The following is a 57,671-nucleotide window of genomic DNA, read 5'->3' as shown; positions in this document are numbered from 1 at the left end:
GAGCGCGCTGGGTGGCGGCGCTGCCCTCGCTGCGCTGGCAGGCCCGGCCCGTGCGGGGGCATCCGGACTGCCCCTGCGGCGCCGCGGCGTACGAGGGCTGTGGGACCGCAGAGGGCGCAGACCCGCGGGGCGAGAACGTCGGGGAGGACAACGGCGGGGAGGACGGCGGGGGCGAAGGGGTCCCGGAGCGGGGCGGCGCAGGGGACGGTGGACGGGGCAGTGCAGGGGGCGGTGGACGGGGCAGTGCAGGGGGCGGTGGGCGGGGCGGTGCAGGGGGCGGTGGGCGGGGCGGTGCAGGGGGCGGTGGGCGGGGCGGCGGTGACGGCACTGGCGGTGAAGGTAATGAGGAACACACCTCGGAGTCCGGGGTCCGGCACGAGACAATGGCGGTGCGACGGTCGTCGGTGCAGTCGGGCCGCACGCCGGGCGCGGCACGGCCGGTCGTCACTTGGAGGGCGCATGTCTGATCTTCCCCGGAAGGCGGTCACCCGGACCGCCAAGCTCGCCGCGCTTCCGCTCGGCTTCGCCGGCCGGGCGACCTGGGGGCTGGGCAAGCGGATCGTGGGCGAGTCCGCGGAGATCGTCGGCCGCGAGCTTCAGCAGCGCACGGCGGAGCAGCTGTTCAAGGTGCTCGGCGAGCTGAAGGGCGGCGCGATGAAGTTCGGGCAGGCGCTGTCCGTCTTCGAGTCGGCATTGCCGGAGGAGGTGGCGGGCCCGTACCGGGCCGCGCTGACCAGGCTCCAGGAGGCCGCTCCCCCGATGCCGACGCGCACCGTGCACGCCGTGCTGGCGGAGCGGCTGGGCGACGGCTGGCGGGCGCTGTTCGAGGAGTTCGAGGACAAGCCCGCCGCGGCCGCCTCGATCGGCCAGGTGCACCGCGCGGTGTGGCACGACGGCCGCGAGGTGGCGGTGAAGGTGCAGTACCCGGGTGCCGGCGAGGCCCTGCTGTCCGATCTGGCCCAGCTGAGCAGATTCGCGCGGCTGCTGGGGCCGCTCATCCCCGGGATGGACGTCAAGCCGCTGATCGCGGAGCTGCGCGACCGGGTGACGGAGGAGCTCGACTACTCCCTGGAGGCGCAGGCGCAGCAGGCCCACGCCGGCGAGTTCGCGGACGACCCGGACGTGGTGGTGCCCGCGGTGGTGCACCAGTGCGAGCAGGTCCTGGTCACGGAGTGGATGGAGGGGGTGCCGCTGTCGGAGGTCATCGCCGACGGCACGCAGGCCCAGCGGGACCGGGCCGGCCAGCTGCTGGCCCGCTTCCTGTTCTCCGGCCCCGCCCGCACCGGGCTGCTGCACGCCGACCCGCACCCCGGCAACTTCCGGCTGCTGCCCGGCGGGCCCGGGGGCCAGGACGACTGGCGGCTGGGCGTGCTCGACTTCGGCACCGTGGACCGTCTGCCGGGCGGGCTGCCCGCCCCGATCGGGCACTCGCTGCGGATGACGCTGGACGGGCAGGCCGAGGCGGTCTACGAGCTGCTGTGCACGGAGGGCTTCGTCAAGGAGTCGATAGACCTCGACCCCGGAGCCGTCCTGGACTATCTGCTGCCGATCATCGAGCCGGCCCGGGTGGACGCTTTCACCTTCACCCGCGGCTGGATGCGCGGCCAGGCCGCGCGGGTGGCCGACCCGCGCTCGCCCGCCCACCAGCTGGGCAGACAGCTGAATCTTCCGCCGGCGTATCTGCTGATACACCGGGTGACGCTGAGCACCATCGGCGTGCTCTGCCAGCTCGGCTCGACGGTGCGGCTGCGGGAGGAACTGCTGGACTGGCTGCCGGGGTTCGTCGCGGACGCCGCGGAGGGTTCCGGGGAGGATGCCGCGCAGGACGGCTTCGCGGAGGACGGTGAGCAGGAGGAGGGGCCTGCGGCCGCCGAGGCGTGAGGAGCGGCCGGCGCTACCACCAGGCCGAGTCCAGCCGTCCCTCGATCGCGCGGAGGTTCTCCCGCGAGCACCGGTCGCAGAAGTAGCAGCGGACGCCGTTCTCCACGGAGCAGGTCCAGGTCGGTTGCGGGCCCCGCGCCGGGGTGCCGCAGCGGGCGCACACAAGGGTCTGGGGGGCCGCGGCGGTGCCGCCGTCGTCCCCGCCCGAGGGAAGACTCGTCACCTGGTGACGATATCTCCGGATTGGTCCGAACGCAGGGCACAACGCACCGCGGGGGCCGGTCCGTTCACAACGGACCGGCCCCCGCGGGGGAGCCTTGCCTCTCCCGCACGGGGAGTCCACCGCTTCAGGTGGTCGGGGCTGCTACTGCATGACGGCGATCGCCAGCGCGCGGCGGGCACGCAGCGAGGCGCGCTCGGCGCGGCGCTGCATACGGCGGGCCGCCGCCACGCTCAGGGCGCGTCGCTCCTGCTGGGCGTCGCGCAGGCGGTCGTGCATATGCGCACGTGCCAGGGCTTCTGGGATGAGTTGCATCTCTCGGGTCCTGTTCTGGCGCGAGCCGGTCGCGCCGGTGGTGGTGAGGTCTTCGAACGCAAAGCGGGTGGGCTCGCTGGTGGACGGCTTCATCGGGGCCTGCTTCTTGGGGTCGTGCGTGAGGGGGCGGTCGATCGTTCCTGCGGTCTTCATGCCGTGACCGGGTTCTTGCGCGGGCGGCCGCGCGGCCGCTTCCGGGCCACCACCACGCCCTGGACGAACAGCTCGCCACCCCAGACGCCCCAGGGCTCGCGCCGCTCCTTGGCACCGGCGAGGCAGGCCTCGACCAGCGGGCAGGTGCGGCACAGGGACTTGGCGTACTCGACGTCCGCCGGCGACTCGGCGAAGAACACTTCCGGGTCGTAGGAACGGCAGGGGACGGGTACGCCGAGGTTCTCGATGGCGTCGTCGAGCGCGGTGAGCGGGGTGAGCGGGGTCAAGGCGGGGTCCTCCGTGGGGCCGGGCGGGGGAATCGTCTGGGAAGGCGGTACGGACGGGGCGTGCGCTTCGAGTTGCACGGGGTCGTCTTCCTCGTCTGGTCGTTCCGGCCCTGTGGGGCCGGTGGCGGTTGGTACCGGGTTCTGCTCTGGTCCCGGGGCCCCTTCGTTCCGCTGTCCCCGTTCGGGGCAAACAGAAGGGCCGCGGATCCCGGATGGGGTTCCGCGGCCCTGAAGGCGCCGGCCTGATCGGAGATCAGGCTGGATCACTCCAGGGTTCTGGCCCACGGAAGGCCCACATCAGGTGGTGCTGCGTCGTCTGCGGCCGGCGTCCGGCACCGGTCGCCGCAAAGGCATAGGCCTGCGCCTGTGCCACTACTGCTGCTTCCAGTGCCTTGGTCGGTCGCTCGCTGCGCTCAGTGCGCTCGCGGGCGGGCAGGCCCGCGAGGGACAGGGCGGAGGCCGGACGGTCGGCACGGATGCCGGACAGACCGGTGCCCTGGTTCGAGACGCCGAGCATGCACAGGGAGGCGGTGACCGAGCGATCGGTCATTTTGACGGTGCTGATGGTGCTGGTCTTGATGCTGATCACTGGACTCGCCTCCTCTCGGCGTCTCGGGGGACCGGCGTGAACCAGTCCGACGGATGTGCAAGTACATCATGGAAGCGGGGCCTGGAGAAGGCCGCCGTTCCCACGTGCAAGAACCTATGGGGATGGCCGGGGCATGCGCAAACTATTTTTTCGACGAGTTCGGATCACTCGTCGCCCGGGTCCGCGGCGACGTCCTGACCGGCGCAGATGGCCAGCACGTCGGCTCCGTAGCGGTCCAGCTTGCGGGTGAGGACGCCGGGGATACGGGCGAGTTCGAGCGGGCCGGACGGCGCGGCCTCGGCGATCGCCATCAGGGTCTTGTCGGTGAAGACACAGAACGCCGGCTGCCCGCTGCGGCTCGCCTGCGTCTCGCGCCAGGTGTGCAGCCGCTCGTACAGCGCCTCGTCCATGTCCGAGGGGCAGTCCTCGCACCGCATCAGCTTCATCTCCCCGGCCTCGGTGAGGGTGCGCCGGCACACCCGGCAGCGGGCCGGGGTCCGCGGCCGGCGTCCCGGGAGGGCCTCGGCGCGACCGGCGGGACCCCGCTCGACACCGCCCGCGGCGGTAGCGGTGCGGCCTGCGACGGTGGCGGTGCCGGGGCGCAGGCCGTCCAGGAACCGGCTGGGTCTGCGGGTCGGCCGCGGACCGGGCGAGCGGGCCAGCGCCCAGGACACCTGCAGGAGCTCACGGGCCCGGGTGACTCCGACGTAGAGCAGCCGCCGCTCCTCCTCGATCTGCTCGTCGGTGCGGGCGTACGCGATCGGCATCATGCCCTCGGTGACGCCGACCAGGAACACCGCGTCCCATTCGAGGCCCTTGGCCGAATGCAGGGAGGCGAGGGTGACGCCCTGCACGGTCGGGGCGTGCTGGGCGTCGGCCCGTTGGTCGAGCTCGGTGACGAGGTCGGCGAGAGTGGCGCCGGGCCGGGCCGCGGCGAAGTCCCGGGCGAGGTGGACGAGCGCGGCGAGGGACTCCCAGCGTTCGCGGACCGCGCCGGATCCGGCGGGCGGCACCGCTGTCCAGCCGTGGCCCGAGAGCACCGCGCGGACCTGGGAGGGCAGATCCACGACGTCGTCGAGCAGGGAGTCGTTGCCGCCGAAGCGGGCCGCGCCGCGCAGCTCGACGACCGCCTTGCGCACCTCGGGCCGGTCGAAGAACCTCTCGGCGCCGCGCAGCCGGTAGGGCACGCCCGCGTCGGCGAGGGCCTGTTCGTAGCTCTCGGACTGGGAGTTGGTGCGGAACAGCACGGCGATCTCGCCCGCCGGGACGCCGGAGTCGAGGAGTTCGCGGATGCGGCGGGCGGTCCCCTCGGCCTCGGCGGGCTCGTCGGTGTACTCGGTGAACGCCGGGTCGGGGCCCGGACCGCGCTGGGAGACGAGTTCCAGCCGATGATCGGCGGCACGGCCGCGGGCCTGGGCGAGCACCCGGTTGGCCAGCCGGACGACCTGCGGGGTGGAGCGGTAGTCGCGGACGAGCCTGACGACGGTGGCGCCGGGGTGACGGACGCGGAAGTCGAGCAGGTGGTCCGGGGTTGCTCCGGTGAACGAGTAGATCGTCTGGCTGGCGTCCCCGACCACGCAGAGGCTGTCCCGCTCCCCCAGCCACAGCTCCAGCAGGCGCTGCTGGAGGGGGCTGACGTCCTGGTACTCGTCGACGACGAAGTGCTGGTACTGGGCACGCACCTGGTCGGCGACGTCACGGCGGTCCTGGAGGACGGCCACCGTGAGCAGCAGCACGTCCTCGAAGTCGATCACTCCGCGGTCCCGCTTGACGTGCTCGTAGGCGGTGTAGACCTGGGCGATCTCGGCGGGGCCGCGCGGCACCTCCCGGCCGTGCTTCGCGGCTGCGAGCGGATAGTCGGCGGGCGTGGTCTGGGTGACCTTGGCCCATTCGAGCTCGGCGGTGACGTCGCGCAGCTCGCCCCGGTCCAGGCGGATACCGCATCCGGCGGCCGCGTCGGCGACCAGCTGAGCCTTGCGGTCGATGATCCGGGGCAGGGAGCCACCGATGGCTTTCGGCCAGAAGTACTGGAGCTGACGGAGGGCGGCGGAGTGGAAGGTGCGGGCCTGGACACCGGTCGCACCGAGCTGCCGCAGCCGCCCGCGCATCTCGCCCGCTGCACGGTTGGTGAAGGTCACGGCGAGGACGCTGGAGGGCTGGAGGATGCCCGCCCGTACCCCGTAGGCGATCCGGTGGGTGATCGCGCGGGTCTTGCCGGTGCCGGCCCCGGCCAGCACGCACACCGGACCGTGCAGGGAGGTCGCCACCTCGCGCTGCTCCGGGTCGAGCCCTTCGAGCACCGCGTCCGGCGAGTCCGGTACGGGCGGGAAGAGAGAGGAGTGCGTTGCTGCTGTCACACGGACATGCTGCCAGGTCGCCGGAGACGGGCGAGCCGGTTGTCCACAGGGCCGCTCATACCGTCGTACCGGTCGGGACGGTCGGCCGTACCGGTGCGACGGGTGTCACGCCGGCGGACGCACCCCCGGCGGGAATGGCGGCCACCTCGCGTATGTTGCCCCTTCGGACGACCTGACCCCGAGCGACCAAGGGAGCGCGCGAGACATGCAGGGCACTGTGACGATGTACAGCACGACGTGGTGCGGTTACTGCCAGCGGCTGAAGAAGCAGCTCGACCGCGAGGGCATCGTGTACAACGAGATCAACATCGAGCAGGACCCGGAGTCCGCGGCGTTCGTGGAGCGGGCCAACGGCGGGAACCAGACGGTTCCGACGGTCCTCTTCGGCGATGGTTCGACCCTGACGAACCCGTCGCTGGCGCAGGTGAAGCAGAAGATCACCGTCTGATCGGCGCGTGCCCGCCGCCGACGGGCGCGTGACGGGCGGTGACAGGCGCCGACGAGCGGTGACAGGCGGTGACAGGCAAGTGGTGCCCGCCGTGCGACCGGCTCATCACCGTTCAACCGGTCCGTCGCCGTTCGGCGAGTCCGTGACGGGAGGGCGGCCACCCGGGTGGGGTGGCCGCCCTCCGGCGTGCGGGCGGGCCGAGGCCGTGCGGCGGGCGGGGCGCCCGGCCGGGAGCCGGTCAGACGCCGCGGGTCGGCAGCGGCTCGCCGTACCACTGCTCGATGAGGCGGGCCGCGATGGAGATGCCGTAGGGCGGCAGCACCTCCCCGCTGCCGAAGGCGGCGCGCAGTTCGTCGCGGGAGAACCAGCGCGCCTCGTGGATCTCGTCACCGTCGACGTCGATCTCGGTGGCCGTGGCGCGGGCCATGAAGCCCAGCATGAGGCTGGAGGGGAACGGCCAGGGCTGGCTGGCGACGTACTCCACCCGGCCGACGGGCACCCCGGCCTCCTCGAACACCTCGCGGCGCACGGCCTGCTCCACGGACTCCCCGGGCTCGACGAATCCGGCGAGCGTGGAGAAGCGGCCCTCGGGCCAGTGCACCTGGCGGCCCAGCAGGATGCGGTCGTCCATGTCGGTCACGGCCATGATCACGGCCGGGTCGGTGCGCGGGTAGTGCTCGGCGCCGCAGGCCGGGCAGCGGCGGATGTGGCCGGCGGCCGCGATGACGGTGCGCTCGCCGCAGCGGGAGCAGAAGCGGTGGGTACGCTGCCAGTTCTCCAGGCCCACGGCGTGCACCATCAGGCCCGCGTCGCGCGGGGCCAGCAGCAGCCCGGCCTCGCGCAGGCCGGCCGGGCGCGCCGACTGGTCGATCCGGCCGGGGAGGGCGTCCTTCTGCAGGGCGAAGTAGCTCACGCCGTCCCCGTCGGTGCCCAGGAAGTAGCGGTGCGCCTCGGTCAGGGGCGCCTCGAAGGACGGCGTCATGACCAGCTCGGTGCGGCCGTCGGGCGTCTCGTCGATGAGGACCTGGCCGCCGGAGACCACGAAGCAGCGGGTCGTGGGGTGGCTCCACGCCGCCGCGAGCCAGGCCTCGTCGAGCCGGTGGTGGGCGGCGCGGTCGATGCCGCTCGGGGCGGTGAGCGAGATGGGCCGGTCGGCGGTGTGGTCGGTCCAGGTGGTCACGGGTGCTTCCAACTCCCCCGGGTGCAGCGGTTGGGTTCGGCGGCGGATCAGCGGGACGTTCGGCGGGCGGGGACCGGGTGGGGCGGCCTGCCGTGTGGACGGCCTGCCCCACCAGTCTGCCGCGCGGGCCGGGGCGCGCGGGGCGGCGCCGGAGGGTCAGGTGCCATGGCGCCAGGTCTCCGCCAGGTCGCCCCACAGATAGGCGGTGGTCTCCACACCCTTGAGGAGGAGATCCAGCTCGACCTTCTCGTTCGGAGCGTGCCAGCCGTCGGACGGCACGGAGATGCCGAGGAACAGCACCGGGGCGCCGAGCACCTCCTGGAGGTCCGCGGCCGGGCCGGAGCCGCCCTCGCGGGTGTAGCGGACGGGTCCCTCGAAGGCGCGGCTCATCGCCCGGGCCACGGACGTGAGGGCCGGGTGGTCCAGCGGCGTCAGGCACGGCCGGGTCGCGGCACCGAAGTCGATCTCACAGCGGATCCCGGCGGGAACCTGCTCCGCGGCCCAGGCGCGCACGGCCTTCTCGATGTGGGCGGGCTCCTGGCCCGCGACCATCCGGAAGGACAGCTTCACCATCGCCGAGGACGGGATGATCGTCTTGCTGCCGGGGCCCTGGTAGCCGCCGCCGATGCCGTTGACCTCGGCGGTCGGGCGGGCCCAGATCCGCTCCAGGGTGGTGTGCCCGGCCTCGCCGTGCGTGGCGCGGGAGTGGGCGGTGCGCAGCCAGCTTCCCTCGTCGAAGGGCAGCTCGGCGAAGAGCGCGCGCTCGCGGTCGGTGAGCTCGACGACACCGTCGTAGAAGCCCGGCACCGCCACGCGCGCGTGTTCGTCGTGCAGCGCGGCCACCAGCCGGGCCGCCGCCGTCGCCGGGTTGGGTACGGCACCGCCGAAGGAGCCGGAGTGGATGTCCTGGTCGGGGCCGTACAGCCGGATCTCGCACTCGGCGAGGCCCCGCATGCCCGTGCACACGGTCGGGGTGTCCTGCGACCACATGCCGGTGTCGGAGACGATCACCGCGTCGGCGGCGAGCCGCGCGGCGCGCTCCTCCACGAGCGCGCGGAAGTGCGGCGAGCCGGACTCCTCCTCGCCCTCGACGAGCAGCTTCAGGTTCACCGCGGGGGCGGTCCGGCCGGTTGCGGCGAGGTGCGCGCGCACGCCCAGGGTGTGGAAGAACACCTGCCCCTTGTCGTCGGCCGCCCCGCGCGCGTACAGACGGCCGTCGCGGACCACGGGCTCGAACGGCTCGCTGTCCCAGCCGTCCTCGCGGGCGGCGGGCTGCACGTCGTGGTGGCCGTAGACGAGGACGGTGGGCGCGCCGGCGTCGCCGGAGGGCCACTCGGCGAACACCGCAGGGGCGCCGCCGGTCTCCCAGACCTCGACGGCAGGGAAGCCCGTCGCGGTCAGTTGCGCCGCGAGCCAGTCGGCGCTGCGCCGTACGTCGGGGGCGTGAGCGGGCTGGGCCGACACCGACGGGATGCGCAGCCACGCGGCGAGATCGTCGAGGAAGAGGGCGCGGTGGTGCCGGATGTACTGGCGGACGGCGCTGTCCGGGGTGTGGCTCATGGTCACGAGCCTATCGGCCCGTACCGGCATCCCCGCTGGGCGGTTCGTCACACACCGGGGTCCGCGGTGCGCGGTTCGTCACACACGCCGCCCTCGCGCCAACCTCCGGGCCCACGGGAGCCTCGTCGTACGGGCCGCCGTCGTAGGAGCGCACAGTCGTACGGGCCCGAAGTCGTACGAGCCTGCCGCCCTAGCGCGTCTCGTCGTACGGCGGCTCCTCGTACGGCGGCTCCTCGTACGGCGGCTCCTCGTACGGTGTCTCGTCGTACGGCGTCTCGTCCTGGGGGGCCTCCTCGCGGCCGGTGGCGAGGAGGCGCTCGACGGCGGCCCGGCCGGGCAGGTCCGGCGGGCGGACCACCTCCCCGCTGCGGACGTGCAGGAACGCCGCCGTCACCGACTCCACCGGCACGCCCTGCTGCTGCGCCCAGCCGAGCCGGTAGACGGCCAGCTGGAGCGGGTCGGCGGTGTGGTCGCGGCCGGTCTTCCAGTCGACGATCTCGTACGTCGCCGTGTCGCCGTCGCCGTCCTTGTAGACGGCGTCGATCCGGCCCCGGATCACCCGGCCGGCCAGGGACAGCTGGAAGGGCGCTTCGACGCGGTAGGGCGTGCGGCGGGCGTACTCGGTGCGCTCGAAGGCGTCCTTGAGCGCCTCCAGGTCCTGCTCGTCGGCGATCTCGGCGTCCGCGCCGGGCAGGTCGTCCGGCTCCAGCATGGGCAGGGTCAGTGCCTCGAAGCGGGCCTCGACCCAGGCGTGGAAGCGGGTGCCGCGGCGGGCGGCACGCTGCGGGGGGCGCGGCATGGGACGGGCCAGTTCCTGGGCGAAGCCGTCCGGGTCGGCGGCCAGGCGCAGCAGCTGGGAGGCGGTGAGGGAGGCCGGGAGCGGCACCTCGGTGACGGACTGGCGGGCGCGCAGGAGTTCCCCGGTGAGGGCGTCGAGATCGCGGTCCCAGGAGGCGACGGTGCGGGCCTCCTCGGGGGTGAGGGGCTCGGCCGGAGGCACGTCACCGGAGCGGGTGACCGTGCCGGGGGCGGCCGCCTGGTGCGGGACCGAGGGCCGCCGGGGCGTCCAGGAGTCCCGGTCGTCGGGTCCGGCCCCGGTGTGCGGCTCACCCGGCCCGACGGAGCCGACGGAACCTACGGAGCCGACGTCGGCAGGATCGGCGGGATCGGCGGGATCGGCAGAATCCACGTGGCGCGAATCGTCGTACGGCGGCTCGTCGTACGGCGGCTCGTCGTACGGCGGCTCGTCGTCCTCCCGGGGCGGGGGCCGGTCCGGGTCCTCGGGGCCGAGGGCGTCGTGGGGCGGTGGGACGGGGCCGGCCGCGGGGCGGGCCGCCGGGCCTGCGAGGAGGGTCTCCAGGTGGGCCAGGACGGTCTCGGCGGCGGCGCGGCGGCGGGCCAGTGCGGTGTCGTCCAGGGGGAGCGGCCAGGCCTGGTCGGCGGTCTCCCGGTGCAGTGCCGGGTTCTCCTCGTCCTCCGCGGGCTGCTCCGCCCAGACCTCGGTCTCCCCGTGTCCGGCGGCGCAGTGGTCGTGCAGCGCCGTCAGGAAGGCGGACGGTCCGCGCGGCTTCTTCTGGGTGGGCCCCCACCAGTGGCCCGAGCCGAGCAGCAGTGACCGGGGTCGGGTGAAGGTCACGTAGCCGAGGCGGAGCTCCTCGGTGTGCTGGTGCTCCTTCATCGCCTCGTGGAAGCCCTTGATGCCGCGGGCGTCCCAGGTCTCGACGTCGGGCAGCGTGTCGGCGTCGCCGCGCAGCCGGTGCGGCAGCACCTTCGGCTGGGCCGTCCACTTCTCGCGTCCCTGACCGCTGGGGAAGGTCCCGGTGACCAGGCCGGGCACGGCGACGACGTCCCACTCCAGCCCCTTGGACCGGTGCGCGGTCAGCACCTTGACCGTGTTCTCGCCGCCGGGCAGGGCGTTGTCGAGTCCCTTCTCGTACTGCGCGGCCGTGCGCAGGAAGCCCAGGAAGGCCAGCAGCGTGGCCTCGCCGTCGGACGCGGCGAAGGAGGCCGCGACGTCGAGGAAGTTCGACAGGGTCTCGCGGCGGCGGGCGGCCAGCGCGTGCGGGGACGCGGACAGCTCGACCTCCAGGCCGGTGACGGCGAGGACGCGGTGCAGCACGTCCATCAGCGGGTCGGCCAGGCCGCGGCGCAGGTCGCGCAGCTCGGCGGCGAGGCGGGCGAAGCGCACCCGGGCGTCCGGGGAGAACGGCAGTCCGTCGTGCCCGCCGTCCCCGGCACCGTTCGCGGGGCCCTCCAGGAACGTGTCGAGGGCGTCCGCCAGCGATATCACCTCCGCCGGGTCGACCCCCTCGACCGCGGCGGCGAGCCTGCGGTCCGGGTCGCTCCCGTCGCCGCCGCGCGCGTGCGCCACGAGAAGCCGGGCCCGGCGTCCGAGGAGGGCGAGGTCGCGCGGGCCGATGCGCCAGCGCGGGCCGGTCAGCAGCCGGACCAGCGAGGCGTTGGCGCCCGGGTCCTGGAGGACCTCGCACACGGCCACCAGGTCGGCGACCTCGGGCAGGTGCAGCAGTCCGGACAGGCCCACCACCTCGACGGGCACGTCGCGGGCGACCAGTGCGCCCTGGATCTCGGCGAAGTCGGTCGCGGTGCGGCACAGGACGGCGATCTCACCGGGCGGGGTACCGGTGCGCACCAGGTGGGCGAGGGAGTCGGCGATCCACTCCAGCTCCTCGGCGTGGGTGGGCAGCAGCGCGCAGCGGACCCGCCCCTCGTGTTCGGCGCCGGGTGCGGGGCGCAGTGCCTCCACTCCCTCGTGCAGGGCGCGCAGCGGCTCCGCGAGGCCGTTGGCGAGGGCGAGGAGGCGGCCGCCGCTGCGGCGGTTCTCGCTGAGCGCCTGGCGGGTGGCGGGGCCGCCGTCGGCGCGCGCGAAGTGCTCGGGGAAGTCGTCGAGGTTGGCCACGGACGCGCCGCGCCAGCCGTAGATCGCCTGGCAGGGGTCGCCGACGGCGGTGACGGGGTGGCCGGTGCCGCCGCCGAAGAGGCCCGCGAGGAGCACGCGCTGGGCGACGGACGTGTCCTGGTACTCGTCGAGGAGCACGACGCGGAACTCGTCGCGCAGCATGCGGCCCACCTCGGGCAGTTCGGCGAGGCGGGCGGCGAGGGCGATCTGGTCGCCGAAGTCGAGCAGGTCCCGTTCGCGTTTGGCGTCCCGGTAGCGCAGCACCAGTTCGGCGAGTTCGCGGCGGGCGGCCGCCGCCTCGGGGATCTTGCGCAGGTCGGCGTTGGAGAGCCTGGCGCCCGCCAGGGAGAGCAGCAGTCCGGCGTCGTGGGCGCGGAGCGTGTCGGGCTCGACGAGGTGCTCGGAGAGCTCCGCGTCCAGGGCGAGGACGTCGGCCACCAGGTCGGCGAAGGAGCGGGTGAGTGCCGGGTAGGGGCCGGGGGCCTGGCGCAGGACGCGGGCGGCGAGCTGGTAGCGGGTGGCGTCGGCGAGGAGGCGGGAGGTGGGCTCCAGCCCGATGCGCAGTCCGTGGTCGGTCAGCAGACGGCCGGCGAAGGCGTGGTAGGTGGAGATCACCGGCTCGCCGGGCGGGTTGTCCGGGTCGATCACGTCGGGGTCGGTCACGCCCGCGCGCACGAGGGCCTTGCGCACCCGCTCGGCGAGCTCGCCGGCGGCCTTGTTGGTGAAGGTCAGGCCGAGGACCTGCTCGGGGGCGACCTGTCCGGTGCCGACCAGCCAGACCACGCGGGCGGCCATCACGGTGGTCTTGCCGGACCCGGCACCGGCCACGATCACCTGCGGCGCGGGCGGTGCGGTGACGCACGCCATCTGCTCCGGGGTGAAGGGGATCCGGAGGAGCTCCTTGAGCTCCTCGGGGTCGGTGAGAGGGGCGGACATGCGACAGAGGCTAGCGGCGGGGTCCGACACCGGTGGTCCGGGTCGCCCGGACTTCGAAAATCCTCGCAGGCCGGCCCGGGTGGTGTGATCGGTCACGGCTGCCGCTCCCCGCCCCGGTGCGCCGGCCCCGCTGCCCGGCTACTCGACGATGTGGCGGCCCTCCGGGCGGGCGCTGCACGACGCGCGGAAGGCGCAGTGGGTGCAGTGCTGGCCGGTCGAGGGGGTGAAGCGCTCGTCGAGGACCTTGCCCGCGGCGGTGGCGAGGAGGTCACCGACCCACTCGCCGTCCGGCGGCGGCTGCGCCTGCACCCTGGGCAGGGTGTCGCCGCCGTCGCGCCGGGCGGCGCCCTGGCGGAGCTGGACGAGTTCGGCGCCGCCGGGTGCGGGCCGGTCCCCGTCGAAGGCGTCGTCGACCGCTCCGGCCCGGACCGCGAGCTGGTAGACGGCGAGCTGGGGGTGCCGTTCGACCTCGCGGGCGGTGGGCGCCTGCTTGCCGGTCTTGAAGTCGACGACGTACGCGCGGCCCAGGCCGTCGGCCTCCACGCGGTCCATCTGGCCGCGGATGCGCACCGTGTACGCGCCGGCCTCCAGGGTGACGTCGAAGTCGTGCTCGCTGGCCACGGGGATGCGGCCGGAGCGGTCCATGACGTGCCAGTTCAGGAAGCGTTCGAGTGCCCCGCGCGCGTGCTCCTTCTCCTGCTGCGACTTCCAGGGGGCGTCGAAGGCGAGCGCGTTCCACACGGAGTCGAGCCGTTCCATGAGGACGTCGAGGTCGGCGGGGGTGTGGCCGGAGGCGACCTCGTCGGCCAGGACGTGGACCACGTTGCCGAAGCCCTGGGCCGTGCTCGCGGGTGCGTCGGCCTTCACCTCGCGGCCGAGGAACCACTGCAGGGCGCAGGTGTTGGCGAGCTGGTCGAGGGCGCTGCCGGACAGCACCACGGGCTGGTCGCGGTCGCGCAGCGGCACCTGGGAGGCGGTCGGCTCGAACATGCCCCACCAGCGGTAGGGGTGCGCGGCCGGGACCAGGGGGCGGCCGTCGTCGTCGGTGAGGGCGGCGAGCCGTGCCAGCCGGCGGGCGGCGGCCTCCCGGAGGGCGTCGGAGACCCGGGGGTCGACGGTGGTGGCGCGCAGCTCGGCGACGAGCGCGGCCACGGACAGGGGGCGGCGCGGGCGGCCGGTGACGTCCTTGGGTTCGACGCCGAGTTCGGTGAGGAACCGGGAGGGCTGGTCCCCGTCGTCGGCGGGGGCCTTCACCGCGGTGACGACGAGCCGCTCCCGGGCGCGCGTGGCGGCGACGTAGAACAGCCGCCGCTCCTCGGCGAGCAGGGCGCCCGGGGTGAGCGGTTCGGCGAGTCCGTCCCGGCCGATGCGGTCGGCCTCCAGCAGGGAGCCGCGGCGGCGCAGGTCGGGCCAGAGTCCCTCCTGGACGCCCGCGACGACGACCAGGCGCCATTCGAGGCCCTTGGCCCGGTGTGCGGTCATCAGGCGGACCGCGTCAGGCCGCAGGGCGCGCCCGGTGAGGGTGTCGGCCGCGATGTCCTCGGCGTCGAGCTGCTCCAGGAAGTTCAGGGCGCCGCGCCCGCCGGTGCGCTCCTCCGCGCGGGCGGCGGTCGCGAACAGGGCGCACACCGCGTCCAGGTCGCGGTCGGCGTTGCGGCCGGCCGCGCCGCCGCGCCTGGCCGTCCGTTCCAGCCGGGACGGCCACGGAGTGCCCTCCCACAGGTCCCACAGTGCCTCCTCGGCCGTGCCGCCGCCGGCCAGGCGCTCGCGGGTCCTGCGCAGCAGGGCGCCGAGGCGCTGGGCGCCGCGTGCGTAGGCCGGGTCGTGCACGGCCAGCCGCTCCGGCTCGGCGAGTGCGCGGGCGAGCAGTTCGTCGGAGGGCGCGGGCAGGGCGTTGCCCGCGGCGCGTTCCTCCTCGCGCAGGGCCCGGCCGAGGCGGCGCAGGTCGGCGGCGTCCATACCGGCGAGCGGAGAGGCCAGGAGGGTGATCGCGGTCTCGGTGTCGAGCCAGCAGGAGTCCCCGCCGTCCGCCTCCGCAGAGCGCGCACCGGCGCCGCCGTCCGGCTCGGCCGAGCGAGGACCGGCTCCGCCGTCCGGCTCCGCAGAGCGCGCACCGACCCCGCCGTCCGGCTCGGCCGAGCGCGCACCGGCGCCGCCGTCCGGCTCGGCCGAGCGAGGACCGGCTCCGCCGTCCGCCGCACGGGTGCGGGGCTCGCCCCGGCCGCCGGTGACCCCGGTCGCGGCGGGCGGGCCGGCGGTGCGGGTGTCCGTCTCGGCGGCGCCCCGGTCGGCGGCCTCGCGGCGGGGTGCCGCGGAGCCCGTCCGTGCCCCCCGGCCGTGCGCGCCCGCCGGGCTCGGCCCGGTCCCCTCACCGCGTGCGGGGGAGGCCGCCGCCGAGGCCACCGCTCGCAGCGCCGTCAGCAGGGGTGCCACGGCGGGTTCGTGCCGCAGGGCGAGGTCGTCGCCGTCGATGTCGAGGGGGACGCCCGCGGCGGTGAGGGCGCGCCGGGCGGCGGGGATGGTGCGGGAGCCGGCCCGCACGAGGACGGCCATCTCGCCCCAGGGCACGCCGTCCTCCAGGTGGGCGCGGCGCAGGATGTCGGCGATGTTGTCCAGCTCGGTGCCCGGGGTCGGGTAGGTGTACGCCTCGACGCGGCCTCCGTCACGGACCGGGACGGGTTCCCGGTGGGCGCGGGCCCGGTCGGCGGGGAGCCGGGTGAGCGGCATGCGCCGGGTGAGCAGGCGCGTCGCGGTGAGGAGTGCGGCGCCGGAGCGGCGTGCGGTGCGCAGCACCTCGACGGGGGCGGGGCGGCCGTCCGTGCGCGGGAAGGTGCGCGGGAAGTCCAGGATGCCGTTCACGTCGGCGCCCCGGAAGGTGTAGATGGACTGGTCGGGGTCGCCGAAGGCGACGAGGGTGCGGCCGCCTCCGGCGAGCGCCTGCAGGAGCCGCACCTGGGCCGGGTCGGTGTCCTGGTACTCGTCGACGTAGACGGCGTCGTACTGGGCGGAGAGCCGCTCGGCAGCCTCGGGGCGGCGGGCGAGGAGTACCGCGCGGTGGACGAGTTCGGCGTAGTCGAGGACGCCCTGGAGGTCGAGGACGTCGAGGTACTCGGCGAGGAAGGCGGCGGCGGCCCGCCAGTCGGGGCGGCCGAGGCGGTGGGCGAAGGCGTCCAGGGAGCCGGGGTCGAGGCCCAGTTCGCGGCTGCGGGCGAGGACGGCGCGGACTTCGTCGGCGAAGCCGCGGGTGGTCAGACAGGCCCGCAGTTCGTCGGGCCAGCGCACCGGGCCCAGGCCGAGGCGCTCCAGGTCGCTCTGGCCGGCGAGCAGCTCGCGCACCGCCACGTCCTGCTCGGGGCCGGAGAGCAGCCGCAGCGGTTCGACGAACAGGTCGCTGTCCTGGTGGGCGCGGACCAGGGCGTAGCAGAAGGAGTGGAAGGTGGTCGCCCGGGGTGCGCGGGCCGCGCCGATGCGGGTCGCCATCCGGTCGCGCAGGGCGACGGCGGCCTTGCGGCTGAAGGTGAGCACCAGGATCCGCCGGGGGTCCGCGCCGCGGTCGACGCGGGCCGCGACGGACTCCACGAGGGTGGTGGTCTTGCCGGTGCCCGGACCGGCGAGGACGAGGAGTGGTCCGCGGTCGTGGTCAACCACCAGGCGCTGTGCGGCGTCAAGCTGAGGGGGATCCGGTCGTACCGGACGGGTACGGACGAGTCGGTAAGCGCCACGGTTCCCCTGCTGCGTCCGGAGGTGCGGCAGGCGCCTGGTGGAGGATGAGGAGCTCACGTGGTTGGCCGGTCCTGGTGGGTGTGCGGGTTGCCGGGCCGCCCCGGGCGAGGGACGGTGGCGGAGAGGTGAGGGTGACGCGTGCTGCCGACGCTACGCCGACGGCGGAGCCGGAAGCTGGGCTTCCGGTTCTTCCCTCCCGCCCCCTGCGCCCCGTGGGTCTCCCGTTCCACGAACGTACGTCATGTCACGGACGTGCCCCGTTTCCCTCGGACGGATCACGCGTTCCCCGTCGGCCCCGCCGATGCCGGAAGCTGTCAGGTGTGACCCTGCGCGTGTCCGCCGCCGTCCCATCGCGCCCGCTTCATGTCCACGCGGGGCAGATGGCCCTCGGCTGCCCTGCCCGCCTCCTTCAGGGGCGTGCCCTCCTCGCGGTAGCGGTCGAGCGCCCGCAGCTCGTGGCCGGGCAGAAGGGTGCCGTCGGAGCGCGTGACACGCCACCAGGGCACGGCGCCGCCGTAGAGCGCCATCACCCGGCCCACCTGGCGGGGCCCGCCCTCCTCCAGCCACTCGGCGATGTCCCCGTACGTCAGGACACGGCCCGGCGGGATCAGTTCCGCGACCTCCAGGACCCGCTCGGCGTACTCGGGCAGCGCGTCGGTGTGCTCCTCGGCCGCACGGGCGTCCGGCGGCAGCCTGTCGTCGCTCATTCGCCCCATCCTGCACCACCCCACCGACAATGTGAGTATCCCGCCACCGTGCGTATCCCTCGCCCGGGGACGGCGCGTCCGGCAGACTGTGCGACCCCGCGTTCGCACCCTGATACCCCCGTGTGTCGGCGTGGCATGCCACCATCGTGCGGGCGGTGACCGTTGATACGAGATCAAGAAGAGACGATGAAGCAGCAGGGTGTGCACCCCGAGGACGCGGAGGGCACCCCTGACGCTGCGGCGCGCCCGGACGACGGACCGGCCGGTGAGGGGCGCGGTCCCCACGACGGCCCGCCGGACCCCGATGATTCCCGTCACAGCGGGCCCGCGCGCGAGGACGGCGGCCCGGCGGCCGCCGGGGCCGACGGACCGCCCGGCGGCACGGGCGGACCGCCGGGCGAGGCCGACGTGCCTCCCGGCGAGGTCGACGGCGACGAACCGCTGCTCCCCGCGCGCGTGCACCGCCCCTCCGACCTCATGCGGCTCCTGGTGGGTGTGCTCGCGATCGCCGTCCTGCTGGCCATCGCCGCGTTCGCCCACGGGACCACCTCGGGCCTGGAACAGGACATCAACAAGGGCACCGGGCAGGCGCCCGACCTGCTGATCAAGATCGCGGGCCTGGCGTCGAGCATCGCGATCCTCCTCGTACCGGTCGCCTTCGCGATCGAGCGGCTGATCAAGCGGGACGGGCTGCGGATCGCCGACGGCGTGCTCGCCGCCGTCCTGGCCCACGGCGTGACCCTCGCCACGGACCTGTGGGTGGCCCGTGCCGCGCCCGGCTCCATCCAGGAGGCGCTCACCCAGCCCTCCCCCGGTGACGTCAACGCGCTGACCGATCCGGTGCACGGCTACCTGGCCCCCGTCATCGCCTACATGACGGCGGTCGGCATGTCCCGCAGACCCCGCTGGCGCGCGGTGCTGTGGATCGTGCTGCTCCTCGACGCGTTCTCGATGCTGGTGACCGGGTACACCACACCGTTCTCGATCATCCTCACGGTCCTGATCGGCTGGAGCGTGGCCTACGGCACCCTCTACGCCGTCGGCTCGCCGAACGTGCGCCCCACCGGTCAGACCCTGATGGCGGGCCTGCGGACGGTCGGCTTCCGACCGGTCAGCGCGGCCCGGGAGGACGCCGCGGACCTGGCGGACGGCACCGACCGGGGCCGGCGCTACTTCGTCACCCTGGAGGACGGCCCTCCGCTCGACGTCACCGTCGTCGACCGCGAGCAGCAGGCCCAGGGCTTCTTCTACCGTGTGTGGCGCAATCTGACCCTGCGCGGCTTCGCCACCCGGCGCAGCATCCAGTCCCTGCGCCAGGCGCTGGAGCAGGAGGCGCTGCTCGCCTACGCCGCCATCGCCGCCGGGGCCAACGCACCCAAGCTCATCGCCACCTCCGAGCTGGGTCCGGACGCCGTGATGCTCGTCTACGAGCACACCGGCGGGCGCACCCTGGACTCACTGGCGGACGAGGAGATCACCGACGAGCTGCTGCGCAGCACCTGGAGTCAGGTCAGGGCGCTGCACTCACGGCGTATCGCGCACCGCAGGCTGTCGGGCGACGCCGTTCTGGTGGATCGTTCCGGCAAGGTGATCGTCACCGACCTGCGCGGCGGTGAGATCGCGGCCGGCGACCTGCTGCTGCGGGTGGACGTCGCCCAGCTGATGACCACGATCGGCCTGCGGGCGGGTGCCGAGCGCGCGGTGGCCTCCGCCGTCGGCGTGCTGGGACCCGGCGCCGTGGCCGACTGCCTGCCGATGCTCCAGCCCATCGCCCTGACCCGCTCCACGCGCGCGACGCTGCGCCGGCTCGCCCGGGAACGCGCCGAACGGGAACGCGAGGCCGTGCTGGACGCCTCCCGGCAGGTCAGGCAGACCCGCCCGGAGGACGCCGCGGACGGTACGACGGGCGCCGTTCCGGCGGATGCCGCCGGCGCGGCGGGCGCCACCGCCCGGACCGACAACGCGGTCAGGTCCGACCGGCCGGGCAAGGCGGAGAAGGCCGTCAAGAAGGCCGTGCGGGCTGAGACGCGGGCCGAGAAGCGGGCCATCGACGAGGCCCTGGAGGAGGCACGCGAGGAGGATCTGCTGACCCAGATCCGGCACGAGGTGCTCCGCATCCAGCCGCAGGCACCGGTGGAGCCGGCCCGTCTGGAGCGGATCAGGCCGCGGACTCTGATCAGCTTCATCGCCGGGGCCATCGGCGCGTACTTCCTGCTGTCGCAGCTCACCCACATCGAGTTCGGCACCCTCTTCGCCAACGCCGAGTGGGGCTGGGTCGCCGCCGCCGTGCTCTTCTCCGCGCTGAGCTACGTCGCGGCCGCGATGAGCCTGCTGGGGTTCGTACCGGAGCGGGTGCCGTTCCCGCGGACGGTCGCCGCGCAGGTCGCCGGCTCCTTCGTGAAGATCGTGGCCCCGGCCGCGGTCGGCGGGGGGGCCCTGAACACGCGCTTCCTGCAGCGCGCCGGCGTCCGGCCCGGACTCGCCGTGGCCAGCGTGGGCGCCTCGCAGCTGTTCGGCCTGGGCTTCCACATCCTGATGCTGCTGTCGTTCGGCTACCTCACCGGCACCGAGAAGACGCCGTCGCTGTCGCCGTCCCGGACCGTCATCGCGGGCCTGCTGACGGTGGCGGTACTGGTGCTGGTGGTCACGTCGGTGCCCTTCCTGCGGAAGTTCGTCGTCACGCGCGTGCGGTCGCTGTTCGCGGGTGTCGTGCCGCGCATGCTGGACGTGCTCCAGCGGCCGCAGAAGCTGGTCACCGGCATCGGCGGCATGCTGCTGCTCACCTTCTGCTTCGTGATGTGCCTCGACGCCTCCATCCGCGCCTTCGGCGACGAGTCGACGTCGATCAGCCTCGCCAGCGTCGCCGTCGTCTTCCTCGCGGGCAACGCGCTCGGGTCCGCCGCGCCCACGCCCGGCGGAGTGGGCGCGGTCGAGGCCACCCTGACGGTCGGCCTGATCGCGGTGGGCCTGCCCAAGGAGGTCGCCGCACCCGCCGTCCTGCTGTTCCGGCTGCTGACGCTGTGGCTGCCGGTGCTGCCGGGGTGGCTGGCGTTCAACCAGCTCACACGCAAGGGCGCCCTCTGAGGCGCCCCGCGGTGGCGGCCTGCGGGCCGGGTCCCTCTTACGGCCCCGGGCCCGCGCGGGGCCTGCCGCGCGGCCGCACGATGGGACCATGCCCAAGTCCTGCCGCCTGCGCGCCACCGCCCTGACCGCCACCGCCGTGCTGCTCGCCTCCGTGCTGGCCGGATGCGGCGACGACGCCGGGGACGAGGACCTGACGGCACAGAAGCTGTCCTGGAAGGACTGCCCCGCGCCGTCCCAGGCCGAGGGCGGCGGCGCCTCCCCCTCCCCGCTGCCCGACGGCGACGCGTGGCAGTGCGCCACCATGAAGGCCCCCCTGGACTGGGCCGACCCGGACGGCGACACCATCGGCCTGGCCCTGATCCGGGCCAGGACCTCCGGCCCCGAGGGCGACCGGATCGGCTCCCTCGTCTTCAACTTCGGCGGGCCCGGCGGCTCCGGCGTCTACACCCTGCCCGCCTTCGGCCCCGACTACGCGCAGCTGCGCACCCGCTACGACCTGGTCAGCTTCGATCCGCGAGGCGTCGGCCGCAGCGTCCCCGTGACCTGCCTGAGCGACCAGCAGCTCGACGTCTGGTTCCAGCAGGACGCCACTCCGGACGACGCCGCCGAGCGCTCCGAGCTGCTGGAGGGCACCCGGGACTTCAACGGCGCCTGCGAGGAGCACTCCGAGCGGATCCTGCCCCATGTCCGCACCACGGACGCGGCCCGCGACCTGGACCTGATGCGGCAGGTGCTCGGCGACGACAAGCTGTACTACTTCGGCATCTCCTACGGCACCGAACTGGGCGGCGTCTACGCCCATCTGTTCCCGCGCAACGTCGGCCGTGCCGTCTTCGACGCGGTCGTCGACCCGACCGAGACCGCCGAACAGGGCTCCCTCGGGCAGGCCCGGGGCTTCCAGCGGGCCCTGGAGAACTACGCGGAGGACTGCGTCTCCCAGGTCGAGGACTGCCCGGTCGGCGACAGCGTGCAGGACGTGCAGAACCGCATCGCCACACTGCTGAAGGAACTCGACGCGCAGCCGATCCCGGGTGTCTTCCCGCGCCGGCTGACCCAGACCGCGGCCACCAACGGCATCCTGCAGGCCCTGTACTCGCAGGAGCTGTGGGAGTTCCTCACCGAGGCACTCGACCAGGCCTACGACGGTGACGGGCAGCTGCTGATGGTGCTGTCCGACTCCATGAACGGGCGCAGCGACAACGGGGAGTACAGCAACATCGCCGCGGCGAACACCGCCATCAACTGCTCCGACGACAAGCCCCGCTACAGCGCCGACTACGTGCAGCGCAGGCTGCCCGCGTTCCGGGCCGCCTCACCGCTGTTCGGCGACGCCCTGGCCTGGTCCCTGGTCAGCTGCACCGACTGGGCCGTCCCGGGCGCCGCGGAGCACCCGGACGTGAGCGCGCCCGGATCCGCGCCGATCCTCGTCGTGGGCAACACCGGGGACCCGGCGACGCCGTACGAGGGCGCGCGGCGGATGGTGCAGGCACTGGGCGACGGGGTGGGCGTGGAGCTGACGTACGAGGGGCAGGGGCACGGCGCCTACGACAGCGGCAACGCCTGTGTGCACCGCGCCGTGAACGGCTACCTGCTCGACGGCAAGGTACCGGCGGCGGGAACGGTCTGCTCCTGACCGGGCCGGCCGGGGCCAGGCCGGCCGGGGCCGGGCCGGTCGGAGCGGGGCCAGTCGGAGCGGAGCCGGTCGGGGCCGGACCGCGGACCCGCCGGGCCGTCGCCGGCAGTCAGGCCGGCCACCCGTCCATCCGGCCACCGGTCCATCCGGCCACCCGGCCGACGGGTCGGCGGACCGGCGGGCCGGCCCGTGGGCGAGTCGCAGAACGCGCAGGTCAGCGAGTTTTCCACAGGCTCGCACGAGGCGGACCGCACCCGGCCTACCATGACCCGACAGCCGTTCGCCGCCGGAGTGCGGACGGCCGGAGGGGGGATGTTCCATGCGCCGATTCCCACGGTGGGCCGCAGCGGGTGCCGTGGGCGCGCTGCTGCTCGCGGGCTGTTCCGACGGCGCCTCGCCGCACGGCGGGGACGCCAGGAACGGCGGCGGCACCGCGCCGGCCGCGCCCACGGAGCCGGCGCTGCCCACCTCCCTCACCTCGCAGCGACTTCACTGGGGCACCTGCGGGGGGACCGCCGACTCCGCCGCGCCCGGCGGAGAGTGGCGGTGCGCGACGCTGAAGGTGCCGCTGGACTGGGCGGAGCCTGCGGGCCGGACGATCGGCATCGCGCTGATCCGGGCCGGGGCGAGCGGCGGGGACCGCATCGGCTCCCTGGTGTTCAACTTCGGCGGCCCGGGCGGCTCAGGGGTGACGATGATGCCCTCGTACGCCGCTCGCGTCTCCTCCCTGCGCGAGCACTACGACCTGGTGAGCTTCGACCCGCGCGGCGTGGGCGCGAGCAGGGGCGTCCGCTGCCGGGGCGACCGGGAGATCCAGGCGGCCGAGACGGTGGACCTCACACCGGACACACCGGAGGAGGAGCGCGCCTACCTGGCGGACGCGGCCGACTTCGGCCGGGACTGCGCGCGGGCCGCCGGCCGGCTGATGTCGCACGTGTCGACGACCGACACCGCGCGGGACATGGACCTGATGCGCCGCGTGCTCGGCGACGACCGGCTGCACTACTTCGGCATCTCCTACGGCACGGAGCTGGGCGGCGTGTACGCCCACCTGTTCCCCCGGACCGTGGGCCGGATGGTCCTGGACGCGGTGGTCGACCCCACCGCCGACGCCGTGGGCCACGCGATGAACCAGACCCGGGGCTTCCAGCGGGCGCTCGACGCCTATCTGAAGTCCACCGGGGAGGATCCCGCGACCGGCACGGCGCGCATCGCGAAGCTGCTCCAGCGGCTGGACGCCGAACCGCTGCCCGCCGCCCGCGGACGCGAACTCACCCAGAGCCTGGCGGTCACCGGCATCGTGCTGCCCCTGTACAGCGAGGCGGGCTGGCCGCGTCTGACCGGCGCGCTGGAGGACGCCGCCGACGGCGACGGCTCCGGCCTCCTCGCCCTGGCCGACGACTACAACGAACGGGACGCCTCGGGCCACTACGGCGTCACGGGCCACGCACAGCGTGTGATCTCGTGCCTGGACGACCGGCAGCGTCCGACGCCGGAGCAGGCGAAGGCCGCCCTGCCCGAGTTCGAGCGCATATCCCCCGTCTTCGGCGCCTTCCTGGGCTGGGACACGGCGGGCTGGTGCCACGACTGGCCGGTGCCCGGCCAGCACGACACACCGGAGGTGAGCGCGCCGGGCGCGCCGCCGATCCTGGCCGTCGGCAACACGGGCGACCCCGCGACGCCCTACGAGGGCGCCCGGAGAATGGCCGACGAACTGGGCGAGGGGGTCGGCGTGGTGCTCACCTGGAAGGGCGAGGGCCACAGCGCCTACGGCAAGGGCAGCGCCTGCGTCGACGAGGCGGTCGACACCTACCTCGTCGAGGGCACGCCCCCGAAGGACGGCACGGTCTGCTCATGACCCGCAGGCTTCGCCCGCTCCGGGCGAAGCCCACGGCGTCCGAGGGCCTCGGAGCCGTGGGCCTCGAAGGGCCCGCCGCAGCGGCGGGCCGGGGATCAGTAGACCGGCTTGTGGGGTTCGATCTGGTTGACCCAGCCGATGACTCCGCCGCCGACGTGCACGGCGTCCGCGAAGCCGGCGGACTTCAGGACCGCGAGGACTTCCGCACTGCGGACACCCGTCTTGCAGTGCAAGACGATCTTCTTGTCCTGGGGGAGGGTCTCCAGAGCGCTGCCCATGAGGAACTCGTTCTTCGGGATCAGCCTGGCACCCGGGATGGAGACGATCTCGTACTCGTTGGGCTCGCGGACGTCGATGACCTCGATGCTCTCGCCCTCGTCGATCCACTGCTTGAGCTGCTTGGGAGTGATCGTCGAGTCCAGGGCGGCCGCCTGGGCCTCCTCGGAGACGACGCCGCAGAAGGCCTCGTAGTCGATGAGTTCGGTGACGGTCGGGTTCTCGCCGCAGACCGCGCAGTCGGGGTCCTTGCGGACCTTGACCTGCCGGTACTGCATCTCCAGGGCGTCGTAGATCATGAGCCGGCCGACCAGCGGCTCACCGATGCCCGCGAGGAGCTTGATGGCCTCGTTGACCTGGATGGACCCGATGGACGCGCACAGCACGCCCAGCACGCCGCCCTCGGCGCAGGACGGCACCATGCCGGGGGGCGGGGGCTCCGGGTAGAGGCAGCGGTAGCAGGGTCCGTGCTCGGACCAGAAGACCGAGGCCTGGCCGTCGAAGCGGTAGATGGAGCCCCACACGTACGGCTTGTTCAGCAGCACGCACGCGTCGTTGACCAGGTAGCGGGTCGCGAAGTTGTCGGTGCCGTCGACGATCAGGTCGTACTGGCGGAAGATGTCCATCACGTTGTCGGCCTCGAGCCGCTCCTCGTGCAGGACCACGTTCACGTACGGGTTGATGCCCTTGACGGTGTCACGCGCGGACTCGGCCTTGGAGCGGCCGACGTCGGACTGGCTGTGGATGATCTGGCGCTGGAGGTTGGACTCGTCCACCTCGTCGAACTCCACGATGCCGAGGGTGCCGACGCCCGCGGCGGCCAGGTACATCAGAGCCGGCGAGCCGAGACCGCCGGCGCCCACACAGAGCACCTTGGCGTTCTTCAGCCGCTTCTGCCCGTCCATCCCCACGTCGGGGATGATCAGGTGGCGGGAGTACCGGCGGACCTCGTCTACGGTGAGCTCGGCGGCCGGCTCGACCAGGGGTGGCAGCGACACGGGGACTCCGTTGGTCGGTCGATCACTACGGTTGTTCTCCCCGTAACACTGCCATGGCCTTTTTCATTCCGAGACACCTGTCCCGATCCGCGAGACGATGTCGTCCCAGTAGCCGGGCAGCGACGCCCAGCGGCCGGTCTCCCCGCCGCGGTCGGCCCGGTCGGTGAACCAGATCGTGGCGGCGCCCTGCCAGCGGGCGATGCGCAGCGCCTCGTCGAGGTGACCGCGCGGCACCCCGTGGACGAGGTGGCAGAACCGCTCGGGCGGATGGCCGGCGGTCCACTCCGCCACCTGCGACCAGCGGTAGTCGCTCCACGGCCCGGAGAACGTCACCAGCTGGTCGGCGTCCTCCGCATAGCCCGGATACGGGTGCCGGCCGTGGCCGAGCACCAGGTGCGGGGCGTCCGACTCCGCCCGCAGAGCGGCCAGCACCCGCCGCGCCCCGGGCAGGGCGGCCCGCTCGGCGGGGCAGCGGTCGAGGAGGAAGCCGTCGACCCGGTACCACTCCCGGTAGCGGGCGGCGTCGCAGACCGTGTCGGCGAAGGGCCTGGACCCGTAGGCGGTGTCGAGACGGCCGAGGACGCGGACCCCGGCGGTGTGCAGCCGCCGCACGGTGTGCAGGCAGCGCGGGTCGGGGCGGACCCCGGGCCCGTCGGCCACGTCGAGCACCGCCCAGTGCACGGGCGTCCCCGGCCGGCACAGCTCACCCCACTCGCCCGGGGCGAGCAGCGGGTGGGCGAGTCCGGGTACGCCGAGACCGGTACGCACCCCGGTGCTCGCGCCACCGGCTCTCCTGCTGGTCAGATACGGCATGCCGCCTCCATCCAGATGTCGGCGAGGGACTCCTCCAGGTTGATCCGGGGCCGCCAGCCCAGACGGTCGCGCGCGGTACGCACATCGGCCTGCTGCCAGCCGCCGCAGCCGTCCGGGTAGGGATAGGCGGTGGGCGCCGCGTGGCCCGCGTGGTCGGACTCGCCCCGCGGGTGCCCGATGGCGGGGCGCAGGGCGCCGGGCGGACCCTCGAGTTCGTGCAGGGCGCCGCCGTAGCCGGCGACCCGGGCCAGGACGGCCGCGGCGTCCCGCAGCCGCACGGCACGCCCGGAGCCGATGTTGATCACGCCCTGGGCCGCCGACAGGGACGCTGCGTGCACGGCACGGGCCACGTCGCGCACATCGACGAAGTCGCGCTGGACGCCGAGGCCGCCCAGCTTCAGCTCGCCGTCGCCGGACTGCAGGGCCCGGCGCATCGCCTCGGCGAGGCGGCCGAGCGGCGACCCGGCGGGGGTGCCGGGACCGGCCGGGGAGAAGACCCGCAGCACGACCGCGTCGAGGCCGGAGCCGAGGACGAGTTCGGTGGCCGCGAGCTTGCTGACGCCGTAGGGGCCGCCCGGCCGCGGCACGGCGTCCTCCGCGGTGGAGGAGCCGGGCTGGCTGGGGCCGTACTCGGCGGCACAGCCGATCTGGACCAGGCGGGCACCGCAGCCGCTGCGCCTGAGCGCCTCGCACACGGTGGCGACGGCGACGGTGTTGTGCCGGGTCAGCTCGCGGGCGCCGCCGCGGGTGGCGCCCGCGCAGTTGACGACGACGCCCGGGTGCACCGCGTCCAGGAAGCGGGTGAGCGCGCCCGGACTGCCCGAGGCGAGGTCGAAGCGGACATCGGCGTCGTCGCCGCGGCCGAGCGCGGTGAGCTGGACGGCCGGGTCGGCGAGCAGGCGGTCGGCGACGAAGCGGCCGATGTAGCCGTTGGCTCCGATCAGCAGGACCCTCATCGCTCGACTCCCGGGACGTTCACGCGGCCGGCGACGGGCGCGGGGGCGAGCTCCCCGGGGCGGACGGCGGGGCGGACGGCTGCGGGGGCCGGGGGCCGGTGGGTGGTCATCTGTACGGTTCTCCTTCAGAGCGGGTGGTGCGGGTGGTGCGGATGGGCATGCCCCGGCGGCCCGGTCAGGGCGTCGCCGCCGGTACGGCGTGGGCCGAGGCGAGAGTCAGGGTGCGCCCGGCGTGGACCAGCAGCGCCAGCGCGGCGGCGGCGCAGATCAGCGCGGGTACGCTGCCCGGCCCCCAGGCGGACACGAGCTTCTCGACCGGTACGGCGAGGAGGCCGCAGCCGGGCAGTCGCCCCGCCAGGACACTGGCCACGGCCGCCCCCTCGGCGGCGGCGCACGCGGTGAGCACGGTGGCGGGCGCGTGGGTGAAGCCGTGTGCGGCCAGCAGCCGGGCGAGCAGCAGGAGCGCGCCCAGGGTGAGGGCCTGGGCGTACCCGGCGGGTTCATCCAGCGCCGCCGCACACAGCGCGAGCAGCGCCACCAGGGCGCCGAGGAAGAGGGCGAACGCCCCGAACAGCAGCGGCCGTACGGCGGACACGAAGTCCTCCAGCCCCCGGCTGGCCGTGAGCCGGCGGCGGGCCTCGCTGGTGAACAGGTGCCCGCACCAGACGGCCGGTGCGCAGGCCAGGGCGAGGGCGAGGACCGGCGCGGCGGCGAGCGGCCAGGGCCCGTCGGCGGCACCGGTGGGCAGGGTGTCGGGGCCTTCGGCGACGGCGGAGAGGAGCAGTCCGTCGCCGAGCGCGGCGTAGCCGAGGAGCCAGCCGGTCCACACGCCGGTGCCCCGGTGCGCCGCCGCCGGGCCGCGGCGCACCTGCAGCGGGCCCCGGGCGAGGGCGAAGCGCACGCCGAGCCAGACCGCGAGCACTCCGGCGGCGGCCGCGCACAGCCGGGTCTGCCCGTCGGTCAGGCGCAGCGCGGCCACCGCCGCCGCGCACAGGACGCCCGGCAGCGCGGCCCGCAGCAGAAGCCGGCCGGCGCGGGCCGCGGGCGGTGCGGGGAGGCCGGCCCGGGCCGGTGTGTCGCCGTCGCGCGGGACGCGGGCGTACATCTCCTCGGCGAGGGAGAAGACGTCCCGGTGCCGGAAGCGCCCCGCGGTACGGTCCGTGACGCCGTGCGCCTCCAGGCCCGCCGCGATCTCCAGCGGGTTCACGGCGCGCTCGCACAGGGCCCGGTGGCGGTGCATCAGCCCCTTCACAGGGTCCGCCGCGCCCCTGCGCGGGGCGGCGGGGCGCCGCGCTCCGTCGGTCCCGCCGCTGCGGCGCGCCCGGGCGGCGCCGGACGTGGCGCCGCCCGGCTCAGCCGCCCGGCGCGCGCCGGCGAGCGCGCCCCGCACGCCGCCGTCGTCGCAGCCGTCGCAGCCGCAGCCGCAGCCGCAGATGAGGAGCCGCGCACCGCCGCCGCCCGTTTCCACGGCGGCACCGGAACCGGGTCCGGCGGCGGACCGGGCGGCAGACCGGGGGTCGGCGCCCCCCTCCCCGGTCGCCGCCGGGTCCGTCCGCGCCAGCCCGTCGCGGTCCCGCTCCATGCCGCTCACCGCGCGCCCTCCGTCGCCGCCAGGACACCCCGTACGACGTCCGGCCCCGTGGCCCGGACCGGCGGGCCGGCCGCCCAGCCGGGCACGGGCACCGGCGCCGGGGCGGCCCAGCCGGGGACGACGGCCTCCGCGGGCACCGCGAACGGCAGGGGCCCGCCCGCCTCGTCACAGACCGGCCGGCGCACCGGGCACCGCGCCACGACCTCCAGGTAAATGCCGTGAAATGCCGCGATGTTCTGCTCGACGGTGAACAACTCCAGCGCGCGGGCGCGCGCCGCGGCTCCCAGGCGTGCACGGCGCTCGGGGTCGCGCAGGAGCGACACGCAGGCCTCGGCGAGCGCCCGAGGGTTGCGCGGCGGCACGACGAGCCCGGTACCGCCGATGACCTCCACGACCGCGCCCACGTCCGTCGACACGGTGGCCCGGCCGCAGAGCATCGCCCGGGCGAGGCCGGCCGGGAATCCCTCGACGACGCTGGAGAGGACGACGACGGCGCCGGAGGCGTAGGCGTCGGCGAGGTCGGGGACGTCGGGGCCGCCGATCTCCTCGAAGGAGACGGGGTTGTCGCCGACCGCGTGCGGCCCGTCGGCCTCGTCGGGGAAGAGCTGGGCGGCGAGCGCCCGGCAGTGCGCACGGTAGGCGGCGCCGTCGGCTCCGACCGGGGCACCGATCACCCGCAGCCGGGTCCCGGGCTGCTCCTTGCGGATCTCGGCGAAGGCGTGCAGGAGGGAGACGAGGTCCTTGGCGGGCTCGACGCGGCCGACCCAGACGAGGGTGTCGGGGTCGGCGCTCATCGCTTCCTCACCGACCTCGGCGAACCGTTCGGCGTCCAGCCCCGGGGGGACGGTCCGCAGCTTGGCCCGGTCGGCGCCGCAGCGTTCCTGCCAGCGGCGGACATGGCTGTTGCCGTGGGTCACACAGACGGCGCGCCGGTACGTCTCGGCGGCCAGCCGGACGTGGAAGGCGGCGAGCAGGGCCCGTACGACGGGCGCCTCGTGCGCGCCGGCGGTGAGGAAGTGGCTGCGCAGCCGCACGCCGTACTCGGTGACCAGCAGCGGCACGCCGCAGAAGTGGCGGGCGAGCAGTCCGGGCAGGGCCGCGGGGCCGCCGGACGCGGCGTGGCACAGGTCGACCGCGCCGAGCCCGTCGTCCTCGTACCAGTCCAGCGACAGGGGGCGCAGGGCGCGTTCCAGGTGCGCCACGGCGGCCAGCAGGTCAGGGACCCGGGCCTGGTGGGCGGCGCGCGGGGCGCCGGGCGCACGACAGGCGCGTTCGAGGGCGCGTACGGCGGTCTCGGAGCGCAGCGCTCCTCCCAGTCCCCCTTCGTCGCGGGCGAGTTCGGCGAGCCCGTACAGGGCGCTGGCGAAACGGTCCGCCTGGGCGGTGGACGGCGACGCGTCCTGCGCGGGCGCCGTCCCGGAGCCCGGAGCGCACAGGGCGGCGGCCAGCTCACCGTAGCTGTCGGCGAAGCGGCGCCGGGCCCGCCGGCCGTGGATCCGGCCGCCTCCCGCCGTCCCGGCCGGGTGAGCCTGCGGTCCGCCCCGCCCCGCCGCGCCTGCGGCCGTCCCCAGCGACGCCGTCCGTACCCGGCTGACCTGCGGCGGCAGCGGGACCCAGCCGTCGTCCTCCTGCTGTTCGTCACGGCTGAGCGCGTAGACGTGGAACTCGTGCCGGTCGAGTCCGCGGACGAGACGGTCGCACCAGAGCCCGGCGTCACCGCTCACATACGGATAGCCACCCTCGGTGAGCAGACCGATGCGCACGAGTGCACCCCCTATCTCCCATATCAGGAGCCGCCGTTGACCCGGCGGCTCGCAGCGGGACGAACGTAGACGGACGAGACGGTGGCGCGACGGACGGTTGTCCGTCGCGCCACCGGAAGGGGTGAACGGCCGTAACTTTCGCGCACAGGTCGCGTTCCGTGGCGCTAGGAGACCACCCGCGCACACACGGTGACGGGCGGGCGCCCCGGTCGTCGCCGCACGACCGGGCGGCGGGTCAGCCGCGCGGATACACCCAGGGATTGGGCAGGCAGTGGATGCCGTCGTGGTCCAGGAACTTGGTCTGCTGCTGCATGACGGGCGCCAGTTCGCCGTCCTTGCCGCAGTTCACGTGCGAGTAGCCGAGCCGGTGGCCGATCTCGTGGTTGATCAGCATCTGGCGGTAGCCGTGGATGTCGTCGCCGTACGTCTCCGCGCCCTGCGCCCAGCGATAGGCGTTGATCATCACGCGCTCGGTGGCGGCCGAGTCGCAGGAGACGTTGTCCTCGGTGGTGTCCAGGCCGGACTTGGCGCACCAGTCGGCGGTGGTGCCGGGGCTGGCCAGGGTGATCACGAAGTCGGGCTGCCCGGAGTGGATGCGCTCGAAGGTCCGGCCCCCGCCGTGGGCCCAGCCGCGCCGGTCGTTCAGGGTCTTGGACAGGGCCTGTGCGAACAATTCGCCGTCCAGCGGGAGACCCTGCTCGACGTCCACCCGGTAGGTGATCTTCTGGCCCTGCCCCGGCGCCTTGTCGATGCCGGCGATCGCGTCGAACGTCCCGGACCCGTCCAGGGAGGGGTCCAGCGCGTACTTCCGGTCCATCTTCTGCTCGTACGTGAGCGGTTGCCGACTCGGCGACGTGGTCGGGGTCGGCCGCCCGTCGCCGCGCGAGGCGTAGTCGTGCACGCCGCGGTCGCCGTCGTCGGTCGCCGCCTGCGCGCTCGCGCCGGAGTCGCCCCGCCCGGTGATCTGGCCCGTGACGACCACGGCGAGGACGGTGGTCACCGCGGCGGCGGCGATGCCCGCGAACGCCCGCCCCTTGCGGGCCATGCGCTCCGGCTCACCGCCGTCCACGCCGGTGCCGGGCCGCGCGCCCGTACCCGGCGCGGCCGGGGCGTTCGGGTCCCCGGACCCGGCCGGCGCCGCACGGCGCCCGGGGCCGTCCCCTCCCTCGTCGAACGCCGCGAGGTACTCGTGCCGCGGTCCGCCGGGAGGCGTCCGCCGCTGCCGGGGCAGGGCGGCGCCCGCCTCGGCATCTCCCCCGGCACCTCCCAACTCCCCCCAGCCTCCGCCGGGTTCACGCTGCTCGGGATGCCCACCCCGGGCCCGAGGAACACCCCGCGCGGGGGTCCCGTCGGGAAAGCGGGGCACGCCGTGCGCGGGCGTCCCGCCCGGGTATTGGGGCGTGCCGTGCGCGGGCGTCCCGTCGGGGAGGCGCGGCGTTCCCCGTGCGGGCGTCCCGTCCGGGTATTGCGGCGTGCCGTGCGCGGGCGTCCCGCCCGGGTATTGGGGCGTGCCGTGCGCAGGGGTCCCGTCGGGGAGGCGCGGCGTTCCCTGCGCGGGCGTCCCGTCCGCGAACCGCGGCACCCCGTGGGCAGGCGTCCCGTCCGGACGGGCCCCCGACCAGGGCGATCCGGCATGTGCCGGCCCGGCGAGGCCGGGCGTGCCGCCGGGCGGCCCAAGGGCCCCCGGCCACGACCGGGTCCCCTCGGCGGACGGCACCCCCGGACCGGAGGGCCTTCCGGGAGGCCTGACGTGCGCGGGGTCCGGCGCACCGCCAGGGGCCTGCGGACCCTGCGGAGGGGGCCTCCGGCCCGCGGCGGGCGCATGCCCCGAGGCCTCGTCCTGGGCCCGCGGGTCCTCCGCGGGACGCGCGGCCCCCGGGAACCGCCGGGCGGCAGCGCCTTTCGGCGCGGGACCACGACGGCTGTGGCGTCCCACCCCCGCCTCAGCTCCTCTTGCTCTCGATCGTCTCTTCCGTCGTACGCGTCGTACGCGTCGTACGCCCGGCCCCGTCGGAGTCGGCGAGCAGCTCGCGGAACGCGGTGGCCACCGTCTCGGGGTACTCCATCATGGCGACGTGCCCGGCGTCAGGAAGGGTGAGCAGGCGCGAGTCGCGGAAGGAACGGGCGGCTCTGCGGGCCATACGGTAGCCCACGAGTTGGTCTCGGCCACCGTAGACCAGAAGGGTCGGGGCGAGCACGCGTTCGGCCTGGCGCCACAGTCCGTGCTGGCCACCGAGGGTGTAGGCGTCGACGATGCCGCGCGCGGAACGTGCCATCGCGTCCCAGAAGTACGGCAGCTGCAGCCGCCGCTCCATCTCCTCGACGGCGTGCCGGAAGCCGTCGGGAGTCACTCGTCCGGGGTCTCCGTAACACAGGGCCAGGACCCCCCGGACCCGCTCCTCCGCCGACCAGTCCCGGGTGAACCGGGTGAACAGGCCGGCCACGCCGGGCAGCGCGAGCAGCGCGGTCGGTACGGCGCTGCGCTGGACGCGGAGCTCGGGCAGCGCGGGCGAGACCAGCGTGAGGGTGCGCACCAGGTCGGGCCGTACGGCGGCGACGCGGGTGGAGACCGCGCCGCCGAGGGAGTTGCCGAGGAGGTGCACCGGGCCGCGTCCGGAGGCGTCGAGGTAGCGGATGACCGCGCGGGCGTGCCCGGTGACGGAGTAGTCGCCGTCGTCCGGCGGCGGGGAGTCGCCGAAGCCCGGCAGATCGAGCGCCTCGCACGCGACGACGCCGTCGAGCAGTTCCATCAGCGCCGACCAGTTCTGCGAGGAGCCGCCGAGACCGTGGACGTACAGCGCGGGCGGCAGGCTCTCCGCGGCGGGCGGCCGCGACCGCACGGTGAGCGTCACGCCCGGGAACGCGACGGACCGCAGCCGTTCACCGTCGGCGACCCGGACAGGCGGCGTCTTCGGCGGCACGCTCGCGGTCGGCACGGGAGGCAGCTCGGTCGAAGACATGCGGCAATGTTACGAGACGATCACGTAGCGACTCATGCGTTCGCCTGTGTTCGCCGTCACAGCATCCGCACGCCCTCCCGCGCACGCACGGGAGCGAGCACCCCCGTCGCGCACGCGCGGCGAGCCCGGCCTCCCCCATCCGCGAGGACCGCCCCGCCCGCCCCTTCCGCGACGACCGCCCCGCCCGTCGCACACCGTGCACGCGGATCGCATAGCGTCCGGATCGCGCGTCTCCTACGCTCGTACCTGGGGCACCCGAGTGTGACCCCCGCCTCTGCCCCGGGGACGTTCACAGGCGCACGCAGGAAGGGAGCCCACCATGGCCGTCGACCCCACCGACCCCGACACGTTCGAGGGCGAGGAGGAGCGGGAGAACGAGGGCATCGAGGACATCGACGTGGAGGCGCCCGAGGCCGACGCCGTCGAGCAGCACGCCGACGTCACCCCGGAGCACGACGAGCCGCCGGCCGGGGCCGACCGGGACCGGGCCGCCGAGGCGGACCTGATCGAGCAGGCCCGCACCGTCTCCCTCGACGAGGACGACTACCGCTGACACCGGCCACTCCCGCCCGACCTCCGACCGGTCCGGCTTCCGGGCTGGACAAAGACGGCATTCTGCCCCTTGTGTTCCGGTTCGAAACCATCTGCACGGCTTTCGCCGTCGTCCGGTCCATGAAATTCTGCGCTCGCACCGCGCACACCACGGTTACCGAAAAGTACGATGGCGGCGCGGCGCACACCGCATGTGGACGATCTTGGGAGGCGGCGTGACAGCCATCGAGCAGACAGAGGCGGCACGCCCGCGAGGCACGCGCCTGCCGCGCCGTGCCCGACGGAACCAGCTGCTGGGTGCCGCCCAGGAAGTCTTCGTGGCCCAGGGCTACCACTCGGCCGCGATGGACGACATCGCCGAGCGGGCCGGGGTCAGCAAGCCGGTGCTCTACCAGCACTTCCCGGGCAAGCTCGACCTCTACCTCGCCCTGCTGGACCAGCACTGCGAGTCCCTCATCCAGGCCGTGCGCAGCGCGCTGGCGTCGACGACCGACAACAAGCACCGCGTGCGGGCTACGATGGACGCCTACTTCGCGTACGTCGAGGACGACGGCGGCGCCTTCCGCCTGGTCTTCGAGTCGGACCTGACGAACGAGCCCGCCGTGCGCGAGCGCGTCGACAAGGTCACCAACGACTGCGCCGAGGCGATCTGCGAGGTCATCGCCGAGGACACCGGGCTGTCCCAGGCCGAGTCGATGCTGCTCGCCTCGGGGCTGGGCGGCCTCGCCCAGGTGGTCGCCCGGTCCTGGCTGCACAGCGACCGCACCGTGCCGCGCGACCAGGCGGTCCAGCTGCTCGCCTCGCTGGCGTGGCGGGGCATCGCGGGCTTCCCGCTGCACGGCACCGAACAGCACCACTGACAACACGGCACCACCGACGACACCGACCGCGACACCCGCGCCCGGGACAGGCACCAGCTCCGGCACCCGGACCGGCCTCGCACGGCCGCCGCGGCCGCCGGTTCCGTTCCCGGCGGGTGTTCGCTCCTGGCGTGGCCGCGCGGACCGACTCCGTCCCCTCACCGGGCTAATGTGTGCTGCGTACGGCGCGGAGATCCGCGCACTTCACTGACCGTTCGGAGGGACATAGCCGTGGAGGTCAAGATCGGCGTGCAGCACGCGCCTCGCGAGATCGTGCTGGAGAGCGGTCAGACGCCCGATGAGATCGAGGCCATCGTGGCCGAGGCGCTGTCCGGCAAGTCACAGCTGCTGAGCCTGGTGGACGAGCACGGCCGCAAGGTCCTGGTCCCGGCCGACCGCCTCGCCTACGTCGAGCTCGGCGAGCCCGCCCCCCGCAAGGTGGGCTTCGGCGCGCTGTAGGGCGCGTCGGCGCCTCGGACGGTGCGCGTCGGCGCCCGTCCCGCAGGCCGCGGGGCGGCCCGCCGGCGGAGCCGGCAGGCGTCCGGCGGCGCCCCTGAGCAAACACCCCGAGGGCCCGGTGACGCAGGTCACCGGGCCCTCGGGCGGCTCCCGCCCGAAAGGCGCACACACCCGTCGGCCGAGGATTGAATTCCGCAGGTCAGGGGTAGACCGACGACGACCAGCACAACGCCGGCGGCGCGGGAGGAACTCTCGATGATCTTGGCAGCGCTCGGCTCCGCACTTCTCGGCCTCGCCCTGGCATGGGCCGCGGCGCTCCGCCTCCCGCACCGGCTTCCCGCCCGCCCTCTGGTGCTGTCCACCGGAGTGGCCGGGGCCCTCTTCGGCCACCTCATCGTGCACGGCGCGCTGGACTCCGCGGGCACCGCGCTGAGCCTGCTGGGCGCCCTGATCGTCTCGGCGGCGTCCCTGTCGCTGCTGATCCGGCCGTCAGGGAGACTGCGGCGACGATCCCTGGCGGCCTGACCCGCGGCGGCCGCCGGACCGGGGGCGGCCTCCCCGGCCCGCCCCGCCCCGTCGGCCCTCCCCGCCCCGTCCGCCCGCCACGGGCCGCCGTCCCGGCGAGGCGCTACGCGGCCAGCCCCAGGGCGGCCATCCGCTTGGTGTGCGCCTCGGTGATCCGCGAGAACATCCGGCCGACCTCGGCGAGGTCGAACCCGTCCGCGACCCCGCCCACCAGCATCGTGGACAGCGCGTCCCGCTCCGCGACCACGCGCTGCGACTGCGACAGCGCCTCCCCCATCAGCCGCCGCGCCCACAGCGCGAGCCGGCCGCCCACCCGCGGGTCGGCGTCGATGGCGGCCCGCACGCGCTCCACCGCGAACCCCGCGTGGCCGGTGTCGTCGAGCACGCCCAGCACCAGCGAGCGGGTGTCCGCGTCGAGCCGCGCCGCCACCTCGCGGTAGAAGTCACTCGCGATCGAGTCGCCGACGTATGCCTTGACCAGGCCCTCCAGCCAGTCCGACGGTGCCGTCTGCCGGTGGAAGCCGTCCAGCGCGGCGACGAACGGCTGCATCGCCTCCGTCGGCTCCGCGCCGATCTCCGTCAGCCGGTCCCGCAGCCGCTCGAAGTGGTGGAACTCCGCCGACGCCATCTTCGCCAGCTCCGCCTTGTCCGCCAGTGTCGGCGCCAGCTTGGCGTCCTCCGCCAGCCGCTCGAACGCCGCGAGCTCCCCGTACGCGAGCGCGCCCAGCAGGTCCACGACCGCGGCACGGTACTGCGGGTCGGCGGAGGCCGCCGCCCAGTCCTGGGCGGCGATCCCGGTGGGTGCGGCGGCGGTGTCGGAAGCGTGGTCAGGCTTGTCAGAGCTCGTCATGAAGCGCACAATAGCCCGCCCACCGCACAAGGGAAGTCCCTGGTCAGTCACTGTGCCCCCGGCCACGCGCCGAGCCCCGTCCACGGGTGTGACGACGACAACGTGACCGAATCGGCCATCGCGTGTGCGCCGATCCGGGGTATGGTGGTAATGCGCCTGCTGGTACGAAGGTGTGTCCGACGCGTCGGACATGCCGTGCCTCGACAGGCCGCACGCATGAGGATGCCCGGTCGGTGGCCCGATCGGCTCCGACCCGACAGCCCTCCCACCCGACCGTACGGCACTGCGCGTACGGCGTATGGAGGGGGACACCTTCAGCGGTACGAGCGCTAGAGCGTCGGCAGCGGTCCCGTGCCCCACGGCCAGCCCGTGAGGCGCGCCGACGTCCCCCCGGCACGGTCAGACCCGGCCCCCGCGCTCGCCTCGCGCCGCGCACACAGAAGAGGCAGCACCCTGACTACGACGTTCCGAGAGCTCGGGATCCTCCCCGAGACCGCCGAGGCCCTGGAAGCCGTCGGCATCGTCACCCCCTTCCCCATCCAGGAGATGACCCTCCCCGTCGCCCTCTCCGGCACGGACGTCATCGGACAGGCCAAGACCGGCACCGGCAAGACGCTCGGCTTCGGCCTCCCCCTCCTCGAACGCGTCACCGTCCCCGCCGACGTGGAGGCCGGGCGCGCCCGGCCCGAGGACCTCACCGACGCCCCGCAGGCGCTTGTCGTCGTGCCCACCCGCGAGCTGTGCACACAGGTCACCAACGACCTGCTCACCGCCGGCAAGGTGCGCAACGTGCGGGTCACCGCCATCTACGGCGGCCGCGCCTACGAGCCCCAGGTCGAGGCCCTGAAGAAGGGTGTCGACGTCGTCGTCGGCACCCCGGGCCGGCTGCTGGACCTCGCCGGACAGCGCAAGCTCGACCTCAGCCGGGTCAAGTCCCTCGTCCTGGACGAGGCCGACGAGATGCTCGACCTGGGCTTCCTGCCCGACGTCGAGAAGATCATCGGCATGCTCCCGGCCCGGCGCCAGACCATGCTGTTCTCGGCGACCATGCCCGGCGCGGTGATCGGCCTGGCCCGCCGCTACATGACGCAGCCCACCCACATCCGCGCCTCGGACCCGGCCGACGAGGGCATCACCCAGAAGAACATCAAGCAGTTCGTCTACCGGGCGCACTCCATGGACAAGCCCGAGATGGTGGCCCGGATCCTCCAGGCGGAGGGCCGGGGGCTGGCCATGGTGTTCTGCCGGACCAAGCGGACCGCGGCCGACATCGCCGAGCAGCTCCAGCGGCGCGGCTTCGCCTCCGGCGCCGTGCACGGCGACCTCGGCCAGGGCGCCCGCGAGCAGGCGCTGCGCGCCTTCCGCAACGGCAAGGTCGACGTCCTCGTCTGCACCGACGTCGCCGCCCGCGGCATCGACGTCGAGGGCGTCACGCACGTCGTCAACTACCAGTCACCCGAGGACGAGAAAACGTACCTGCACCGCATCGGCCGTACCGGCCGCGCGGGCGCGTCGGGTACGGCGATCACGTTCGTCGACTGGGACGACATCCCCCGCTGGCAGCTGATCAACAAGGCGCTGGAGCTGGACTTCAACGACCCGGTCGAGACGTACTCCACGTCCCCGCACCTGTTCGAGGAACTCGGCATCCCGGCCGGCACCAAGGGTGTGCTGCCCCGCTCGGAGCGCACCCGCGCCGGGCTGGCGGCCGAGGAGCTGGAGGACCTGGGTGAGCCCGGCGGACGCGGCCCGCGTGGTCGCGGCGGGCGCGGCGGACGGGACGAGTCCCGGGCCGCCGAGCGCGAGCGGACCCCCCGTACGCCGCGCCGCAGGCGCCGCACCCGCGGCGGCGCCCAGCTGTCCGACGGCAGCGCGGCGGCTCCGGCCGCACCCGCCGAGACGGCCCCGGCACCCGTGGGCGAGGAGGACGGCGGGCCGCGCACCCCGCGCCGTCGCCGTCGTACCCGTGGCGGCGCCGGCACGCCGGTGACCGCCGTGCCCGCACCGGTGGAGGCCGAGACCGCGGTCGACACCGCGGAAGGTCCCGCCCTCGCCGAGGCGCCCGAGGCCGCGGTGGCCCCGGACACCCTCGCGAACCCGCGCCGTCGCCGGACGCGCCGGCCGGCCGAGCAGACGCCGGCCGCCGCCGAGGCCACCCCGGCAGCGGCTCCCGCAGCGGTCCAGGTGGCGGAGGCGACCGAGGCGAGCGCCACCGCGACCGACCTGGTGACGGACCCGGTGACCGAGGCGGCCCCCGCCGTCACCAAGCCGCGCCGCACCCGCAAGAAGGCCGCCACGGCGACCGACCAGGCGACCGACCAGGTGACCGAGGCGACGACCGAGGCGACGACCGAGGTCGACACCGCCGAAGCCAAGCCCAAGCGCACCCGCAAGGCCACCGCGACGGCCGCCACGGCCCCCGCGGCCGCCGAAGCCGTCGCCACGGCCGAGGGCACCGAGGCCAAGCCCAGGACGCGCCGCACCCGCAAGGCCACCACCACGGCCACCACCACAGCCACCGCGGCCGACACCGAGGCACCCGCCACGGCCGAGGACGCGCCCATCAGGCCGAAGCGCACCCGCAAGACGGCCGCGGCCCCGGCGGAGACCGCCGAAGCCGCGGAGACCAAGCCGCGCCGCACCCGGAAGAAGGCCGCCACGGCGACCGACCAGGCGACCGACCAGGCGACCGAGGCGACGACCGAGGTCGACACCGCCGAAGCCAAGCCCAAGCGCACCCGCAAGGCCACCGCGACGGCCACCACGGCCCCCGCGGCCGCCGAAGCCGTCGCCACGGCCGAGGGCACCGAGGCCAAGCCCAGGACGCGCCGCACCCGCAAGGCCACCACCACGGCCACCGCGGCCGACACCGAGGCACCCGCCGCCGGGATCCCGGCCCAGGCCACACAGGAGGCGGCAGCCGCCGAGACGGGGCCGCGCCGCACCCGCAAGGCGGCCGCCGGGCAGGAGGCCGACGAGGCGGCCGAGGCGAAGCCGCGGACGCGGCGCACGCGCAAGGCCGCGGCAGCCGCCGAGCCCGCCGAGGGCTGACGGAGGGCGGCACAAGGTCTGGGCCGGCCGACCGCCGGCCGTGACGGGCCGAAGGGCACCCGAGCGGAACGCGCCGACGGCTCGTCCGTCCGAGTCCGACGGGCCGGTTCCCGCACCCGCGGGGGCCGGCCCGTCGGCCTTCCGCCGGCCGCCGCCCGTTACCCTCACCCCGTGAGCAAGCCTCCTTCCCTGTCCCCGCCGCGGGGCGCCCGCGCCTACCGCCTGGGCACCGCCCGCGGTGACTTCGCGGTGATCGACCACGGCGCCGCGACCGGCGCCCCGGCCAGGGGCGTGGTCCTGCTGCTGCCGGGCTTCACGGGCAGCAAGGAGGACTTCCTCCTTCTCCATGAGCCGCTCGCGGCCCGCGGCTACCGCACGGTCGCGGTGGACGGCCGCGGACAGTTCGAGTCGGCGGGCCCGTGCGACGACGAGTCGGCGTACGCCCAGCGGGAGCTGGCCCGGGACGTCCTCGCCCAGGCGGCGGCACTGACCGGCGGCCACCGGGACGGCCCGCTGCATCTGCTCGGGCACTCCATGGGCGGCCAGGTCGCCCGCGCGGCCGTGCTGCTGGACGACTCGCCCTTCACCTCCCTCAGCCTCGTCTCCTCCGGCCCGGCGAGCATCTCGGCCTCGCAGCAGGAGCGGGTGCGGCTGCTGCGCGAGGCGCTCGCGGCGATGACCATGGCGGAGGTGTGGGAGGCGATACAGGCGATGGGCCCGCCGGAGGACGTCGGGGGTCCCGCGCGGGGCGTGGGCGACGAGGAGCATCTGCGCCGCCGCTGGCTGGGACACCGGCCCGCGCAGCTCCGCGCCACCGGCGAGCAGCTGTGCGAGGAACCCGACCGCGTCGCCGAGCTCGCCGCGCTCCGGCTGCCGCTGCATGTGCTGTCCGGCGCGAGGGACGACGCCTGGCCGGTACCGCTGCTGGACGAGATGGCCGTCCGGCTGGGCGCGCGCCGCACCGTCGTCGAGGGCGCCGAGCACTCGCCGAACGTGGAGCGGCCCGAGCCGACCGCGCGGGCCCTGGCCGACTTCTGGGACGACCACCCGCACCGCGCCTGACGGCCGCCAGCGCGCCGGACCACCACGCCACCACGCCACCGGACCGGACCGGCCACCGGACCGGCCACCGGATCGGCCACCGGACCGGCCACCGGATCGGCCACCGGACCGGCCACCGGACCGACCGCACCACCGGCCCCGGCCCACCCGGGGAGGTCCTCAGTACTGGGTCTGCACGTGCTCCCAGAAGCCGTCCCGCAGCACCCGCCGCAGGTCCGCCTGCCCGCGCAGGGAGTACTGGAGCACGCTCTCTGCCTCGACGAGCAGGTCCTGGTCGACCGACCCGGGCAGATACGGATGCCCCGGCAGCAGCTCCGCCAGCGCGTCCCGGCCCCGCTCGGCCAGCCACCTCGCGGCGATCTGCGCGCCGACGAAGCGGACCTCCTCGCGTCCGGGCCGCCCGGCGGGCGCGGCGCCGGGCTCGAAGACGGGCACGGTACGGCGGCTGACGTAGGGCTTGAAGAAGTCGAGGTCGAGGGTGCGCTGGCTGTCGACCTCCCAGAGCAGCGGCTCGGCCTGGTTGCGGCCCTCCGGCGCCTCGATGCCCCACAGGTGGACCCGGGCACCGTAGCCCTGGGCCGCCTCGACCGCGGAGACCAGGTCCTCGTCACCGCCGAGGAGAGCGGCGTCGCTGATGGCGCGGTGCCGGGCGAGGGACTCCAGGTCGGTCCTGATCAGGGAGTCGACGCCCTTCTGCTGGTTGTTGGCGTTGAGGTTGCCCAGCCGGACCTTGACGTCGGGGAGTTCCGCGATGGACTGCTGCTCGGCGGTGTGGATCCGGCGCCGGGCACCGTCGTACCAGTAGACGCGGAGCAGCCTGCTGTCGGCGAACACGGAGCGGGCCCGGTCGATCAGCGCCTCGATCAGCCCCTCGGCGTCCAGTTCGAAGGAGCGCCGGTCCTCGGTGCCGGCGACGAGCCGCCCCGCGGCCGCGTACAGGTATCCCGCGTCGACGAAGATCGCGTGGGTGGAGGGGGTCTTCGCCACCTCTGCCAGCATGCGCCGGAGGAGGTCGTTGGTGCGGTCGATGCGGGCGGCGAGGAGGGCGAGGTCGGCGGCGTCGTCGTTCATCGCCTCCATTGTCCCGGCCGTCACACTGCGAACACAACCGTTGCCCCTCGGTCCGGGCACACCTCTTACTCGCTAGTAATTAGTCGTTCGAAAAATTTCTTTAGCGTAGGGAATGTTTGTAACACGCACGTCGTTGACTCCCTGTGTACGCAGCAATTCTCCGCAGGAGGATGACCAGACGAAGGGAGAAGCCTTGCGCTTCGAAATCATGCGACTCGACGACGTCGACGGAACGCCCGTGGACAGCACCGTCGTGGACGCCGCCTCCGTCAACCGGATCGTTCAGCAGGCCGCCGCGATCGGACAGCGCCTGTGGATCCGCCCGGCCGACACCACGGCCTCATAGCGGCGGGTCCCGACCACCACGCTCCGGAGCCCCGTACGGCAACCAGGCCGTACGGGGCTCCGTCTGTACGGGCGGGCTCAGGCGCCCCGGATCACCTGCGTGACCCCGTTGATGATCTGCTGCACGGCGATCGCGGACAGCATCATGCCCGCCAGCCGGGTGACGAGGACCACGCCGCCGTCCTTGATGACCCGGATGATCAGCAGCGAGTAGCGCATCACCAGCCACAGCACCACATGGATGGCGAGGATCGCCGCCCACACCGACACCTGCGTCGCCACCCCGTCGGCCTTCTGCACGGCCAGGATCACGGACACGATGGCGCCCGGCCCGGCCAGCAGGGGCATCCCCAGCGGTACGAGCGCGACGTTGACGTCCTTGGTCGCCTTCGGTTCGTCCGTCTTGCCGGTGAGCAGGTCGAGGGCGATGAGCAGGAGCAGCAGGCCGCCCGCGATCATCAGCGCGGGGACGGAGACATGCAGGTAGTCGAGGATCTGATGGCCGAGCAGGCCGAACACGGCGATCACCCCGCCCGCCACGCACACGGCCTGGAACGCCATGCGCTTCTGCACCTTCGCGGGGCGGCCCGCGGTGAGCGCGAGGAAGATCGGGGTGATCCCGGGGGGATCCATGATGACGAAGAGGGTCAGGAACAGGGAGCCGAAGACGGCGACGTCGAACATGGGAGAAGACAGGCCTTGCTGAGGAACGGGGCAGGGGAACGGGCGCCGGGGGCGGCGGACGGGAACGTGCGGGTCGTGCGTCGGAGGCGGGGCCTCGCGCGGTCAGGCCCCGGGCCCGCCCGCACCCGGGACCGGGAACGCGCCCGTCGCACGCCGGGTGATCTCCCCGTACACCTCGGGGTCGGTGGTGAACGCGCCGAGGGCGACCGTCTTGCGGCTGCCGTGGTAGTCGCTGGACCCGGTGGCCAGCAGCCCCAGCTCCCCGGCCAGTCCGCGCAACCGGGCCCGGGTGTCCGGGTCGTGGTCCATGTGATCGACCTCGATGCCGGCCAGACCGGCCTCGGCGAGCGCCGCGATGGTGGATTCCGGCACCGTCCGGCCTCGCTCGACCGCGGCCGGGTGCGCGAACACCGTGACCCCTCCGGCGTTCCCGACCAGCCGGATCGCCTCGAAGGGGTCCGTCTCGTGCTTCTCGACGAACGCCCGGCCGCCGTCGGCCAGCCACTGCTCGGTGAACGCGTCGCTCACGGTGGGCACGACACCCAGTTCGACCAGGGCGGTGGCCAGGTGCGGACGCCCCACGGAACCGTCCCCCGCGATCCGCGCGACCTGCTCCCAGGTCACCGGCACACCGAGGCCGTTCAGCTTGGCGATCATGCCCTTGGCGCGTGGTACCCGGTCGTCCCGCACCAGCTCCCGCTCGGCGAGCAGCGCCGGCTCCTCGGGGTCGAACAGGTAGGCCAGCAGGTGCATGCTCACGCCGTCGACGCGGCAGGAGAGTTCGGCCCCGGTGACCAGCGTGAGCCCGGCGGGCAGCGCGGCGACGGCCTCGGCGTGGCCCCGGGTGGTGTCGTGGTCGGTCAGCGCGATGACGTCCAGCCTGGCCGCGGCGGCGCGTCGCACCAGCTCCGCGGGGGTGTCCGTGCCGTCGGACGCGGTGGAGTGGGTGTGCAGGTCGATACGCACGACGCGACTCCAGGGCGGTGGCGGGCGGACGGGGACACCCAAGGATAACCGGCCCGCCACCCCCTCATGTCACACCCGCACGGCCGCAGCGCCCTTTACACCCGACGGGCACACCCGACGGCCACACCCGGCGCCGAAGCCCGGCCACCGTCCCCCGAAGACACCGACGACACCGACGACACCGACGACACCGACGGACGACAGACGCCAGACGCCCAGACGCCCAGACGACGGACGACCGGCGACGGACGACCGGCGACGGACGACGGACGACGGACGACGGACGACGGACGACGGACGACGGACGACGGACGACGGAAACGACAGAATGACGGACGAAACCGACCACGGACGAAACCGACCACGGGCGAAACCGACGGCGGGACCCGACCGCCCCGTCCGGCGGCACCGGACGGCACCCGGCGGCCCCCACAGCCGGCCCGGCCCCCGCACTCCGTGCCGCCGCGACGCGACGCCGCTACGGCTCCATCAGCCGCGGCGACAACGCCCCGCAGGGCACCAGCTCCACCTCGGCCCCGGCATCCCGCAGGTCGGCCAGCACCATGTCCTCGTACATCAGCAGCCCCGACTGCTCGGGCCACACCACGGCCCAGAGCCACAGCCCGAGTGCCTCCCCCGCGAAGACGGCCCGGTCGTCGGGGGTGCCGGCGACGTGCCACAGCGGCGTGGGCCGCCCGGCCGCGAGCACCTTCGCCTGCGGCGGCTTCTCCACGTCCAGATACGGTCCGGGGTCGGGGCCGCCGATACCGGCGTACCGTGCGCCGAGACCCACGCCGAGCTCCTCCGCGACCAGGATCAGCTCGCCCATCCCGCCGAGCGGGCCGGGACCGGAGCACGCCACCGCCGTCGCGCGACCGCCACCGCGGTCGTCACCGGCACTCGCCACGCCCGTGAACAGCCAGCCGACCGGCAGCGGCCACGGCATCCACACGGGCACCTTGGTGCGGTGCACCACCACGCCGAGTGCCTCGACGCTCGGCGGGATCACGGGCTGCACCGGATGCACCGTGCCGTGGACGTCGCACTGCCAGGAATCGGCGAAGAGACCGGGAGCCCTGACCCGGCCACCGCACTTCGGGCAACTGGGTTCGCCCCTCATAGGGCTCCACGGTCCTACCCCGGCACCGTCCCGTCAAGGACGATCACCCGTCCGGAGTTGACGATCACCCCTCCTCGGGAGCGCCGGGTCCGTCGTCCGGCGCAGCCGGACCGGAGCCCCGCCGGTGAGATGGCTCACCCCAACGGCACCGCACCGCGGCCCGGGTCGCGCAGGTCGGTGCCGTGCTCCAGCCAGCGCTCCTGAAGGGCGGCCGCCCCGTGCACCCGCTTCCAGGCGGCCTCGTTCGGCGTCATCGGAAGCAGCGGCAGGAAGCGGACCGGGTCCAGCGGCTCGTCCAGCTCCAGATCCTCCACCAGGCCGCCCGGCTCGGCGACCAGGACGGACGTGAAGGGAGCACCGGGCCACAGCGGCTCCCCCACGTCCAACGAGGCACCCGGCGCCACGACCACACCCTCCACCTGCGGAGACGCCCCGAGCACGGCGAGCGGACGGAGCACCTTGCCGGTGTCGGCGCGGCCCGTCCGCACCGTCAGCACGAGTTCGGCGCGCGGCCCCCTGACGGGGTCGGCGAGCATCGCCGTGGGGTCGGCCATGGGGTGGGCGGACATGCCCAGAGTGGCGTAGCGGACGATGCCGTCCCCGGGAAAGCGCAGCACCTCGATACGGTCGGTGCCGAGGAAGGTGACCGCCGCCCGGGCGTCCGGTTCGCCCAGCGCCGTACACAACCGGGCCTCGACCAGAGGAAGCACATCAGACATGCGGCGAGCATAGAACTCGTCAGCACAAGGCAAAGCGACGCCTTGACACTTCAGTCGGCTGATACTCTTGGCCGGTCGAGGCAGCACGCAGCTGCGGCGCGGATCAGCCTCGGCGCCGATGGATCTCCCTCACGAGGGACCGGCCGGAGGAGGTGGGGCTGCGATGGACCGAAGTCGACCGTGCAGTACCACCCGCTCTTCCTGCCGCTGAAGCTGCTGAACTCCCACCGGCTCCCGAACCGGTTCCCCCGCTGTGCAGCGCTGCTCCCCTGCGTCCCCACGGAAGAGCACTTCGTTTCGTTCCGCCTGATCCGTCCGATCTGCTTGATCTGACCGGCAGCGAAGCCAGCCATCGCGACGATGCGGTGCTCCCCGCTTTGTGGACGTGCCAAACATCCTTGAGCCAGGACGTCCTCATTCCGGGCAGTTCCACCCGTCGCCGGCCGCCGTGCGCTGTCTGTAGCGAAGGAGCCCGCCATGTCGATGATCCGCGAACTGCGTGCCGTTGTGCGCCCCGCCCGTCTGGCGGCCCGGCCGTCGCCGCGCAAGGACGCCGCGGGCTACGACACCACCCGCGACCCGGGCACTCCCTCGGCCGTCGTCGACTGCGCGGTCTACCGCGACGGCACCCGCGTGGAGTTCGGCAAGCAGCTCGGCCCGCACGAGGCGATGCGCCAGGTGCGCCGCGACGGCGGATTCGTGTGGATCGGGCTGCACGAGCCCACCGAGGCCGAATTCGCCGGTATCGCGAGCGAGTTCGGACTGCACCCGCTGGCCGTCGAGGACGCCGTGCAGGCCCACCAGCGGCCCAAGCTGGAGCGCTACGACGACTCCCTGTTCACCGTGTTCAAGACCATCCACTACCTCGACCACGACGAACTCACCGCCACCAGCGAGATCGTGGAGACCGGCGAGGTCATGTGCTTCACCGGGCGGGACTTCTTCATCACCGTGCGGCACGGCGGCCAGGGCTCCCTGCGCGCCCTGCGCCACCGCCTCCAGGACGAGCCGGAACTGCTCACCAAGGGCCCCTCCGCGGTGCTCCACGCCATCGCCGACCACGTCGTCGACGGGTACATCGCGGTCGCCGACGCCGTGCAGGACGACATCGACGAGGTGGAGACGGAGGTGTTCTCGCCGGGCCGCAAGGGCAGCCCGCGCGGCACCGACGCGGGCCGCATCTACCAGCTCAAGCGCCAGGTGCTGGAGTTCAAGCGGGCCGTGTCCCCGCTGCTGCGCCCCATGCAGCTGCTGAGCGAGCGGCCGATGCGGCTGGTCGACCCCGACATCCAGAAGTACTTCCGGGACGTCGCCGACCACCTCGCCCGCGTGCAGGAGCAGGTCACGGGCTTCGACGAGCTGCTCAACTCGATCCTCCAGGCCAACCTGGCGCAGGCGTCCGTCGCGCAGAACGAGGACATGCGCAAGATCACCTCGTGGGCGGCCATCGTCGCCGTGCCGACCATGGTCTGCGGTGTGTACGGGATGAACTTCGAGCACATGCCCGAGCTGCACTGGCGGTTCGGCTACCCGATGGTCCTCGGCGTCACGGCCGTCATCTGCCTCGGCATCCACCGCACCCTCAAGCGCAACGGCTGGCTGTGACCACCCCGATAGGCTGAGCGCATGACAAGCGAGCTGCTCGACCGGGCCCTCGTCGAGGAGGCCACCAAGAAGTCCGGGCTCATCTGGGTCCGCGGTGCGTCCGCCCCGGCCCCCCGTGCCCTGTGGCACCTCTGGCACGAGGGCGCGGCCTGCGTCGTCGGGGACGGGCCGGGTGAGCAGCCGCTGCCGCAGCTCGTCGACGGTGCCACCGCCGAGGTCACCGTGCGCAGCAAGGACAAGGGCGGCCGGCTCGTCTCCTGGTCCGCCACGGTGGTGGAACTCGCCCCGGGCTCGGAGGCCTGGCAGGCCACCGTCGCCGAACTGAAGGGCAAGCGGCTGAACGCCCCCGACGGCGAGGCCATGACCGAACGCTGGGCCCGCGAGTGCCGGGTGCTGCGCCTGGAACCCACCGGGGCGACCGCGCCGCTGCCGGACGGCTCCCTCGCCGAGCCCCCGCCGCCCACCCCCGCCACGACCCGCCGCCCGGTCCCGGCGGCCCTGCCGCGCCTGCTGCTGAAGCGGCGCCGGCGCTGAACGCTCCGCCGGACGTACCGCGGCATCCGCGGGTACCGCGGCAGGACGTCGGCCGGCCGCGGCACCGTCGTGGCCGGCCGCGCGAGTCCCCCCGCCCCTCCGGGACGCCGCCGGACCGCAGCGGACCGCGCCCGGCCCGCGTGGCGGCGTCCCCGCCCGGCCCACGGCCGCCCCGCCGGTGCTACGACGTCGGCAGCTGCTGCCCGTAGTCCACGGTCTCGTCCTTCGCAGGCTGCTTCAGCGCGAAGTCCTTCCCCCAGTCGGAGAAGCGCAGGGTGCCCGCGCCGCCGCCGCGCACCAGACGCAGCGGGTACGGCTTGCCCTCCAGGGACACGTCCAGGGTGCCGCCGGAGCCCTGGTCGCCGGTGATGCGGATGGTGCGCACGCCGCCCTGCTCGTGGTGGCCGGCGGTGTCCAGCGCGCCGTGCAGCGTGAGCAGCCCGTCCATCAGGACGTCCTTGTCGGTGAACCCGCTGAACCGCTGGAAGGTCGGGTCGCTCTGCGGCACCTTCACGTACTTGCCGTCGAGCTTGCGCGCCGCCGCGCCGTCGCCGCCCTTGCCGCCCTTGCCGCCCTTGCCGCCCTTGCCGTCCTTGCCGTCCTTGCCGTCCTTGCCGTCGCCGTCGCCCGCACGGCCCCAGAACGCGGCGTCCGCCTTGAGGAACAGCTGGTCGCCGATCCGGAGCAGCCGGAAGGTCGCCCCGTCCGCGGTCAGGGAGCCGGTGCCGCCGTCCGCCTTCAGGCGCATGTCCAGTTCGTAGGTGCGACCGCTGGTGACGACCGTCCCCGACAGCCGCACCGCGTCCACCGAGCCGGCCGCCGCCCGCGTCTCGGACTGGATCTTCGCCGGGGGCAGTCTGCCCACTCCGTTCGTGCCCGCGTCCGGGTCCGAGCCGCACCCCGTCAGTCCCGTGCCCGTCACGGCCAGCGCGCACACCGCGCCGACCAGAGCGACCCTGCGGCGGATACGGCCCGGGGGAAGCGCAGTCACAGGTGCGGTGCCTTTCCGAGGTGTCCTTGAGCGACCTGTCGCAGCGTACCGGCCGGAACGGTTCCGCCCGGCCCCGGTCCTCGGACACCGCACGGGGGGGGGAGCGCGGGAAGGCCGCACGGAGGCGACGCGGAGTGAGTACCACGCCGACACGGAGTGAGCCACGGGCGGGGGACCGGACCCGGACACGGCGAGGACACGGGGTGAGCCCCGGCGGGGACGCGGTGAACGCGTCGCGGTGGGGACACGGTGAACAACGTGTCGCGGCGGGGACGCGGTGAACGCGTCGCGGCCACCCGGCCCGGCCGGCGTCCGGCGACCCGTTATTCCCGCCGGAGCACTCCCGCGGCGTGATGTAGACGACCGTGAGCGGCCCTTCACGGAGCGGGCCCAACGCGCCGTACCATCGTCCTTATGGTTACGGAAGACGCGGTGCGCGAGGCACTGGCGACAGTCAACGACCCCGAGATCAACCGGCCCATCACGGAACTCGGGATGGTCAAGTCGGTGGAGATCGGCGCCGACGGGGCGGTCGCGGTCACCGTCTACCTGACCGTCTCCGGCTGCCCCATGCGCGACACCATCACGCAGCGCGTGACGGATGCGGTCGCCGGGGTCGAGGGCGTCACCGGCGTCGACGTCACGCTCGACGTGATGAGCGACGAGCAGCGCAAGGAACTGGCGGCCGCACTGCGCGGCGGCCAGACCGAACGCGAGGTCCCCTTCGCCAAGCCGGGCTCCCTGACCCGGGTGTACGCGGTCGCGTCCGGCAAGGGCGGCGTCGGCAAGTCCTCGGTGACCGTGAACCTGGCCGCCGCGATGGCCGCCGACGGCCTGAAGGTCGGTGTCGTCGACGCCGACATCTACGGCCACTCGGTGCCGCGCATGCTGGGCGCCGAGGGCCGCCCCACCCAGGTCGAGAACATGATCATGCCGCCGGCCGCGAACGGTGTGAAGGTCATCTCGATCGGCATGTTCACCCCCGGCAACGCCCCGGTCGTCTGGCGCGGCCCCATGCTGCACCGCGCCCTGCAGCAGTTCCTCGCGGACGTCTACTGGGGCGATCTGGACGTGCTGCTCCTGGACCTGCCGCCGGGCACCGGCGACATCGCCATCTCGGTGGCCCAGCTGGTCCCGAACGCGGAGATCCTGGTCGTCACCACCCCCCAGCAGGCGGCGGCCGAGGTCGCCGAGCGGGCCGGTTCGATCGCCGTCCAGACCCACCAGAAGATCGTCGGCGTGGTCGAGAACATGTCCGGCCTGCCCTGCCCGCACTGCGACGAGATGGTCGACGTCTTCGGAACCGGCGGCGGCCAGACGGTGGCCGACGGCCTGACCCGCACCACCGGCACCAGCGTCCCCGTGCTGGGCTCCATCCCGATCGACGTCCGCCTGCGCGAGGGCGGCGACGACGGCAGGCCCGTCGTCCTGTCCGACCCGGACAGCCCGGCCGGCGCGGCCCTGCGCGCCATCGCCGGCAAGCTCGGGGGCCGCCAGCGCGGCCTGTCGGGCCTGTCGCTGGGGATCACCCCGAAGAACAAGTTCTGACGGGGGCCGTGCCGCAGCGGGAGGGGGCGCCGCCGGGCGCCCCTCCCCCACGCGTACGCCGCGTCCCTCACGCGTACGCCGCAATGTCCTTGATCATGGCGAAGCCCAGCCCGTAGGCGCTCATCCCTCTGCCGTACGCCCCGACGTGGACGCCCTGCGAGGTCGGCCCGGCGAGCACCCAGCCGAACTCCGACTCACGGTAGTGGAACGGCGTGGGCACCCCGTCCACCGGCAGCGACAGCGTGGACCAGGCGGGACCGGAGAGGTCATCGGCCAGCTCCCACGCGGTCTCGGTCTGCTGGTCCAGCCAGTCGTCCCGCAGCGCGTGGTCCATCTGGCCGGGCCAGGTGAAGGACAGCAGCCCCACTCCGGCCAGCCAGGCCGCCGAGGACACCGAGGTGGCCTCCAGCAGGCCCGTGCCGTCCGCGCTGCGCCGTGACGGGTTCGCCGCCACCGTCACCACGACCGCGAACTTCTCCCTGTCCTCGGAATCCGCCCGGACCGAGGGCTCCTCTCCGTGCCCGATCGACCCGTGCTCCACGGCCCCGTCCGCGGCCGTCCCGACCTGCATCAGCCAGCGCGGTCCCGCGAACGCCTCGTCGAGGCCGTACCAGGGGAAGGGCGCCCGCAGGTAGCCGTCGACCGTGCGCCGTGCGGAGGGGACCTGCTGTTCGCCCTCCGCGGCCGGTGCCTGCTCGACCGCCCGACTTGTCGTCTCCATGCTCCCGGACGCCTCCTCGCTCTCGTCGGACCGTCCGGCCCAGCCCGCCCCCCTTCGGGCGTACTCGTCCGGTCCGCACAACAACTCGGCAGCATATCGACACCATCGACGGCAGCCGGGAAAGCACAGACCGCGTGGGTCGCTCACGGGGGGCGCACGCCGTCACCCCGGGCGCACTCACGCCCGCAACGGCGCCCCTGCGCTGCCGCGGCCGGGCGGCCTCACGGTGCGGGGCGGGTCCGCGGTGCGGGGCGGGTCCGCGGTGCGGGGCGGCCGGACCCGCGTCCGATCAGGTGGCGTCCGCGTCGAACGGCGGGCGCTCGTCGCCCGGGCCGGGCTTCTTGGACATGTCGACGCGGCCGCCGGACGAGCCCGCGGGGCCGGACGCCGCCTCGCCGTCCCGGCCGTGCACGGCGTCCGTGACGTCGGCCATCTCCTTCTTGAAGTCGAAGCCGTTGCGGATCTCCTTCAGCCCCAGCTCGTCGCCGTCCAGCTGCTTGCGGATGAACGTCCTGGGGTTGAGGTCCTCGAACTCGAAGTCCTTGAACTCGGGGCCGAGTTCGTCACGGATGTCCCGCTTGGCGCTCTCGGAGAACTCGCGGATCTTGCGGATCGTCCGCGTCACGTCCTGGATGACCTTGGGGAGCTTGTCCGGACCGAAGACGAGCACGGCGAGGACGACGAGTGTCACCAGCTCTAGCGGTCCTATGTCATTGAACACCTGAAGCTCCTTGCGATGTCCCGGGCCAGGTCCACGGTACCCGTCCCTTCCGTCCGACCGGTACCTGCCCACTGCCCGTCCGGCGCCCGCACCGGTCCGGGCACCGCCGCCCTCCCGGACGTTCGCCCGGCGGCCCGGGCTCTCCCGGCCGGCCCGCCGGACGGCGTGGCGCGCCGCCGCGGCGGGCCGTGCGCCTCACCTCTCGTCCGAGGAGCCGAGCACGAGAGAGAGCGTGCGGCGCTCGCCGTCCCGCTCGATGACCAGCTCCAACCGGTCCCCGGGCCGGTGGGAACGGGTCTTGACGATCAGTTCCTCACCCGAGTGGACGCGCTGCCCGTCGATCTCCCTGACGACGTCACCGGCCTCCAGGCCGGCCCGGTCGCCGGGGCCGCCCGCGGTGACCGGCTCGCGGCCCCCGCTGCTTCCGGCCCCGATCCGGGCTCCGTCGCCGGTGTAGTCCATGTCGAGGGTGACGCCGATCACGGGGTGGGTGGCCCGGCCGGTGTTGATCAGTTCCTCGGCGACCCGCTTGCCCTGGTTGACGGGGATCGCGAAGCCGAGCCCGATGGACCCGGCCTGCCCGTCGCCGGAGTCCGCCCCTCTGTCGGCGGAGCGGATCGCGGAGTTGATGCCGATCACCCGGCCGTGCGCGTCGAGCAGCGGGCCGCCCGAGTTGCCGGGGTTGATGGGCGCGTCGGTCTGCAGGGCGTCGACGTAGGAGATGTCGCTGCCGTCGCCCTTCTCGCCGCCGGCGGTGATGGGGCGCTGCTTGGCGCTGATGATCCCGGAGGTGACCGTGCCGGCCAGGTCGAAGGGGGCGCCGATGGCCACGACCGGGTCGCCGACCTGGACGTTGTCGGAGTTGCCGAGCGGCGCGGGCCTCAGGCCCGTGACGCCCTTGACCTTGACGACGGCCAGGTCGTAGCCGGTGTCGCCGCCGACGAGTTCGGCCTCGGCGCTGTCCCCGCTGTGGAAGGTGACGGTGATGCGGCCGTTCTCGCCGGCGGGTTCGACGACATGGTTGTTGGTGAGGATGTGGCCGCGGTCGTCGAGCACGAAGCCGGTGCCCGTGCCCGCCTGCTCCCGGCCGCTGACGTGCAGGGTCACCACGCTGGGCAGGGCCCGTGCCGCGATCCCGGCCACACTGTCCGGGTCCCGCCCGGCGGGCTCCGCCCCGGCCTGCGGCAGTTCCACGCGGCCGAGGCCGCCGTGCCGCTCCAGATACGTCCCCACGGCGCCGCCGGTGCCTCCGGCCACCAGCGCGATCAGGACCGCGCCCAGGACCAGCGCCCTCCTCCCGCGGCGCCTGCGCTGCGCCGCGCCGGGCACCGCTTCTCCGGTCTGCTGCAGAGGGGCGGCGGCCCAGGGGTCGTAGCGCTGCCAGGGGTCGCCGCCGGTTCCGGCCGCGGCGGGCGGCATGCCGCCGCCGTGCGGCATGCCGTGGACGCCGTCGGGCCGCCTGCCGTCGGGCCCCGTGCCGTCGGGCCCCGTGCCTTCCGGCACCGGCTGCCGCGGCACGGCTGCGGACGCTGCGGGCACGGCCGCCGCCCCGCCGCCGTACGGTGCGGGCTCGGGCAGCGGGGCCCCGGGAGGCACGGGCACGGTGGGCGCGCCGGCCGGGTGCGGTGCGGGGCCCTGCGGCGGGACGGCCGGCTGCCGCCCGCCGCCGTCCGGCTCGCCTGCTTGCGGCGTCGCGGGGTCGGGCGTCCCGGCGCGGGGCCTGTCGTCGGGGAGCCCGGCCGGGGGTGGTGGTGCGCCGCCGTCCCGGACCGGCGGCACCGGTATCGCCGTGCCGTGCGGCGGAGTCGTCGCCGGGTGCTGGACGGGCGGCGCGGGCGCCCACGGGCCGGGCTCGCCGTAGGGCGGCGTGGCGTAGGGGTCGGGCTCGTGCAAGGGGCTGAGCCGCCCGGCGGGGCGCGCCGAGGGCGGCTCCTGTCCACCGGGCTGCGCGGCCGGTGCGTCGGCCTCGTGCCGCGACGCTGCGGCCCCGGGGACGGCCGGGACGGGTTGCTCGGGCCGCCGCAGAGGGAAGTCCCCGCCGCCGGAGGGCATGCCGGAGCCGGCGTCGGCGGGGCCGGACCCTGCGTCGGCGTCCGCCTGGAGGGCGGGGCCGGGCGCGGAGGCCGCCGCCCCGGGCTGACCGGGGGCGGTGCCCGTCGCGGCCGTCGCGGCCGTGGAGTCGGCGGGCGTGGTCCCGGGCACCGGGGGTGTCGCCTCTGCGGGTGTGGCCTCTGCCCGCCGCTCGGCCGGGCCTGCTGCCCCGGTCCTCCCGGTGGCCCCCGCGGGCGCCGCGGGGTCCGCCGCGCGTGCCGTGCCGGGGGCCGCACCCTCGGGTGCCGGGGCGCCCGAGGGTGCCGGGCGCTCCGGTTCGAAGTCGCCTTCCGACGTCGCGGCCGGCCGGCTCGGAGGGTCCTGTGTGGGCCTGCCCTCGTTCATGCTCTCCCCAAGCTGGCCGCGGCACGTCCTGCGCAGGCGCCGGCCGCGGGCACGTCGAACTCCGCCGCCGCGCCCGTCTGCCTGCCGCGGGCGCGGCCCACCCCGGATTCAACCAGGTTCGAGCGCGTGTGCGCAGGGAACGTCAGTGGTCCCGGGCGGTGGGGGGAGCGGTGGTCGGGTCCGCGGCCGGGGCGCTGAACAGGCCCGGTGTCTCACCGCCGGGGTTCGGGGACCAGCCGCCCAGGCCGAGCAGCGGGGTCGCCGAGAAGGGGCGTATCAGTGGGGAGACGACGGCCGCGCCGGCCATCGCGGGCATGGTGAGTGGGTGCTGCACCGGCTGCGGGCCGGCCGAGGTGAGGCCGGGCAGCAGCGGCGCGGCGGACTCCGTCGTGGCGACCGCCGCGTCACCGACGGACTGCCGGCCGCCCTGCCCCTGGGCGAGCAGCGGACCGCTCGCGCGACGGCGCTGGTTCTCCGGGGCCGAGCCGGAGCCCGTGCCGCCGGTGCGGGCCGGCGTGACGTTGGAACCGGTGCCCGAACCGCCGCGGGCCTCCGCGGTGTCGGTGGGCACACCGCTGCTCACTCCGCCGAGCGCGATCGCGGCGAGGGACACCGCGCCGGCGGCGGCGAAGGCGAAGCGGCGCCCGCGGGAGGCGGAACGGTCGGCTTCGGGACGCCCGACGTCGTGGATGCGGAAGCCTCGTCCGGCCGCCGGATCCGAGGACAGGACGGCGGCATGCGGGGCCGCGGGGACGTAGTCGAAGGTGAAGCGCCCGTCGCGCGGCACGTCGAACACCCCTGCCGGCCCGCCGCCGAGCCCGGCGAATCCTTCGCCGCCGGGCAGGGCACCGCCGTCGGCGCCGCCTCCGGGCAGTCCCTGGAGCCGGGCGAGGAAGCTCTCCGAGGGCGGGGGCGGGGCGGCCTCCGCGAAGACGTTCTTCAGCCGGCGCTGGGCGTCGACCTCGGACTTGCACTTCGGGCAGGTCGCCAGATGCGCCAGCACCCGCTCGCGGGTGTCATGACCGAGCTCACCGTCGACGAGGGCGGCGAGCCGGTCTCCCAGATGCTGCTCTGCGAGGCGCTCCTCAGCAGGTTTCGGCCATGATCCACTCACGCGGACGCGCCCCCTCCTCCCAGCGCAGGGATACGGGCGGGAAAGGAGCGGCGCTCGGCACGCGCCTCCGGTGAACGGTGGGCGAGAGCCTTGCGCAGCTGGGAGCGGCCGCGGTGGATGCGGGAGCGGACCGTGCCGAGCTTGACGCCCAGGGTCGCGGCGATCTCCTCGTACGACAGTCCTTCGATGTCGCACAGCACGACCGCGGCGCGGAACTCCGGCGCGAGGGTGTCCAGGGCCTGCTGGACGTCGGCGTCGAAGTGGGCGTCGTTGAAGACCTGCTGCGGGGAGGGCTCCCGGCTGGGCAGCCGCTCGGCCGCGTCCTCACCGAGGGCGTCGAAGCGGATGCGCTGCTTGCGTCGGACCATGTCCAGGAACAGGTTCGTCGTGATGCGGTGCAGCCAGCCCTCGAAGGTGCCCGGCGAGTACGTCGACAGCGAGCGGAAGACACGGACGAAGACCTCCTGGGTGAGGTCCTCGGCGTCGTGCTGGTTGCCGGTGAGGCGATAGGCGAGCCGGTAGACGCGGCCGCTGTGCGTGCTGACGATCTCCTCCCAGGTGGGCGGAGTCCACGCCTGCCCGTCCGCGTCGGTGGAGAAGGTCGCGGTGCGGTCGAGGCCAGCGGCGTGGCTGTGGTCAGCAGCGGTGTCGGTCACGGATTTCGGCCTGCCCGCCGACCCGAGAAAGCGCCGCAGCACTCCTCCCCGATCCACAGACGCAGCCGCACCTCCCCTGTCGGCTCTGGTGGTGTCCAGTGGAGCCCCTACCATAACCACCTCGCCCGTTAGCTCCGGATAAGCGGTTTTACTTGAATTTGATCTGGGCTGATACAGCTCATACGGCTGCGTCAGCACTTGCTCGCAGCCCCGCCCGTCGTCGTGATCCAACCGTGTCCCCCCGTGTCCGTTCACACCCCTTTCAACGCCCGGTCCCATCTGCGGGTTCCCGGAGCCAACGGATACAGTCACGCCCAGGCAACCAGGGGACGGGAGAGGGTCATCACCGGCAACCGGCAGACGAGCTGGGCGTTCGCCGACGCCTATGTCGCCGAGGACGAAGCGCTGCACTGGGCCCGTGAGCGGGCCCGGGACGCGGGGCTGCGCCCGGTGACGCCCGGCGCCGGCGCCGCGCTGCGGTTGCTCGCCGCCTCCGTGGACGCCAAGGCGGTCGCGGAGATCGGCACCGGGACCGGCGTCTCCGGCATCCACCTGCTGCACGGCATGCGCCCCGACGGCGTCCTGACGACGGTCGACACCGAGCCCGAGCACCAGCAGTTCGCCCGGGAGGCGTTCCGCGCCTCCGGTTTCGCCGCGAACCGGGCCCGCTTCATTCCGGGCGGCGCCCTGGACGTCCTGCCCCGCCTGGCCGACTCCGGCTACGACCTCGTCTTCTGTGACGGCGACCGCCTGGAGTCCCTGGAGTACCTCGCTGAATCGTTGCGCCTGCTGCGTCCGGGCGGACTGGTGATCTTCGAGGGTGTCTTCGCCGGCGGCCGCACGGTCGACTCCGGGCCCCAGCCCACCGAGGTCGTCCGGCTGCGGGAGCTGCTGCGGGCGGTGCGGGAGAGCCAGGAGCTGGTCTCGTCACTGCTGCCGGTGGGCGACGGACTGCTGTGCGCGGTCAAACGCTGAGCACGGCCGGGCGCGGTCGAACACCGAGCACGGCCGGGCGCTGAGCACGGTCGAACACCGAGCACGGCCGGGCGCTGAGCACGGCCGGGCGCTGAGCACGGCCGGGCGCTGAGCACGGCCGGGCGCTGAGCACGGCCGGGCGCTGAGCGCGGCCGGGTGCCGGCCGTCGTGCGCCGGGCGCCCTCCGTGAGGCACAGCCGGGCGCCGGGCGCCGTCCGCTCCCGGAATGCGGCCGCCCCGGCACCTGGTGCGGTCCCGGGGCGGCCGAAGGGGTAGGGTCGCTGGCGCGTCAGCCCACAACCTTCTTGAGGGCGTCGCCGAGCGCGTCGGCCTCGTCCGGGGTCAGCTCGACGACGAGTCGACCGCCGCCTTCGAGCGGAACGCGCATGACGATGCCCCGCCCCTCCTTGGTCACCTCGAGCGGGCCGTCACCCGTCCGCGGCTTCATGGCCGCCATGCTCGTTCCCCTTCCTGAAACCAGCTCATCGTCAAAGCCGACGGCCCGCGAGACGGGGCACGGGCCCCTCGGGAGGGCACGCGCGGTCCTTTGCGCAGGACACGCGACACCGGCATCGAACACATTGCTTCCCAGCCATTATCCCGCATCCCGCGACCACATGACCAACATCAGTCGGCATCGCTTGGGCAACGCGCGCGAGCAAAACCACTCAATTCGGGGATGTGCCTGCGATACTTCGCGACTGCCCGGCCATCGGACGGCCGAGAACCGCCTCAGATTCTTTGACGCAGGTCACACCACCGCCACAGACGCCGTCCGCCATGCTGTCCTTCTCGGACGAGGGCGTACCGACCGGTGCGCCCCGCCGCGACACCGGAGGGGATGCCCCATGGCCGACACCGTGCTCTACGAGGTGAGCGACGGGCTGGCGACGATCACTCT

Annotated in this window: 47 protein-coding genes and 1 pseudogene (2 of these 48 only partly in view); 18 read left to right on the top strand and 30 right to left on the bottom strand. The window is 74.3% G+C overall.

Features of this window, described 5'->3' with window-relative positions:
- Both AC5K6T_RS25960 and AC5K6T_RS25955 read left to right on the top strand, forming a co-directional pair.
- A pseudogene (locus AC5K6T_RS25960) lies at positions 1 to 89 on the top strand (TOMM precursor leader peptide-binding protein); its annotated part reaches 997 nt to the left of the window's first position; the annotation flags it as partial.
- A gap of 370 nt (positions 90 to 459) precedes the next feature.
- The gene (locus AC5K6T_RS25955; protein WP_493212715.1) at positions 460 to 1,881 is read left to right on the top strand and encodes an ABC1 kinase family protein; all 1,422 of its coding nucleotides are present in this window, start codon (positions 460 to 462) and stop codon (positions 1,879 to 1,881) included.
- 13 nt (positions 1,882 to 1,894) lie between these two features.
- On the opposite strand, the gene AC5K6T_RS25950 is transcribed toward AC5K6T_RS25955, so the two are convergent.
- From AC5K6T_RS25950 to AC5K6T_RS25930, 5 genes are all read right to left on the bottom strand, one after another.
- Positions 1,895 to 2,104 carry a hypothetical protein gene (locus AC5K6T_RS25950; protein WP_493212713.1) on the bottom strand — a complete coding sequence of 70 codons (210 nt, stop codon included), beginning with the start codon at positions 2,102 to 2,104 and terminating at the stop codon, positions 1,895 to 1,897.
- 141 nt (positions 2,105 to 2,245) lie between these two features.
- On the bottom strand, positions 2,246 to 2,569 hold the full coding sequence (locus tag AC5K6T_RS25945) for a putative WhiB-interacting protein (protein ID WP_493212711.1): 324 nt from the start codon (positions 2,567 to 2,569) through the stop codon (positions 2,246 to 2,248).
- Positions 2,566 to 2,934: a WhiB family transcriptional regulator gene (locus AC5K6T_RS25940; protein ID WP_493212709.1), complete on the bottom strand. Its 369-nt coding sequence runs from the start codon at positions 2,932 to 2,934 to the stop codon at positions 2,566 to 2,568. Before AC5K6T_RS25940 ends, AC5K6T_RS25945 begins: the two co-directional genes overlap by 4 nt.
- A 175-nt stretch (positions 2,935 to 3,109) precedes the next feature.
- Positions 3,110 to 3,445, bottom strand: a complete 336-nt coding sequence (locus AC5K6T_RS25935; protein ID WP_493212708.1) for a hypothetical protein — start codon at positions 3,443 to 3,445, stop codon at positions 3,110 to 3,112.
- 164 nt (positions 3,446 to 3,609) lie between these two features.
- Positions 3,610 to 5,802 (bottom strand): ATP-dependent DNA helicase UvrD2, encoded by a 2,193-nt coding sequence (locus AC5K6T_RS25930; RefSeq protein ID WP_493212707.1) that lies wholly within the window; start codon positions 5,800 to 5,802, stop codon positions 3,610 to 3,612.
- A 205-nt stretch (positions 5,803 to 6,007) separates the two neighbouring features.
- On the opposite strand from AC5K6T_RS25930, the gene AC5K6T_RS25925 reads away from it, so the two are divergent.
- Entirely contained in the window at positions 6,008 to 6,250 is a 243-nt protein-coding gene (locus AC5K6T_RS25925) for a mycoredoxin (protein ID WP_493212705.1), read from the top strand.
- 238 nt (positions 6,251 to 6,488) lie between these two features.
- Here the strand turns inward: AC5K6T_RS25925 and nudC are convergent, their stop codons facing one another.
- The 5 genes from nudC to AC5K6T_RS25900 all read right to left on the bottom strand — a co-directional run bounded on the left by nudC (position 6,489) and on the right by AC5K6T_RS25900 (position 17,273).
- Positions 6,489 to 7,430 carry an NAD(+) diphosphatase gene (nudC, locus tag AC5K6T_RS25920; protein WP_493212704.1) on the bottom strand — a complete coding sequence of 314 codons (942 nt, stop codon included), beginning with the start codon at positions 7,428 to 7,430 and terminating at the stop codon, positions 6,489 to 6,491.
- Between the two features lie 156 nt (positions 7,431 to 7,586).
- The gene (locus AC5K6T_RS25915; RefSeq protein WP_493212703.1) at positions 7,587 to 8,990 is read right to left on the bottom strand and encodes a dipeptidase; all 1,404 of its coding nucleotides are present in this window, start codon (positions 8,988 to 8,990) and stop codon (positions 7,587 to 7,589) included.
- 190 nt (positions 8,991 to 9,180) lie between these two features.
- A complete protein-coding gene (locus AC5K6T_RS25910; RefSeq protein ID WP_493212701.1) occupies positions 9,181 to 12,843 on the bottom strand; it encodes an ATP-dependent helicase in 3,663 nt (1,220 codons plus the stop codon).
- 138 nt (positions 12,844 to 12,981) lie between these two features.
- Entirely contained in the window at positions 12,982 to 16,623 is a 3,642-nt protein-coding gene (locus AC5K6T_RS25905) for an ATP-dependent helicase (RefSeq protein WP_493212700.1), read from the bottom strand.
- A 257-nt stretch (positions 16,624 to 16,880) separates the two neighbouring features.
- The gene (locus tag AC5K6T_RS25900) at positions 16,881 to 17,273 is read right to left on the bottom strand and encodes an MGMT family protein (RefSeq protein ID WP_493212699.1); all 393 of its coding nucleotides are present in this window, start codon (positions 17,271 to 17,273) and stop codon (positions 16,881 to 16,883) included.
- Positions 17,274 to 17,459: 186 nt separating this feature from the next.
- Between AC5K6T_RS25900 and AC5K6T_RS25895 the strand changes: the two genes are divergently transcribed.
- From AC5K6T_RS25895 to AC5K6T_RS25885, 3 genes are all read left to right on the top strand, one after another.
- Entirely contained in the window at positions 17,460 to 20,357 is a 2,898-nt protein-coding gene (locus AC5K6T_RS25895; protein ID WP_493212697.1) for a lysylphosphatidylglycerol synthase transmembrane domain-containing protein, read from the top strand.
- An 88-nt stretch (positions 20,358 to 20,445) separates the two neighbouring features.
- The gene (locus tag AC5K6T_RS25890; protein WP_493212695.1) at positions 20,446 to 21,990 is read left to right on the top strand and encodes an alpha/beta hydrolase; all 1,545 of its coding nucleotides are present in this window, start codon (positions 20,446 to 20,448) and stop codon (positions 21,988 to 21,990) included.
- 319 nt (positions 21,991 to 22,309) lie between these two features.
- Positions 22,310 to 23,848: an alpha/beta hydrolase gene (locus tag AC5K6T_RS25885; RefSeq protein WP_493212693.1), complete on the top strand. Its 1,539-nt coding sequence runs from the start codon at positions 22,310 to 22,312 to the stop codon at positions 23,846 to 23,848.
- 95 nt (positions 23,849 to 23,943) lie between these two features.
- Here AC5K6T_RS25885 and moeZ read toward each other — a convergent pair whose 3' ends face one another.
- The 7 genes from moeZ to AC5K6T_RS25850 form a co-directional block, all read right to left on the bottom strand.
- Positions 23,944 to 25,122 carry an adenylyltransferase/sulfurtransferase MoeZ gene (gene moeZ / locus AC5K6T_RS25880; protein WP_493212692.1) on the bottom strand — a complete coding sequence of 393 codons (1,179 nt, stop codon included), beginning with the start codon at positions 25,120 to 25,122 and terminating at the stop codon, positions 23,944 to 23,946.
- 63 nt (positions 25,123 to 25,185) lie between these two features.
- Complete coding sequence (locus AC5K6T_RS25875; protein ID WP_493212690.1) at positions 25,186 to 25,935, bottom strand: spherulation-specific family 4 protein; 750 nt, start codon at positions 25,933 to 25,935, stop codon at positions 25,186 to 25,188.
- Positions 25,923 to 26,891, bottom strand: a complete 969-nt coding sequence (locus AC5K6T_RS25870) for an NAD-dependent epimerase/dehydratase family protein (RefSeq protein ID WP_493212688.1) — start codon at positions 26,889 to 26,891, stop codon at positions 25,923 to 25,925. The genes AC5K6T_RS25875 and AC5K6T_RS25870 overlap by 13 nt, the downstream gene beginning before the upstream one ends.
- 175 nt (positions 26,892 to 27,066) lie before the next feature.
- On the bottom strand, positions 27,067 to 28,473 hold the full coding sequence (locus tag AC5K6T_RS25865) for a hypothetical protein (protein ID WP_493213470.1): 1,407 nt from the start codon (positions 28,471 to 28,473) through the stop codon (positions 27,067 to 27,069).
- A 5-nt stretch (positions 28,474 to 28,478) separates the two neighbouring features.
- Positions 28,479 to 30,245, bottom strand: a complete 1,767-nt coding sequence (locus tag AC5K6T_RS25860) for a DUF3492 domain-containing protein (RefSeq protein ID WP_493212686.1) — start codon at positions 30,243 to 30,245, stop codon at positions 28,479 to 28,481.
- A 235-nt stretch (positions 30,246 to 30,480) separates the two neighbouring features.
- On the bottom strand, positions 30,481 to 31,290 hold the full coding sequence (locus AC5K6T_RS25855; protein ID WP_493212685.1) for a DUF3152 domain-containing protein: 810 nt from the start codon (positions 31,288 to 31,290) through the stop codon (positions 30,481 to 30,483).
- Between the two features lie 898 nt (positions 31,291 to 32,188).
- Complete coding sequence (locus AC5K6T_RS25850) at positions 32,189 to 33,205, bottom strand: alpha/beta fold hydrolase (RefSeq protein ID WP_493212683.1); 1,017 nt, start codon at positions 33,203 to 33,205, stop codon at positions 32,189 to 32,191.
- Positions 33,206 to 33,524: 319 nt separating this feature from the next.
- On the opposite strand from AC5K6T_RS25850, the gene AC5K6T_RS25845 reads away from it, so the two are divergent.
- From AC5K6T_RS25845 to AC5K6T_RS25830, 4 genes are all read left to right on the top strand, one after another.
- Complete coding sequence (locus AC5K6T_RS25845; RefSeq protein ID WP_493212681.1) at positions 33,525 to 33,758, top strand: Rv3202a family protein; 234 nt, start codon at positions 33,525 to 33,527, stop codon at positions 33,756 to 33,758.
- A 214-nt stretch (positions 33,759 to 33,972) separates the two neighbouring features.
- Positions 33,973 to 34,617, top strand: a complete 645-nt coding sequence (locus AC5K6T_RS25840; RefSeq protein WP_493212680.1) for a TetR/AcrR family transcriptional regulator — start codon at positions 33,973 to 33,975, stop codon at positions 34,615 to 34,617.
- 231 nt (positions 34,618 to 34,848) lie between these two features.
- Positions 34,849 to 35,076, top strand: a complete 228-nt coding sequence (locus AC5K6T_RS25835) for a DUF3107 domain-containing protein (protein WP_493212678.1) — start codon at positions 34,849 to 34,851, stop codon at positions 35,074 to 35,076.
- A 255-nt stretch (positions 35,077 to 35,331) separates the two neighbouring features.
- On the top strand, positions 35,332 to 35,601 hold the full coding sequence (locus AC5K6T_RS25830; RefSeq protein ID WP_493212677.1) for a hypothetical protein: 270 nt from the start codon (positions 35,332 to 35,334) through the stop codon (positions 35,599 to 35,601).
- Between the two features lie 103 nt (positions 35,602 to 35,704).
- On the opposite strand, the gene AC5K6T_RS25825 is transcribed toward AC5K6T_RS25830, so the two are convergent.
- Positions 35,705 to 36,460: a ferritin-like fold-containing protein gene (locus AC5K6T_RS25825; protein ID WP_493212675.1), complete on the bottom strand. Its 756-nt coding sequence runs from the start codon at positions 36,458 to 36,460 to the stop codon at positions 35,705 to 35,707.
- Between the two features lie 537 nt (positions 36,461 to 36,997).
- Between AC5K6T_RS25825 and AC5K6T_RS25820 the strand changes: the two genes are divergently transcribed.
- Positions 36,998 to 39,502, top strand: a complete 2,505-nt coding sequence (locus AC5K6T_RS25820; protein ID WP_493212674.1) for a DEAD/DEAH box helicase — start codon at positions 36,998 to 37,000, stop codon at positions 39,500 to 39,502.
- 171 nt (positions 39,503 to 39,673) lie between these two features.
- Positions 39,674 to 40,564 (top strand): alpha/beta fold hydrolase, encoded by an 891-nt coding sequence (locus tag AC5K6T_RS25815; protein WP_493212672.1) that lies wholly within the window; start codon positions 39,674 to 39,676, stop codon positions 40,562 to 40,564.
- 159 nt (positions 40,565 to 40,723) lie between these two features.
- Here AC5K6T_RS25815 and AC5K6T_RS25810 read toward each other — a convergent pair whose 3' ends face one another.
- Complete coding sequence (locus tag AC5K6T_RS25810) at positions 40,724 to 41,635, bottom strand: NYN domain-containing protein (protein ID WP_493212671.1); 912 nt, start codon at positions 41,633 to 41,635, stop codon at positions 40,724 to 40,726.
- A 193-nt stretch (positions 41,636 to 41,828) separates the two neighbouring features.
- Between AC5K6T_RS25810 and AC5K6T_RS25805 the strand changes: the two genes are divergently transcribed.
- Positions 41,829 to 41,981 (top strand): DUF8834 family protein, encoded by a 153-nt coding sequence (locus AC5K6T_RS25805; protein ID WP_020136747.1) that lies wholly within the window; start codon positions 41,829 to 41,831, stop codon positions 41,979 to 41,981.
- Between the two features lie 77 nt (positions 41,982 to 42,058).
- On the opposite strand, the gene AC5K6T_RS25800 is transcribed toward AC5K6T_RS25805, so the two are convergent.
- The 4 genes from AC5K6T_RS25800 to AC5K6T_RS25785 form a co-directional block, all read right to left on the bottom strand.
- On the bottom strand, positions 42,059 to 42,664 hold the full coding sequence (locus AC5K6T_RS25800) for a MarC family protein (protein WP_493212669.1): 606 nt from the start codon (positions 42,662 to 42,664) through the stop codon (positions 42,059 to 42,061).
- A gap of 102 nt (positions 42,665 to 42,766) precedes the next feature.
- Positions 42,767 to 43,630: a PHP domain-containing protein gene (locus AC5K6T_RS25795; RefSeq protein WP_493212668.1), complete on the bottom strand. Its 864-nt coding sequence runs from the start codon at positions 43,628 to 43,630 to the stop codon at positions 42,767 to 42,769.
- Positions 43,631 to 44,108: 478 nt separating this feature from the next.
- On the bottom strand, positions 44,109 to 44,750 hold the full coding sequence (locus AC5K6T_RS25790; RefSeq protein ID WP_493212666.1) for a DUF6758 family protein: 642 nt from the start codon (positions 44,748 to 44,750) through the stop codon (positions 44,109 to 44,111).
- 134 nt (positions 44,751 to 44,884) lie between these two features.
- The gene (locus AC5K6T_RS25785; RefSeq protein WP_493212664.1) at positions 44,885 to 45,469 is read right to left on the bottom strand and encodes a suppressor of fused domain protein; all 585 of its coding nucleotides are present in this window, start codon (positions 45,467 to 45,469) and stop codon (positions 44,885 to 44,887) included.
- 477 nt (positions 45,470 to 45,946) lie between these two features.
- On the opposite strand from AC5K6T_RS25785, the gene AC5K6T_RS25780 reads away from it, so the two are divergent.
- Both AC5K6T_RS25780 and AC5K6T_RS25775 read left to right on the top strand, forming a co-directional pair.
- Complete coding sequence (locus AC5K6T_RS25780; protein ID WP_493212662.1) at positions 45,947 to 47,074, top strand: magnesium and cobalt transport protein CorA; 1,128 nt, start codon at positions 45,947 to 45,949, stop codon at positions 47,072 to 47,074.
- A gap of 21 nt (positions 47,075 to 47,095) precedes the next feature.
- On the top strand, positions 47,096 to 47,608 hold the full coding sequence (locus tag AC5K6T_RS25775; RefSeq protein ID WP_493212661.1) for a hypothetical protein: 513 nt from the start codon (positions 47,096 to 47,098) through the stop codon (positions 47,606 to 47,608).
- Between the two features lie 181 nt (positions 47,609 to 47,789).
- Here the strand turns inward: AC5K6T_RS25775 and AC5K6T_RS25770 are convergent, their stop codons facing one another.
- The gene (locus AC5K6T_RS25770) at positions 47,790 to 48,599 is read right to left on the bottom strand and encodes a hypothetical protein (protein WP_493212659.1); all 810 of its coding nucleotides are present in this window, start codon (positions 48,597 to 48,599) and stop codon (positions 47,790 to 47,792) included.
- A gap of 414 nt (positions 48,600 to 49,013) precedes the next feature.
- Between AC5K6T_RS25770 and AC5K6T_RS25765 the strand changes: the two genes are divergently transcribed.
- Positions 49,014 to 50,147, top strand: coding sequence for an Mrp/NBP35 family ATP-binding protein (locus AC5K6T_RS25765; protein ID WP_493212657.1), 1,134 nt, complete (start codon positions 49,014 to 49,016; stop codon positions 50,145 to 50,147).
- Positions 50,148 to 50,214: 67 nt separating this feature from the next.
- Here the strand turns inward: AC5K6T_RS25765 and AC5K6T_RS25760 are convergent, their stop codons facing one another.
- From AC5K6T_RS25760 to sigE, 5 genes are all read right to left on the bottom strand, one after another.
- Positions 50,215 to 50,868 carry a hypothetical protein gene (locus AC5K6T_RS25760; protein WP_493212656.1) on the bottom strand — a complete coding sequence of 218 codons (654 nt, stop codon included), beginning with the start codon at positions 50,866 to 50,868 and terminating at the stop codon, positions 50,215 to 50,217.
- Positions 50,869 to 51,157: 289 nt separating this feature from the next.
- Positions 51,158 to 51,589, bottom strand: a complete 432-nt coding sequence (locus AC5K6T_RS25755; RefSeq protein ID WP_493212654.1) for a sec-independent translocase — start codon at positions 51,587 to 51,589, stop codon at positions 51,158 to 51,160.
- A 195-nt stretch (positions 51,590 to 51,784) separates the two neighbouring features.
- Positions 51,785 to 53,791 carry a S1C family serine protease gene (locus tag AC5K6T_RS25750; protein ID WP_493212652.1) on the bottom strand — a complete coding sequence of 669 codons (2,007 nt, stop codon included), beginning with the start codon at positions 53,789 to 53,791 and terminating at the stop codon, positions 51,785 to 51,787.
- A gap of 376 nt (positions 53,792 to 54,167) precedes the next feature.
- A complete protein-coding gene (locus AC5K6T_RS25745) occupies positions 54,168 to 55,139 on the bottom strand; it encodes an anti-sigma factor family protein (protein ID WP_493212651.1) in 972 nt (323 codons plus the stop codon).
- The gene (gene sigE / locus AC5K6T_RS25740; protein ID WP_493213468.1) at positions 55,136 to 55,837 is read right to left on the bottom strand and encodes an RNA polymerase sigma factor SigE; all 702 of its coding nucleotides are present in this window, start codon (positions 55,835 to 55,837) and stop codon (positions 55,136 to 55,138) included. Before sigE ends, AC5K6T_RS25745 begins: the two co-directional genes overlap by 4 nt.
- Positions 55,838 to 56,074: 237 nt before the next feature.
- Between sigE and AC5K6T_RS25735 the strand changes: the two genes are divergently transcribed.
- Positions 56,075 to 56,770: an O-methyltransferase gene (locus tag AC5K6T_RS25735; RefSeq protein ID WP_493213466.1), complete on the top strand. Its 696-nt coding sequence runs from the start codon at positions 56,075 to 56,077 to the stop codon at positions 56,768 to 56,770.
- 289 nt (positions 56,771 to 57,059) lie between these two features.
- On the opposite strand, the gene AC5K6T_RS25730 is transcribed toward AC5K6T_RS25735, so the two are convergent.
- Positions 57,060 to 57,227 carry a DUF3117 domain-containing protein gene (locus AC5K6T_RS25730; RefSeq protein ID WP_003966491.1) on the bottom strand — a complete coding sequence of 56 codons (168 nt, stop codon included), beginning with the start codon at positions 57,225 to 57,227 and terminating at the stop codon, positions 57,060 to 57,062.
- A 391-nt stretch (positions 57,228 to 57,618) separates the two neighbouring features.
- On the opposite strand from AC5K6T_RS25730, the gene chcB reads away from it, so the two are divergent.
- Positions 57,619 to 57,671, top strand: the beginning of a protein-coding gene (chcB, locus tag AC5K6T_RS25725; RefSeq protein ID WP_493212649.1) for a 2-cyclohexenylcarbonyl CoA isomerase. The gene runs 751 nt beyond the window's last position; 53 of the gene's 804 nt are visible here — the first part of the coding sequence; the start codon lies at positions 57,619 to 57,621; its stop codon lies beyond the right edge, outside the window.

The sequence above is a fragment of the Streptomyces sp. B8-7 genome (genome assembly GCF_058833805.1).
Note: the sequence above shows the minus strand (reverse complement) of the source record. Positions and strands in the feature narration are given on the sequence as shown.

Coding starts and splice junctions, on each gene's coding strand:
- AC5K6T_RS25955 (WP_493212715.1), top strand. CDS start 460: ATGTCTGATCTTCCCCGGAAGGCGGTCACCCGGACCGCCAAGCTCGCC.
- AC5K6T_RS25945 (WP_493212711.1), bottom strand. CDS start 2,569: ATGAAGACCGCAGGAACGATCGACCGCCCCCTCACGCACGACCCCAAG.
- AC5K6T_RS25925 (WP_493212705.1), top strand. CDS start 6,008: ATGCAGGGCACTGTGACGATGTACAGCACGACGTGGTGCGGTTACTGC.
- AC5K6T_RS25915 (WP_493212703.1), bottom strand. CDS start 8,990: ATGAGCCACACCCCGGACAGCGCCGTCCGCCAGTACATCCGGCACCAC.
- AC5K6T_RS25910 (WP_493212701.1), bottom strand. CDS start 12,843: ATGTCCGCCCCTCTCACCGACCCCGAGGAGCTCAAGGAGCTCCTCCGG.
- AC5K6T_RS25900 (WP_493212699.1), bottom strand. CDS start 17,273: ATGAGCGACGACAGGCTGCCGCCGGACGCCCGTGCGGCCGAGGAGCAC.
- AC5K6T_RS25895 (WP_493212697.1), top strand. CDS start 17,460: ATGAAGCAGCAGGGTGTGCACCCCGAGGACGCGGAGGGCACCCCTGAC.
- AC5K6T_RS25890 (WP_493212695.1), top strand. CDS start 20,446: ATGCCCAAGTCCTGCCGCCTGCGCGCCACCGCCCTGACCGCCACCGCC.
- AC5K6T_RS25885 (WP_493212693.1), top strand. CDS start 22,310: ATGCGCCGATTCCCACGGTGGGCCGCAGCGGGTGCCGTGGGCGCGCTG.
- AC5K6T_RS25875 (WP_493212690.1), bottom strand. CDS start 25,935: ATGCCGTATCTGACCAGCAGGAGAGCCGGTGGCGCGAGCACCGGGGTG.
- AC5K6T_RS25870 (WP_493212688.1), bottom strand. CDS start 26,891: ATGAGGGTCCTGCTGATCGGAGCCAACGGCTACATCGGCCGCTTCGTC.
- AC5K6T_RS25865 (WP_493213470.1), bottom strand. CDS start 28,473: ATGGAGCGGGACCGCGACGGGCTGGCGCGGACGGACCCGGCGGCGACC.
- AC5K6T_RS25855 (WP_493212685.1), bottom strand. CDS start 31,290: ATGGCCCGCAAGGGGCGGGCGTTCGCGGGCATCGCCGCCGCCGCGGTG.
- AC5K6T_RS25850 (WP_493212683.1), bottom strand. CDS start 33,205: ATGTCTTCGACCGAGCTGCCTCCCGTGCCGACCGCGAGCGTGCCGCCG.
- AC5K6T_RS25845 (WP_493212681.1), top strand. CDS start 33,525: ATGGCCGTCGACCCCACCGACCCCGACACGTTCGAGGGCGAGGAGGAG.
- AC5K6T_RS25830 (WP_493212677.1), top strand. CDS start 35,332: ATGATCTTGGCAGCGCTCGGCTCCGCACTTCTCGGCCTCGCCCTGGCA.
- AC5K6T_RS25820 (WP_493212674.1), top strand. CDS start 36,998: ATGACCCTCCCCGTCGCCCTCTCCGGCACGGACGTCATCGGACAGGCC.
- AC5K6T_RS25810 (WP_493212671.1), bottom strand. CDS start 41,635: ATGAACGACGACGCCGCCGACCTCGCCCTCCTCGCCGCCCGCATCGAC.
- AC5K6T_RS25800 (WP_493212669.1), bottom strand. CDS start 42,664: ATGTTCGACGTCGCCGTCTTCGGCTCCCTGTTCCTGACCCTCTTCGTC.
- AC5K6T_RS25790 (WP_493212666.1), bottom strand. CDS start 44,750: ATGAGGGGCGAACCCAGTTGCCCGAAGTGCGGTGGCCGGGTCAGGGCT.
- AC5K6T_RS25785 (WP_493212664.1), bottom strand. CDS start 45,469: ATGTCTGATGTGCTTCCTCTGGTCGAGGCCCGGTTGTGTACGGCGCTG.
- AC5K6T_RS25780 (WP_493212662.1), top strand. CDS start 45,947: ATGTCGATGATCCGCGAACTGCGTGCCGTTGTGCGCCCCGCCCGTCTG.
- AC5K6T_RS25775 (WP_493212661.1), top strand. CDS start 47,096: ATGACAAGCGAGCTGCTCGACCGGGCCCTCGTCGAGGAGGCCACCAAG.
- AC5K6T_RS25765 (WP_493212657.1), top strand. CDS start 49,014: ATGGTTACGGAAGACGCGGTGCGCGAGGCACTGGCGACAGTCAACGAC.
- AC5K6T_RS25760 (WP_493212656.1), bottom strand. CDS start 50,868: ATGGAGACGACAAGTCGGGCGGTCGAGCAGGCACCGGCCGCGGAGGGC.
- AC5K6T_RS25730 (WP_003966491.1), bottom strand. CDS start 57,227: ATGGCGGCCATGAAGCCGCGGACGGGTGACGGCCCGCTCGAGGTGACC.